The sequence below is a fragment of the Morganella morganii genome (assembly GCF_041099235.1).
Lineage (GTDB): Bacteria > Pseudomonadota > Gammaproteobacteria > Enterobacterales > Enterobacteriaceae > Morganella > Morganella morganii_E.
Window position 1 is genome coordinate 519,043 of sequence record NZ_JBFZSO010000002.1, and the last position, 57,671, is coordinate 576,713.

Sequence of the window (57,671 nt, forward strand, 5' to 3'; positions counted from 1 at the left end):
TTTAACCAGGCCGCTGTCGGCGTGGTACAGACACTGCGCGCCGATGTGATGGATGCCGCGCTGCGCCAGCCGCTGAGTGCCTTTGACACTCAGCCGGTCGGGCAGTTGATCTCCCGTGTCACCAATGACACGGAGATGATCAAGGACCTGTTTGTTAACGTGCTGCCGACACTGTTCCGCAGCGTGGCGCTGATTGTGGTGATGCTGATCGCCATGTATACCCTGGAGTGGCGGATGGCACTGGTGGCAACCGCTATGTTTCCGGCGGTAATGCTGGTGATGTGGATCTATCAGCGTCTGAGCACGCCGATCGTGCGCCGGGTGCGCAGCTATCTGGCGGATATTAATGATGGTTTCCATGAAATTATCAGCGGTATGACGGTGATTCAGCAGTTTCGTCAGCAGGCGCGTTTCGGAGAGCGGATGTTTGCCGCCAACCGCCGCCATTATGAGGTCAGAATGGCGGCACTGCGGCTGGACGGCATTTTGCTGCGTCCGTTACTGAGCCTGTTTTCGGCGGCGATCCTTTGCGGCCTGATGCTGCTGTTCGGGATCGGAGGCACCGGTGTTATCGGTGTCGGGGTGCTGTACGCCTTTATCACCTACCTCGGGCGGCTGAATGAGCCACTGATTACGCTGACATCCCAGCAGTCTGTTTTACAGCAGGCGGTGATTTCCGGTGAGCGTGTTTTTGAGCTGATGGACAGCCCGCAGCAGAAATACGGGGCGGATGATCAGCCGCTGACCAGCGGCAGTATCCGTGTATCACACCTGACATTTGCCTATCAGCCGGGAAAACCGGTGCTGCGTGATATCAGTATCGATGTGGCGGAGCACAGTTTTGTCGCCTTTGTCGGGCACACCGGCAGCGGGAAAAGCACACTGGCAAATCTGCTGATGGGCTACTATCCGTGGCAGGCCGGGGAAATCAGCCTCGGCGGGCGTCCGCTGGAACAATTCTCCCATAAAGCACTGCGGCAGGGCATCGCGATGGTGCAGCAGGATCCGGTCATTATGGCCGCCTCTTTCCGCGACAATATCACCCTCGGACGGGATATTGATGACGAGCGCATTCACCGGGTGCTGGAGATGGTTCAGCTGAGTGAGCATGTCTCACAGCTTGAATACGGGCTGGATACCGAACTGGGTGAGCAGGGTAACACCTTGTCTGACGGGCAGAAACAGCTGCTGGCTATGGCGCGGGTGCTGGTGCAGACCCCGAAAATCCTGATCCTGGATGAAGCAACCGCCAATATCGATTCCGGCACTGAGCAGGCTATTCAGAAAGCTTTACAGCTCATCCGCCGTGAAACCACACTGGTAGTGATTGCACACCGTCTGTCCACGATTGTCGATGCGGACACCATTTATGTGCTTAATCGCGGCGAAATGGCGGAATCCGGCTCCCACCGGGCGTTACTGGCAGAGAAGGGACGCTATTACCAGATGTATCAGCTGCAGCAGGTCGGGGAATCACTGAATGCCCCGGAAGAGAACTATACCCCTGCACTATAATTGTGAGATCGTTCACATAAACAGGTGCATGATGCTGTAAAAAAGTGCAATCCCCGCATCACCGGAAAAGGTGTCTGATAAAACAGGCACCTTTTTCATTCCTATCTCATTGTTATTAATGGATTTAATTCCAGATCTGCTTATTGGCATCACTTTTGCAACTTCCCCTCAGGACACCAGCAACCTGAAGCGGAGAATGCGATGAAAATGATAATGGCCATCATCAAGCCTTTTAAACTTAATGACGTCAGAGATGCGCTGAACGAGGAAGGTATTCAGGGATTAACCGTACTGGAAGTGCGGGGCGCGGGCAGACAGAAAGGGCACACTGAGCTGTACCGGGGGGAAGAGTACAGCACGGATTTTCTGCCGAAGACACAGATTACTATTGTTGTGCCTGATGATTCCCTTGATCGCATTATTGAGGCAATTTGCCGCTCGGCATACACCGGCAGTATCGGTGACGGGAAAATATTTGTTTCAGACATTACACAGGCGGTACGGATCCGTACCGGTGAACAAAATGATGAAGCTATTTAAACCGCGCGGAGATACTCAGATGATGAAACGAAAAATGGTATTGCCTGTTGTGATGTCCGCTGTGCTGCCGCTCCCGGCATTCAGTGCAACGGAAGGGATGGATCGCGCGGATAATGGTTTTATGCTGATTTGTGCGGCACTGGTCTATTTTATGACACTTCCCGGTATCGCGCTGTTTTACGGCGGACTGGTACGGCGTGAGAATGTGTTGTCAGTGATGACGCAGGTGATTGTCAGCTTCGCACTGGTGTTGCTGTTATGGGTTTTTTATGGCTACAGCATGGCGTTTTCTGACGGAAATGGTGTCATTGGCGGCTTGTCGAATGTATTTCTCAGCGGGATCACGCCTGTCAGTAACAGCGGCAGCATCAGCCAGCTGACACATGTTATTTTCCAGGGTTCTTTTGCTGCAATTACCGTAGCACTTATCACCGGTGCACTGGCAGAACGGATCAAATTCACGGCCTTTCTGCTGTTCACGGTTATCTGGTTCTCTATGGCTTATGTGCCGATGGCGCATATGGTCTGGGGCGGCGGCTGGCTGGCGGAAGATGGTGCACTGGATTTTGCCGGGGGAACCGTTGTGCATATCAATGCGGCGGTTGCCGGGTTAGTTGGTGCTTACATATTGGGACCGCGCCTGTTACCGGGGAAAATCGCCACTAAACCGCACAGTCTGCCGATGGTCTTTACCGGAACGGCGATCCTTTATATCGGCTGGTTCGGGTTTAATGCCGGATCGGCGGGAAAGCCGGATGGTATTGCGGCACTGGCTTTTCTGAATACGGTGATTGCGGTGGCGGCGGGTGTGCTGGCGTGGGTGATTGCAGAGTGGTGCATGCGGGGTAAGCCCTCACTTCTCGGTGCGTGTTCCGGCTGTATCGGCGGTCTGGTCGGAATCACCCCGGCGGCCGGGACAGTAGGTATCGCGGGGGCGATAGTCATCGGGTTGATCAGCGGTATTGCCGGTTACTGGGGTGTCACTGCGCTGAAACGCCGCCTGAAAGCGGATGATGTCTGCGATGTCTTCGGGATCCACGGCGTCTGCGGTATTGCGGGTTGTCTGCTGACAGGGGTTTTTACTGCGTCTGCGCTCGGCGGTACCGGTTACGCGGAAGGTGTCACTATGCTTCATCAGGTATGGATTCAGGCAGAAAGCATCCTGGTGACTGTGCTCTGGAGCGGAGTGATTACTTACATCGCATTCAAATGCGCGGCACTGACAACCGGTGTGCGCTGCACTGAAGAGGATGAGATCAGCGGGCTGGATATCAGCACGCACGGCGAACAGGCCTATAACCGTTCATAGCCGCAAAAAAGTAAGCCCCCGCTCACAGCTGTGCAGCGGGGGCTTTTTTTATTGTTGTCAGCGGGATATTTATTTATCCCGTAAGCGCAGAACACCTTCCTGCACCGTAGAAGCAACCAGAACACCGGCCTGATTATAGAAGTGACCACGGACAAACCCGCGTCCGCCGGAGGCTGTCGGGCTTTCCACCGCATACAGCAGCCATTCATCCAGCCGGAACGGGCGGTGATACCACATGGAATGATCAATCGTGGCAATCTGAATTTCCGGCTGCATAAAGCCGTAGCCGTGCGGCTGGAGGGCGGTCGGCAGGAAATTGTAGTCGGAGGCATAACTGAGCAGATACTGATGCAGTGCCTGATCATCCGGCATTGTGCCGTTGGTTTTCAGCCAGGTATAACGCACCGGCGGATTCTCCGGGTTCTGAAACGGGCTGTAGAATCGTACCGGCCGCCATTCAATAGCCTGCTCACGCAGGAACAGCGCCTGCATTTTCGGCGGCAGATTCGCGGCGATCTTGCGGGCGATATCGGTTTCAGAGGCGAGTCCGTCAGGGCCGGGAACGTCCGGCATTGTATTCTGATGCTCAAAACTGCTCTCTTCCCCCTGGAAAGAGGCGGTCATATAGAAAATAGGCTTCCCGTGCTGAATCGCACTGACACGGCGGGCACTGAAACTTTTGCCGTCACGCAGATTTTCCACATCATAAATAATCGGTTTATGGCTGTCGCCCGGGCGCAGAAAATAGCTGTGGAATGAATGAACGCGGCGCTCCGCCGGAACGGTCTGTCCCGCTGCATACAGTGCCTGTCCGGCAACTTGTCCGCCAAAGACCTGAGGCAGGCCGAGATCTTCACTTTGTCCGCGGAATAACCCGTCTTCGAGTTTTTCGAGTGCCATCTGGTTTATCAGGTTTTCTAATGCCAGGCTCATAGTTACCCTTATTAATATTATCAGCAGGAACCGCTCATTCTAAACGCTGTCAGTGCAATTGAAAAATGATAAACCGCCGTTATGTGCGGTTCCCGGCCGGCAGGGGAATGTCTTTGTGTCAGTGGTGTGTAAAAATACAGCGGTCAGTGCCGGTTGCCTTGCTATTTCAGTGCTGATCCCGGATAATGGCACCGCCTCATTATTGAGGGTTCCTATGGGGGCTTTGTTGGTTCTCCCGCAACATGAACTTGTTAACTCGGTCAGGTCCGGAAGGAAGCAGCCATAGCAGGGGAATTGTGTGCCGGGATGTCGCTGGCAAGGCCCCCACCCATTTCTGCTGTACCCGTCTGGTGATTACCCCGTTATTGATACTGTTTGTCTCTGTCTGTACAGAGAGTTTCTTCCGTTATTCATCCGGCGCATGTTATTCATATATTCATAATTTAACATTATCCCTGTTCGCACAAACTGCGGCATTCAGCGGGCAACATCAGATATAAAGATATAGCAATACAGGTAAAATTTGTTTTATGTCCTCAGTGTAAAAGAGAGAGTTTTACATAAAACCGCATGTTCAGATAAAAATCTTATTTTTGATTTAACCCGTTATAATGGTAAACAGTGAAAATGAAATTTTCGCGATACACTGAGTTTAATAAATGAGTATCGTCATTTAATAATCTGGTGAGTGAAACAAACATAAAATATATACTTTTGTTATAAATTATATCTGTATCGTAATATACATAAAGAATAGCGGGATAAATAGCGGGCATGATCGGAAGCCAAAGTCAGTCAGCTGTGCCTTTGGCCCGGGATCACTAAAAATAAGACTATTGCCTGAAAGAGAGGCTGTTACAGCGGGTTGAATTAACGGACAAATTTCCAGACAGATGCCGGGATTTTGTCATACAGTTTATTCATGGTTAATTCGGCCAGACGATGATCGGCTGCTGAATAAAAAACCTCCAGCTCATCATCAGTCAGTTCATATTTGTTCTTCTCAATGACACGTTCCAGTGTTTCAATAGAAGTGCACTTACGTAAGCGCATGAGATAGTCCAGTTTAGTCATCATATGTTATCTTCTTGCTGAGTTGTTAGTACGCAATATACTGATATATAAGTTTGTATTCCGTTAGTGGACAAGATGCCCCTCGCTGGTCAGCATGCTGCTTACCAGTGATGCCATCTTCTTCCATTCCTCAACGTCATTAAACGAAACTTCCATCTGACCAAACAGCGCGTAAGTTTCATCGATGTATTCATCGACAAATGAGATGAGATCCTTATTTTGTGTATGTTTTATCTTAAAACTCCAGGTCACGTCAGCAATGTAACCTAATAATTCGTTAAGTTTTAAGTTTGAATCTGAGGCTAAATCATTAACCCAATAATTATTGCTTCTGATGAGGGTTTGTGTGCCTTCACGGCAAAGTTCATCACACAGATACTTCAGTACCGCAATATCGTAATTTCGTGGAGAATACTCGTCCATAATCACCTCCTGAATGTAGCCGGGAATGATAAGGCGCTGAAAAACGTTAAATTATAATTAACACATGAGTAAGTTATTACGTTATCGACGTCGGTGTATTATATATATCATCAGCCTTTAATTATAAATAAAGGTAATGTAAAGTTCCGTTCAGCACAAGCGGATAACCAGACGCTGATTATGTGTTAATCTGTTTCAGTCAGTGAACGCGATGTTCCGGAAAAAGATGTGAATAAAAAGGTCTGAGTTAACCCTGTTAGTAATATAACACTATTTCAGCTCTTGTCACTAGCCAAAATACAAAAAAAGTAAATTTAAATGCAGAATAAATGCGCGGATACACAGGTTGTAATTACTCATCTGCTTAAATTTACTGAATTTTTATAGGAAAGGACCGGTGATGAATCATAACGTGTTATGACAAAACCTTACATTTGAAAAATGTTATAATTTACATTCATCTATTGTTTATTTAAGTTTTTCTTACTCAAATTTAAAAATATTCATCATGTCAAAAAAATAAAAAAGGTCACTAATGTGACCTTTTTATGTTTAAGCAGGATTAAAATCCGTCAGGACTATCGCTCTTTTGCGTTACCGCATGAGCATGCTCAATGTCCTCATTCTTCTTACTGAAGCGGCGGCGGATAACCACATAGAAGACCGGCACGAAGAAGATAGCCAGTGAGGTTGCGGCGATCATACCACCGAACACACCTGTACCTACGGCGTTCTGTGCACCGGAACCGGCACCGTTACTCAGGACTAACGGAATAACCCCGAGCATAAAGGCCAGCGATGTCATCAGGATAGGACGCAGACGCATCTTAACGGCTTCCAGTGTTGCCTCAATCAGCCCTTTACCTTCTTTCTCCATCAGGTCTTTGGCGAATTCCACAATCAGGATGGCGTTCTTCGCCGACAGACCAATTGTTGTCAGCAGGCCGACCTTGAAGTACACGTCGTTATCCAGCCCGCGTGCATGGGTCAGTAACAGTGCACCGATAACCCCGAGCGGAACGACCAGCATAACGGAGAACGGAACTGACCAGCTCTCATACAGGGCCGCCAGACAGAGGAAGACCACAATCAGAGAGATGGTATACAGTGCAGGTGCCTGGTTACCGGACAGTTTTTCCTGGTAAGACATACCTGTCCACTCAACACCAAAGCCCTGCGGCAGTTCTTTCGCCATGCTTTCCATCAGTGCCATTGCGTCACCGCTACTCTTACCTTCTGCGGCGCTGCCCTGAATCTGCATGGCAGGAATACCGTTATAACGTTCGAGGCGCGGTGAACCGAAGGTCCACGGATCCTTTTGCGTATCGATAAAGGCGGAGAACGGCACCATCTGGCCTTTATTATTGCGGACATACTGTTCGGCAATATTTTTCGGCTGCATACGGAACGGCGCATCAGCCTGCACGTACACTTTCTTCACACGACCGCGGTCGATAAAGTCATTGACGTAGCTGCCGCCGAACATGGTGCTCAGCGCGGCGTTAATGGTTTTGATATCAACCCCTAATGCCTCGGCCTTCTGCTGATCGATATGGATACGATACTGTGAGGTATCTTCCATTCCGTTCGGACGTACCTGGACCAGCATATCCGGATGTTCACCTGCCATTTTCAGCAACTGGTTACGGGCTGCTGTCAGCGCTTCGTGGCCCTGGTTGGCGTTATCCATCAGTTCGAGATCGAAGCCGCTGGATGACCCCAGTTCCACAATCGGCGGAATGTTTACCGCGAAAATCATGGCGGAGGTATTGGTAAAGAAGTGCTGGTTGGCGCGTGCAACAACCGCTTCCACTTTATCTTCTTTTGCCTTACGTTCGTCCCAGTTTTTCAGAACGATAAACGCCAGACCCATGTTCTGTCCCTGACCCGCGAAGCCGAAGCCGTTAACGGTAAAGACAGATTCAACGACTTTTTTCTCATCGTCCAGATAGTACTTACTGACACCGTCAAGAACAGTCTGAGTTTGTTCTTGTGTGGAGCCCGGAGATAACTGAACCATGGTCAGCAGTACCCCCTGGTCCTCTTCCGGCAGGAACGATGTCGGCAGACGGGTAAACATGAAGATCATGCCTGCAACCAGCAGAACATAGATCAGCAGATAACGCCCGGTGCCACGCAGCATACGGCCCACACTGTTGGTATAGTGGTTGGTCTGCTTCTCAAACACGCGGTTAAACCAGCCGAAGAACCCGGTTTGTGTACCGTGGCTGCCTTTGGGAATTGGTTTAAGCATAGTGGCACACAGTGCCGGTGTCAGGATCAGTGCCACGAAAACAGAGAGCACCATCGCTGCAACAATCGTTATCGAGAACTGACGGTAAATTGCCCCGGTTGACCCGCCGAAGAAGGCCATCGGAATAAATACCGCAGATAACACCATGGCGATACCGACCAGGGCGCTCTGGATCTGAACCATTGATACTTTTGTGGCTTCTTTCGGCGGCAGGCCGGTTTCCTGCATGACACGTTCGACGTTTTCCACTACCACGATGGCGTCATCCACCAGAAGACCGATTGCCAGCACCATCGCGAACATCGTCAGGGTATTTATCGAATACCCGAATGCGGCAAGGGTGGCAAAGGTCCCCAGCAGTACCACCGGTACGGCGATAGTCGGGATCAGTGTCGCACGGAAGTTTTGCAGGAACAGATACATCACCACAAACACCAGCATGATCGCTTCGACCAGTGTTTTCACCACTTCGAAAATGGAGATTTTAACGAATGGTGTTGTATCGTACGGATAAACGACTGTCAGTCCGTCCGGGAAAAACTCGGACATATTACCTAATGTATCGCGGACAGCTTTGGCTGTATCCAGGGCGTTAGCACCGGTTGCCAGTTTAATACCGATACCGGCGGCCGGTTTCCCGTTATAGCGGGCAATCGTACCGTAGTTTTCGGCACCCAGCTCAACATATGCCACGTCTTTCAGACGAACGACGGAACCGTCAGTGTTAACCCGCAGCATAATTTCCTGAAACTGCTCAGGACTGTTCAGACGGGTCTGTGCGATGATAGAGGCGTTCAGACGCTGATTTTCTACCGGCGGTGTTCCCCCTAACTGACCGGCGGCAACCTGGTTGTTTTGTATCTGAATAGCATTGATGACATCAATTGTACTCAGGTTGTATTTCACCAGTTTATCCGGGTCAAGCCAGATACGCATAGCATACTGACTGCCGAACAGTTGGGTTTCACCCACACCGCCGACACGGCTGATCGGATCTTTGATGTTGGAGCCGACATAGTCCGCAATGTCATTTTGTGACATTGAGCCATCTTCAGAGATAAAGCCCGCCACCAGCAGGAATGAACTGGCTGATTTCTCAACCGTGATCCCTTGCTGCTGAACCTCCTGCGGCAGTAACGGCATCGCCAGCTGGAGTTTGTTCTGCACCTGAACCTGAGCAATATCCGGGTTGGCGTCAGCTTCAAAGGTCAGCGAGATATTCATGTTACCCGCTGAGTCACTGGTTGAAGACATGTACACCATCTTGTCGATACCGTTCATGTTCTGTTCGATAACCTGGGTTACCGTGTTCTGAACCGTCTCGGCATCTGCACCCGGATAGTTTGCGGAAATTGAAATAGTCGGCGGCGCAACAGTCGGATACTGTGCCACCGGCAGTTTCATGATCGCCAACAGACCTGCAAGCATGGTAATAATGGCGATTACCCATGCAAATATCGGTCTTTCAATAAAAAACTTTGGCATGAATCACTGACTCCTTATTGGGACTTCTGAGCAGATTCAGTATTTTTCGGCGCAGCCGCCGGCTGTGCATTTAAATCTGCTTCTGTTGCCTTAACGGCAGCACCCGCTTTGATTTTCTGGAAGCCTTCAACCACCACGCGCTCACCATCGTTCACACCGGATGTGACCAGCCATGCGCTGCCGTAAGACTGACCGACAGTGACCGGACGGACTTCAATTTCATTTTTGGCATTCACAACGTTAACCACGGCACCGCCTTTGGCTGTGCGGATAACGCCCTGCTGAGGAATCAGAATGGCATCCGGGCGTACGCCTTCATCCACACGGGCGCGGACAAACATGCCCGGCAGCAGGGTTTCCTGTGGGTTCGGGAATACCGCACGCATGGTGATAGAACCGGTGGTTTCGTCGACAGTCACGTCGGAGAATTCCAGATAACCTTTATGGGTATAATCCTTGTTCTCAGCAGTGACCAGACTGACCGCGACTTTACCCTGTTCTTTATCCACAACACCGCTGGCGATTTCGTGTTTCAGACGCAGATAATCATCGCTGGACTGAGTCACATCCACATAGATAGGGTCAATCTGCTGAACCAGTGTCAGCGGCTGGGTCTGACCCGTTGCCACCAATGCACCTTCAGTCACGTTTGATTTACCGGACAGACCGGAAATCGGGGAGGTGACTTTGGTGTAGTTCAGGTTGATCTGTGCTGTCTGAACAGCCGCCTGTGCAGCCTGGACCGCAGCCTGAGCCTGTGCATGTGTGGAGACAGCCTCATCGTAATCCTGGCGGCTGATATAGTTTGTTCCCAGCAACGGTTTATAGCGGTTCACTGTCAGGCGGGCCAGTTCGGCATTCGCTCTGGCTTTTGCCAGTTCAGCCTGCGCGCTGTTCAGCGTGGCCTGAAAAGGAGCCGGATCGATTTGATAGAGCGATTCGCCTTCTTTGACGTCACTTCCTTCTTTGTAGTTGCGTTTTAAAATAATGCCGCCGACCTGAGGGCGCACTTCCGCGATGCGGTAAGCAGAAGTTCGTCCCGGCAGTTCCGTGCTCACTGTCAGTGGTGCAGCTTTCAGTGTGACAACTTTAACATCCGGCGGTGGCATTTCGCCCCCTTGCTTCTGCTCTTCACCACATCCGGACAGCAGAAAGCTCCCGGACAGAACGAGCATCGCCAGAGGTAGAACGCCTCTGTTTTTTCGCATAGTAAACCTCTATAAAATGTCGATTTTTAACCGGTAAATATGGTTGATTAACTAATAAATCAGCGTGCTATAATACAAACATACACGAATGTATGTAAATTAACTTCAGATGACACAGGCCTTACATGGCACGAAAAACTAAACAACAGGCCGGAGAAACCCGCCGGCAGATTATTGATGCCGCGTTAACCGCCTTCAGTGAGCGGGGCGTGTCTGCGACGTCATTAGTGGATATTGCAAAGCAAGCAGGTGTGACCCGTGGTGCGATCTATTGGCACTTCAAAAATAAAGTTGATCTGTTTACTGAAGTCTGTTCGATAACCGATACGAAAATTGGCTTTATTGAACAAGAGTATCGGGCAAAATACCCGGATAATCCACTTTTAGTGTTTAAGAAAATATTAATTTACATTCTGACGTCTGTGGCTTCCGATCCCAAAATGCGGGCTATTCTGAGCATTTCATTTCATAAATGTGAATTTACCGGTGAAATGAGCGAATTAATTACCATCAGACAAAATTTATATGCTGCGGAATACTCAAGAATAGAGTCGTTCCTGATTGAAAGTGTCACACTGGGGCTGCTGCCTTCTACTCTCGACCTGCGTCGTGCGGCTATCATGCTGCGCGGAATGATAACCGGGCTGTTAGAAAACTGGCTCTTTTCCAGCGAGAGTTTTAATATCAGCGGGCAGGCTGAATATTTGGTTGACGGTTATCTGGATATGTTAATGCTCAGTAAAAATATGCAGCTACCGCCGGCAGACGCCTGATTTACATTTTATAACATTAACCTTAAGGATATCATGTATGAAGCCTGTATTAATTATTGCCAATGGCGCTGCGTATGGCAGTGAATCTTTATTTAACGCACTGCGTCTGGCAATTGCGATTAAAGAGCAGGACAGTCAGGTGCCGATGAATGTTTTTCTGATGTCAGATGCGGTGGTCGCCGGGTTACGCGGTCAGCAGCCGAAAGAAGGTTATAACCTGAAACAGATGCTGGAGATCCTGGTGGCACAGAAAACAGATATTAAGCTGTGCAAAACCTGCACCGATGCCCGCGGTATCACTGAGCTTCCGCTGGTGGACGGCGTGCAGGTCGGGACACTGGCCGAACTGGCGCAGTGGTCACTTGATGCAGAAAAAATCATTACCTTTTAATCAGATAACCTGAAACAGACGGCCGGGGAAGGGAAGATACAGGTGGATATTATTATGAAGCGAATCAGCCGTGTCCCGGCTTCCGGTCTGCTGAGGCAGATTTTCCTCCGTCTTTTTACCTGTTTTATATTTCTGCTGCCGGTGCTGGTGCAGAACAGCGCAGTGGCAGCCGTACAGGATATTCCTGACCGCAACACCATTCAGACCGAACTCAATGCCCTGAATAACCGCAAAGAACAGACTGCCGCTGATAAGCTGTCAGTGCAGGATCTGGAGCGGGCGCTGGTGTTTTATGACAATCTCGATGCCCTGAAAGAGAAATCACAGGCATTGAAAAAACGGGTGGATGAAGCCCCGAAACTGTCAGATCAGGTCACACAAAAATTAACGCAGATTAAATCATTAACTGATGAAGGACTGGCGGAATACCGGGCCTCCATTGAGAATCTGCCGCTCTCACAACTGGAGCTGAAACTTAACAGCACCCTTGAGGCGTTGCAGACCGCACAGAATAACCTCTCTTCTTATAACAGTGATCTGATTGCTCTCCAGACTCAGCCTGAACGCGCGCAGAATATTATGTATGCTAATGTGCAGCGCCTGCAGCAGATCCGCGTCCTGCTGAATGATTCGATGGCGGCCCAGAAAGTGCTGCGGCCGACGGAAATTGAAGCCCTTCAGGTAGAGCAGTATTACTTACAGCAGCAGATTGATTATCAGAAACGGGCATTACAGTCGAACACCCAGTTACAGAATCTGCTTCAGGTGCAGCGTGACTACGTGGTAGAACGCATCAAACAGCTGGAAAGCAATATTGATGTGATTCAGGAAACGGTGAGCGGCAAGCGGCTGGATTATTCGGAAGAGGCGGCCAAAGAGGCGCAGAGTTCGGATGATACCCAGCGCAATATGCAGGATGATCCGCTGGTGCAGCGTGAAATCGCGCTCAACCATGATTTAAGTGAAAAACTGGTCGCCGCCACCCGGGATAATAACCAGTTGGTGCAGCGCACCATTAAGGTACGCAGTATTCTGGATCGCGCACTGCAATCCGAGCGCAACCTCAAAGAGCAGATTACCGTGCTGCGCGGCAGTTTACTGCTCTCCCGTATCCTGTTTAAAGAGCAGATCGATCTGCCGCCGGATCTGCTGATTAAAGATTTGCCGGACAGAATTGCGGACATGCGTCTGGCGCAGTTTGAAATCAACCAGCAGCGCGACAAGCTTTATCAGCCGGACAACTTTGTCAGCACCATGATTGACGAGTACGCCAAAACTCATGATATGCCGGCGACCGAAGCAGAGTTGCGGGCTCAGAAACATGCGCTGATGCAGGTGGTGTCCGTCCGTCAGGATTTACTGGATCAGCTGAATACCCAGATGGGTAACCAGATTTCCCAGGCGATTAACCTGCAGCTGGATCAGACTCAGCTGGTCACCGTGGTGGCCTCACTGGAGAAAACCCTCGCGCAGCAGATTTTCTGGGTCAACAGTAACAAACCGGTCAACCTGGCCTGGCTCCAGTCCTTCCCGGGCGCGGCCAAACAGGAACTGACATCACTGGATCTGAACTGGTCGCTGCAAAGCCTGATCAATGGTTTTGTTGATTCCCTCTTTATTACCATTCCGCTGCTGATTATTGCGCTGTTGCTGCGTTTCGGTACCAAGAATATTGATACCAAACTGGCTGAAATTAATGCCAATGTCGGGCGGCTGAAAAAAGATCGCCAGATCTACACACCGATGGCACTGGGGCTGATGCTGATCAAAACCCTGCCGTCCTCACTGTTTGTGATTGCCTTCGGCTATTTTTGTCTGAAAACCGGCAGTGCAGATTCTGCGCTGATGTGGACTATCTCCCGCCAGCTGGCTCTCTTCTGGGTGCTGTTCGAGTGGAGCTACCGGATTATGAAACCGGAGGGAATTGCAGTCACACACTTCGGGATCGATCCTGAAGTCTGCCGTACCGGCCGCCGCAGACTGGTGCGCCTGGCGCTGCCGCTGCTGCCGATTATGCTGTGGGCTGCTTACGGGATGGAATACCCGCTGCGCCTGGTGGATGACGTGATTGGTCAGCTGGTGGTACCGGTGGCACTGGTATTTGTCTTTGCATTCACACTGCCGTTCTGCATTGAGATCTGGCGCGAGAAGGGCTCTCATCTGGTGCGGGCGTTCCTGCTGACCTTACTGACATTTTCCCCGCTGGTACTGGTGGTGCTGGTCGGGCTGGGGTATTACTACACGGCACTGCGCCTGAGCAGCCGCTGGATAGACAGTCTCTATCTGCTGCTGCTGTGGTATATCGTTTATCACACCAGTCTGCGCGGCCTGGCACTGGCGGCACGGCGTCTGACCTACCAGCGCGCGCTGGCACGCCGTCAGAAACAGCAGGTTCAGCATAAAGAGCAGCATGAGGGGGATGATGTCCCGGATGTGATTGTGGAAGAGCCGCCGATGTCGATGGAGCTGATTAACCAACAGTCACTGCGTCTGACCTCGATGGTCCTGTTTATTGTCTTTGCTGCGGCGTTCTACGGCATATGGTCTGATTTTATTACTATTTTCTCCTTCTTTGACAGTATCACGCTGTGGCATTACAACGTCGATACCGCACTGGGGAATGTGGTGGAGGCGATCACGCTCGGGGATCTGATCCTGTCTGTCCTGATTGTGGTGGTGTCCTGGATAATGATGCGCAACCTGCCCGGCCTGCTTGAAGTCCTTGTACTCTCGCGGCTCTCGCTGCGCCAGGGCACTTCGTATGCCATCACCACCATTCTGACGTATCTGATTATCGGGATCGGGACGATTGCCGCGTTCGGCACCCTCGGGGTGTCGTGGGGTAAATTACAATGGCTGGCGGCAGCCTTAACCTTCGGCCTCAGCTTCGGGTTACAGGAAATCTTCGCTAACTTTGTGTCGGGTATTATTATTCTGTTCGAACGCCCGATCCGTATCGGTGATACCGTCACTATCGGGACCTTTTCCGGTACGGTTAATAAGATCCGCATCCGTGCGACCACGGTGATTGATTTTGACCGCAAAGAAGTCATTATTCCGAACAAAGCCTTTATGACCGAGCGCCTGACCAACTGGTCACTCTCTGATACGGTAACGCGGATTGTAATTAATGTCGGTGTGGCTTACGGTTCGGATCTGGCGAAGGTGAAAGAGGTCTTACTGAAAGCCGCCACCGATAACCCGAAAGTGATGACCGACCCGGCTCCGGGCGTGTATTTCACTGAGTTTGGTGCCAGCAGCCTCGATCATCAGCTGCGTTTCTATGTGCGCACCATCGGCGACCGCAGTGCCACCACAGATGAAGTGAACCGTGCGATTGACCGGATGGCGCGTGAAAACGATATCAATATCGCCTTCAACCAGCTGGAAGTGTATCTCCACGATCAGAACAGCGGTAAAGAAGTACAGGTGCAGGGAAAGGATGACGGCGCTCAGCCGGCCTGATCGTTTTCTGTATCGCGCAGTTTGTTTTCATAATCGCGGCGGACAATCTGTAACGCCGCGAGCACGGTTGCAGCCGGGATGCGGTTCTCTTCCAGCAGACAGATAAGATCGACCGCCAGTTTTACCTCATCGGGGGCATTTTCAAGACTCATGGAGTATCCGGTATCTGATTAAAATTCGGTGCCGTCGTGGCGTTCAATCTGCCGCTCTATCCGCTGCAGTGCCTGACGGCAGCGGACAAGGCGCCCGGCCAGTGCCGCCAGCTCTTTCTGCAGTTTTTGCTGTTCGGCAAAGGTTTGTGCGCGGCCGAGGGCCAGCTCGCGGTCATCAGTCATCTGTGCCAGGCGGCGCTCATAATCCTGATGCTGGGCCAGGCGCTGATACAGATCCACCTGGCTGTCCCGTTTCACATAGCTCTGTTCTTTCTGCCGCAGTGCCTGAGTGGCGGCCTCGCGGTTCAGTGCCGCAATCTGGGCGACAATTTTTTCCGCCAGGAAGCGTACCTGTTCAGCCCGGTTTTCATCTGCGCACTGCTCAAGCTGGTCAGTATGGTGCAGTAATTCATCCATGCACAGGCGCAGGGTTTTATTACGGGCGGCGAACAGGGTATCATCGAAGCGGCGCTGGCTCAGTTCCCGGTCTGCTATCGGGGCAATCTGCTCTTCCAGCGCGCTGATTTTCTGCCGCAGCGCCTGTAACAATTGTCTGGTGTTCATTATCCGCCTCAGTGAATGTGCCCGGGAGCGTCGTTGCTGAAGATCATAGTTACAGAAGCATTTTTTAGTCTGTTTGATATAAAACAACAAATAATCGGCAAAGTCACGGGATACGGTTGCAATTTTCCCCTGATTTGCATAGATTCTGAGGTTTCGTGTTATCTCTATGGCACCTATTATGAGCGCAACTGCTGAACAACTGCAATTTATTAAAGAAAGTATCCGGACTATCCCTGACTATCCTAAGGAAGGGGTACTGTTTCGCGACATCACCACATTACTGGCCAACCCGGAAGCCTATCGCCTGACGATTGATATGCTGGTGGAGCATTTCGCAGACAAAGGGATCACCAAAGTCGTGGGCACTGAAGCCCGTGGATTCTTATTCGGCGCACCGGTTGCGTTACGTCTGGGTGTCGGCTTTGTGCCGGTCCGCAAAAAAGGGAAATTACCGTGTGATACCCTCAGCGAGACCTATGATCTGGAATACGGCACTGATACCCTGGAGATGCATAAAGACAGCATCAGCAGCGGTGACAACGTGCTGGTTGTCGATGATCTGCTGGCCACCGGCGGCACCGTCAATGCGACCATCCGTCTGATCCGCCGTCTGGGCGGTGAAGTGCATGAAGCGGCCTTTATTATCGGCCTGCCGGATCTCGGCGGCGCGGAACGCCTTGAAGCGGAAGGTGTGCACAGCTTCTGCCTGCTGGAATATGCCGGCGGCTGAGTCTCTCCCCGTATTAAACGCAAACTCAGCCTCGCCCATTGTGGTGAGGCTGTGGTAGCATGATGGAAAATCATGTTCACTCTCTGCGGAATCCATGAGCTATCAAGTCCTTGCCCGTAAGTGGCGACCACAAACATTTTCACAGGTTATCGGTCAGCAGCATGTTCTGACAGCGCTCGCAAACGGGCTGGAACATCAGCGGCTGCATCACGCCTATCTCTTTTCCGGTACCCGCGGGGTCGGAAAAACCACCCTGGCACGTCTGTTTGCCAAAGGTCTTAACTGTGAGCAGGGCATCACCGCCACGCCGTGCGGCAAATGCCAGAATTGCCTGGAAATTGAGCAGGGGCGGTTTGTTGATCTGATTGAGATCGATGCTGCGTCGCGCACCAAGGTGGAAGATACCCGTGAACTGCTGGATAACGTCCAGTACGCCCCGTCGCGCGGGCGTTTCAAAGTTTATCTTATCGACGAAGTGCACATGCTCTCCCGTCACAGCTTTAATGCGCTGCTGAAAACCCTGGAAGAGCCGCCGGAGCACGTCAAATTCCTGCTGGCGACCACCGATCCGCAAAAGCTGCCGGTGACAATTTTATCCCGCTGCTTACAGTTCCATCTCAAAGCGCTGGATGTGGATCAGATCAGTCAGCAGCTTGATACTATACTGACCGCAGAACAGATTGAAAACGATGCCCGTGCACGGCTGCTGCTGGCCCGTGCCGCAGACGGTAGTATGCGTGACGCGCTGAGTCTGGCGGACCAGGCGATTGCCCTGGGCGCCGGGAAAGTGACCACAGAGGTGGTGACACAGATGCTCGGCACCCTGGACGACGAACAGCCGCTGACTATCCTGGAAGCCCTGGTGAAAGGGGATGGCGTTCAGGTGATGAACGGCGTGAATGATGCCGCATCACGGGGCGCGGACTGGGATAGTCTGCTGACAGAAATGCTGGCCGCGCTGCATAAAATCGCTATGCTGCAACTGCTGCCGGTACAGGATAACAGTGCCGGGGTGACAGAAGAACGTCTGCGCATCCTGGCCCGGGCCATTGCCCCGGCGGATCTGCAACTCTATTACCAGACACTGCTGGTCGGTCGCAAAGAGCTGCCGTATGCCCCTGACAGACGCATGGGTGCTGAAATGGCACTGCTGCGCGCACTGGCATTCCATCCGCGGAATGTGATTGATGAAGTGATCACCGCGCCATCCGTGGCACCGGTTTCCCTGACGTCACAACCGCAGACAGCAGCACCGGCTGCACCGGCGCGCAGTACGCCGCCGCCGGTGATGCCGCAGGAAACGGAAAACAACCCGACAGCCCAGCTGCTGAAAGCCCGCGACGCACTGAACCGGCAGGAGATCCCGTCGTCAAAAAAGTCTGAGCCGGTTACCTTAACTGAAAGGGGTAAACCGGCGAACTCAGCACTGGAGCGACTCGCTGCTGTGACTGAAAACCGCCGGGGCCGTGCTGTGTCCGCACCGCAGCCGAAAGCATCCGGTAAACCGCAGCCGTATCAGTGGCGTCCGCAGAAGCAGGATGAACCGGAAGAGAAAACCCCGGTTGCGCGGCCGAAAGATATCAAAAAAGCCCTTGAGCACGAAAAAACGCCGGAAGTGGCTGAAAAACTGGCGGTTGCCGCCCGTGAACGGGATCCGTGGGCGGCGGATATTGATAAAATGCAGCTGCCGAAACTGGTGCAGCAACTGGCGCTGAATGCCGTAAAAGAGCAGACAGGGGAAGACAGTATCTGTCTGCATCTGCGCACCTCGCAGCGCCACCTGAATTCAAAATCAGCACACAGTGTGCTGAGTGATGCACTGAGTGAACTTTATGGTAAAGTTATCAGTCTCACGATTTGTGAAGACGATGATGTCAGCATGAAAACGCCGCTGGAATGGCGGCAGGCTATCTATGAAGAGATGCTGGCGCAGGCGCGTCAGTCCATTGTGACGGATAAAACCATTCAGACTCTGCTGACCTTTTTTGATGCGGAACTGGATGAAGAGAGTATCCGGCCTGTTTAACCACCTTGCGTTAGAATACGCAATTTAGTCAAAGAGAGAAAACTATGTTCGGTAAAGGCGGTTTGGGCAATCTCATGAAACAAGCCCAGCAAATGCAGGATAAAATGCAGCAGATGCAGGAAGAGATTGCAAATACGGAAGTCACCGGTGAATCCGGTGCAGGCCTGGTTAAAGTCACTATCAACGGCGCACATAACTGCCGCCGCGTGGAAATCGATCCAAGCCTGATGGAAGACGACAAAGAGATGCTCGAAGATCTGATTGCTGCCGCATTCAATGATGCCGCGCGTCGTATCGACGAAACCCAGAAAGAAAAAATGGCGTCAGTCTCCAGCGGAATGCAGCTGCCGCCGGGCTTTAAGATGCCGTTCTGATGCAAACCAGTCCGCTTCTTGAAGCACTGATGGACGCTCTGCGCTGCCTGCCGGGCGTCGGGCCGAAATCGGCGCAGCGTATGGCGTTTCAGTTGTTACAGCGTGACCGCAGCGGCGGAATGCGTCTGGCACAGGCGCTGACCCGTGCAATGTCAGAAATCGGCCACTGCCGTGACTGCCGGACCTTTACCGAGCAGGAACAGTGCACTATCTGCGCCAACACGCGCCGTCAGCAGACCGGCCTTATCTGCGTGGTGGAAAGCCCGGCGGATATCCACGCGATTGAGCAGACAGGGCAGTTCTCCGGCCGCTACTTTGTGCTGATGGGACACCTGTCGCCGCTGGACGGCATCGGTCCGATGGATATCGGGCTGGATAAACTGGAGGAGCGGCTGTCTCAGGAAACCATTACTGAGGTGATCCTGGCCACCAACCCGACAGTGGAAGGGGAAGCCACCGCCAACTATATTGCGGAAATGTGTGCGCAGTATGATGTCTCCGCCAGCCGTATCGCCCACGGCGTACCGGTCGGCGGTGAGCTGGAAATGGTGGATGGTACGACCTTGTCCCACTCCATCGCAGGACGTCAGAAAATCCGTTACAACAGCGATTACTGACGGCGGTTTTTGCCTGTTACCCGGACAGACGGCTTGCGCCGTCTGTCACTTTTCCTCAGAATTGTCACAAAAAATTCCCCGTTTGCCTTGAAAACCCGGAGACCGGCCCCACCTGATTTTTATCCTGTTTTTTTTCGTTGATAAGTCAGTCTGAGGTTATTCATGAGTCTGCAAGAACAAGAAACCCGTGGTTTTCAGTCAGAAGTAAAACAACTTCTGCAGTTAATGATCCACTCACTTTATTCCAACAAAGAAATTTTCCTGCGCGAGCTTATCTCCAACGCCTCTGATGCGGCCGATAAGCTGCGTTTCCGTGCCTTATCCGACAGTTCGCTGTATGAAAATGACGGTGATCTGCATGTCCGTCTGTCCGCTGATAAAGAAAAGCGTACCCTGACCATCAGTGATAACGGTATCGGGATGACCCGCGATGAGGTCATCGACAACCTGGGGACGATTGCCAAATCCGGCACCAAAGCCTTCCTCGAATCGCTCGGCTCTGACGCGGCAAAAGACAGCCAGCTGATCGGCCAGTTCGGGGTGGGTTTCTATTCCGCCTTTATCGTGGCGGACAAAGTCACTGTGATCACCCGTGCGGCGGGTGTACCGTCTGATCAGGCGGTATTCTGGGAATCTGAAGGGGAAGGGGATTACTCTATCGCCAAAACCCATAAGGATTCACGCGGTACCGAAATCACCCTGCATTTCCGTGAAGGGGAAGATGAGTTCCTCGATGACTGGCGTCTGCGTTCGGTTATCGGTAAATATTCCGACCATATTGCGCTGCCGGTGGAAATCGAAAGCAAAAATGAAGAAGACGGCACTGTTATCCGGGAAAAAATCAATAAAGCTCAGGCACTGTGGACGCGCAATAAGAACGACATCAGTGATGAAGAATATAATGAGTTTTACAAGCATCTCTCCCATGACTTTGCCGATCCGCTGACATGGGCGCATAACCGAGTGGAAGGGAAGCAGGAGTACACCAGCCTGCTCTATATCCCGTCCGTGGCACCGTTTGACCTGTGGCACCGCGACCAGCGCCGTGGGCTGAGCCTGTATGTCCAGCGCGTGTTTATCATGGATGACGCGGAACAGTTTATGCCGAACTATCTGCGCTTTGTGCGCGGTCTGATAGATTCCAATGATCTGCCGCTCAACGTCTCCCGTGAGATTTTACAGGACAGCGCCGTCACCCGCAGTCTGCGCAGTGCACTGACCAAACGTGTTCTGCAGATGCTGGAGAAACTGGCGAACAATGATGCTGAAAAATACCAGACTTTCTGGCAGCAGTTCGGCCTGGTGCTGAAAGAAGGCCCGGGTGAGGACAGCACCAATGCGGAACTGATCGCCAAACTGCTGCGTTTTGCCAGCACGAAGGAAGACACCTCCGCGCAGACCGTTTCACTGGCGGATTATGTATCCCGCATGGCGGAAGGTCAGGAGAAAATTTACTACATCACTGCAGACAGCTACGCGGCTGCGAAAAACAGCCCGCACCTGGAACTGTTCCGCAAAAAAGGCATTGAAGTTCTGCTGCTCTCCGATCGTATCGATGAGTGGATGATGAACTACCTCAATGAATTTGATGGTAAAACCTTCCAGTCTGTCAGCAAAGCGGATGAATCGCTGGAAAAACTGGCGGATGAAGATCCGGCAGCGAAAGAAGAAGCGGACAAAGAGCTGGCTCCGTTTGTTGAGCGTGTGAAAACCCTGCTCGGCGACCGTGTGAAAGAGGTGAAACTGACCCACCGTCTGACCTCCACCTCGGCGATTGTCACCACCGACGCCGATGATATGAGCACTCAGATGGCGAAACTGTTTGCCGCCGCCGGCCAGCAGGCTCCGGAAGTGAAATACAACTTTGAGCTGAACCCGGAGCATCCGCTGGTGAAACTGGCCGCAGAACAACAGGACGAAAGCCGCTTTGCCGACTGGATCAATCTGCTGCTCGACCAGGCACTGTTTGTTGAACGCGGAACCCTGGAAGATCCGAACGAATTTGTTTCCCGGATGAATAGTCTGTTATTAGGCTAAAAACAGGCGTTCCCGCGCCGGGTGAGCACAATCGCGCATAACCCGCTTAAAAACCACATGATTTCATGATGATCATGTGGTTTTTTTATTGAAATGAGGAAAAACGAACGTCAGAGTTTCCCCGCTTTTCTTGAGTCCATACCCTGACAAATGGTATGGTAGCTTGTTTTTATCCGAATTATAAAAAAGCAACCAGCAAGGGGTTTACGCAATGCGTATTATTCTGCTCGGCGCTCCGGGCGCCGGTAAAGGGACTCAGGCTCAGTTTATCATGGAAAAATACGGGATCCCTCAGATCTCGACGGGTGACATGCTGCGTGCAGCAGTGAAATCCGGCAGTGAATTGGGTCTCCAGGCAAAAGAACTGATGGACAACGGCAAATTAGTGACTGACGCATTAGTTATCGCACTGGTTAAAGAGCGCATCAAACAGGATGACTGCCGTAATGGTTTCCTGCTGGACGGGTTCCCGCGTACCATTCCGCAGGCAGATGCAATGAAAGAAGCCGGTATCACCGTTGATTTCGTTCTGGAATTTGATGTTCCGGATGAGATTATCGTTGACCGTATTATCGGCCGTCGTGTACACGCAGGCTCAGGCCGTGTGTATCATGTAAAATACAATCCGCCGAAGACAGAAAATAAAGACGACGTGACCGGGGAAGAACTGACCATCCGTAAAGATGATCAGGAAGAGACCGTCCGTAAGCGTCTGGTGGAATACCATCAGCTGACTGCACCACTGATCCAGTACTATCAGAAAGAAGCTCAGATGAGTGACGTGAAATACAACCGTATTGACGGCACCCGTCCGGTAAGCGAAGTCAGTCAGGAATTAGCCCGTATCCTGGGTTAATCCGGCACTTATTTCTGTCAGGCAGCCAAACGGCTGCCTTTTTTTATCCTGAACTGCGGCACACCGGGGGCGTACATCAGTATGTGACCGGGGTGACAGAGAGCAGCCAGCGAATCTGCGGACAAAAGGATGAAGAACATGAAGAACATGGCAGAAAAGAATAAGAATCATTACTAACAATACATTACCCTGACAATCATTCTCAGTTGCTGACAGGATTTTCTGATGACAAATCAACACAAACGCGGCGTTTTACTGGTTAACTTAGGCACTCCGGATGCGCCGGAAACCCCGGCGGTAAAACGCTATCTGAAGCAGTTCCTGAGTGACCCGCGTGTGGTGGATGTCTCTCCGCTGCTCTGGCAGTGTATTCTGCGCGGTATTGTGCTGCCGTTCCGTTCGCCGCGTGTGGCGAAGCTTTATCAGTCTGTCTGGATGGAAGAGGGTTCCCCGCTGCTGGTATACAGCCGCCGTCAGCAGGCGGCACTGGCGGCACAGATGCCGGGGACACCGGTGGAGCTGGGGATGAGCTATGGTTCACCATCACTGGAATCCGCCGTTGATGCTCTTCTGGCGCAGGGCGTGACACATCTGGATGTCCTGCCGCTGTATCCGCAGTATTCCTGCTCAACCACCGCTGCGGTGTTTGACGGGCTGGCGGATATTTTTAAACGCCGCCGGACATTTCCGTCACTGCATTTTATCCGCAGTTACGCGACACACCCGCTCTATATTGAGGCGCTGGCGCAGTCAGCGGAGGCGGCATTTGCAAAGCACGGGGTGCCTGACCGGCTGATTTTGTCCTATCACGGTATTCCTGTCCGTTATGCGAAAGAGGGCGATGTTTACCCGGCCGAATGTGAGGCCACAACAGCATTGCTGCGGGAAAGGCTCAATTTCCCGTCTGAACATATCATGCACACTTATCAGTCCCGCTTTGGCCGTGAGCCGTGGCTTACACCTTATACTGATGAAACAATGAAGCTATTACCCTCAGAAGGCGTAAAATCAGTTCAGGTGATGTGCCCGGGATTTTCTGCTGACTGCCTGGAAACGTTAGAGGAAATTAAGGAACAGAATAAAGAATTCTTTTTATCTTCAGGGGGAGATAAATATCATTACATTCAGTCCCTTAATGACGCTGATGTTCATATAAAACTATTGCAAGAGTTGGTTGGCTAGTTTTTTCGCATTCCAATCTGGAATAGTCCGAAATATACCACTGTTATGCGTAGAATTTTGAGAAATTAATGTTAACATTAATCATGTAACAATTGATTAGCCGAAAAATGACAGATATTACGGTTCATTTTAAGTGAAACTCAGTATTTCATCGCAGACAGGACAGGTGCTACGGACATGGTGAATGAGAAGGGTTCAGTGAACCTGAATAATGACGAGATCGATATTATTGATCTGCTGAAACTGTTATACCGCTATAAGGTTTTTATCGTCATTGTGACCGTATTATTCGCTGCCGCCGGGTTCGGTGTCTCCAAAATACTGCCGCAGAAATGGACAAGTACCGCCGAAGTGACAGCAACAGAGCTCCGTGATATGCCGGAGCTGGATAAAGTCCGTCAGCAGATGAATGCACTCAATGTGACTGCGGTATCTGATCTGCCGGCTGCATTTAATGTGTTCGGTACGGTCTGGCAGTCGCCGTCAGTACAGGAATCATTCAGCCTCTCACAGGGCGATACAGCCGTTTCCGGCTCTTTTGGTTTTCAGAAAACAGATGGCGACATACTGAAACCGGCTACTGCCAAAGTGACCTTTACCGCCGCAGATCCGCAGACAGCACAGCAAATGTTGTCGGATTATCTCGATTACACCGCACAATACAGCCAGAATGTGATGCAGACGCAGTTACAGGAAAACCTGGCCGCTGCGCTGAGTGCCGGTCAGAGCCAGTATAACGTGGCGCTGGTGAGAGCGGAACATCAGCGGGAGCAAACACTGGCTTACCTGGCTGCGGCTGAACGGGTTGCACCGGCGGCGGCATCTGTTCCGCCTCAGAATCCGGAAGCTGACCCGGTTGCGTCTTACAGTGCCATGGGACGTCCGGCAGTGATGCAGATGAGAGACTCCCTGAAAGCGCTGGATTTACCGGCGGTGGATGCGGAACTTCTGGACAGAGCCTATACCCTGAAAACCATCAAAAGTATCGCGCCTTTCTCACTGAACATTGTTCCGTTCACGGTGACCGAATCCCCGGATCTGCCGGTGGTAAAAGACGGCCCCGGTACTAAAATGTATCTCATCGCATCCGCCTTTTTAGGGTTTATTCTGTCAGTGATGGCGGTTTTTGCATGGAATATGTTTGTTAACAGAAAAAAATCAGCATAATTTCCGGTTGAGCGGGCATTGAGGGTTCTGTCCGCTCACATTCTTCCCCGCGTTATGATAAAATACGCCATCTTTTTTTCCGGCCATGAACCTTTATGAAATTCCCCGGCAGACGCAAATCCAAACACTATTTCCCGGTCAGCCTGCGTGACCCGTTATTACAGCCTGTCCAGCTGATGAAAGATGATGAAAATACCCGCGCGTATATCGTTGGTATTGATCAGACGCTGGTGGATATTGAAGCCAACGTGGATGATGATTTTATCCGCCGTTATCAGCTCAGCCGCGGCCATTCGCTGGTGATTGAGGATGATGTGGCTGAAGAGCTGTACCGTGAGCTGATTGAGCGTTCGCTGATCACCCATGAATTTGCCGGTGGTACTATCGGTAATACCCTTCACAATTATTCTGTTCTGGCGGACGACCGTTCTGTGCTGCTGGGCACCATGTGCAATAATATTCAGATTGGCAGCTATGCCTATTATTATCTGTGCAACACCTCCAGCCGTATGGATCTCAACTATTTACAGGGTGTCGACGGACCGATTGGCCGCTGCTTTACCCTGATCAGTGAAAACGGCGAGCGGACATTTGCCATCAGCCCCGGGCTGATGAACCAGCTGCGTCCGGAAAGCATTCCGGAAGAGATCATTGCGGAAGCCTCCGCACTGGTGCTGACCGCCTATCTGGTGCGCTGCAAACCGGGCGAACCGATGCCGGATGCCACCATGAAAGCCATTGAATACGCGAAAAAACATGATGTGCCGGTGATCCTGACTCTGGGAACCAAACATGTAATCGCGGAAGATCCGCAGTGGTGGCGTGATTTCCTTGCGGAAAACGTCTCTGTGCTGGCAATGAACGAAGAAGAAGCGCTGGCACTGACCGGCGTTGCCGACCCGCTTCTGGCGTCAGATAAAGCCCTCGACTGGGTGGATCTGGTGCTGTGTACCGCAGGTCCTGCCGGGTTATATATGGCCGGTTATTCAGAAAAAGAATTTATGCGTGAAACTACTCACCCGTTATTACCGGGTGCACTGGCAGAATTTAACCGCTATGAATTCAGCCGTGCAATGCGTCAGAAAGATTGTCAGGATGCAGCGCGGGTCTATTCTCATATCGAGCCTTATATGGGTGGTCCGGATAAGATAATGAACACCAACGGTGCCGGCGACGGGGCATTATCCGCATTGCTGCATGATATTACGGCCAACAGCTATCACCGGATGAATATCCCGAACTCCAGTAAGCATCAGCGCCGTTATCTGACATACTCTTCACTGGCGCAGGTCTGCAAATATGCTAACCGTGTCAGCTATCAGGTACTGATTCAGCACTCACCGCGTCTGACTAAAGGGTTACCGGACCGGGAAGACAGCCTGGAAGAGTCATACTGGGAACGCTGATAACAATAACTGACAGATAATCGCCGGAATTTTCCGGCGTTTTTTATGGGCAATAACAAATAATCCGTGTTACACATCGGCATCATCAACTTTACTGATGAAGTTGAGGCGAAAAATTCGCTTTAACCTCAGGTTATGTTGAGGTTTAAGCTTTGGTCATTCCCGGCAAGAGAGGCTTGCCAGATGAAATATACCCTTTATTGAATGTAACAAGGAAATGACCATGCATACTGTAAAAACACTGATTACTGCTTCTGCTATGACACTGTTTTCCTTTGCGGCTTTTGCTGAATCCGTCTCTGTCACCAGTGACACACTGACATCAGCTGAAGCAAAAATTGCGGAAAAAGCACAGGAAAGCGGAGCTTCCGGTTATACCATCACCAGCGCCCGTACGACTGATAATGTGATTATGACGGCAGAACTGCACAAATAATGGCATTCAGTGACTGAGTCCCTGTTTATTATCCTCTGATATAAATCCTGCTCCGGCAGGATTTTTTACGTGTATATAAAAAAGCCCGGTCAGACCGGGCTTGTAGCTGATGTTTAGTTCTGCGAATTAAAATAATTTCATATTATTTAATACTTTTTACAGAATCGGATACCCATAGTGAGATCAGATTAATAACACTCCCTGTAATAACCGAGATAGAATAATTAGTATCTGTGTAAAATGAAAAATTAAAATACATCTCTTTTAATACACTTGTCTTTAAAAGAGGAAACAATGTAACAAATAGCGTTGATACAATTACAGATATAATAATTCTATTTATTATTTTTTGTTTTAGTATTATTTTTCTGAAATATATGATATTCACAAGACTCAGTAGCACTGCAATAAAATACTGACCAGAATCAGGCATGGCGCCTCCTCAGGAGCAAGGTGGTAACGATTTTTCACGGTGTGTATTTCTTAAAACTCATGACAATGACAGATATTATTATATTTTCACCTGATGGGGTACTGACTATTCTCAGGTAATTTAATAAAATTAACAATTGCTGTGTTAATTATCAATTAAAATATAATAAATATCATAAAATAACATAATAAAATACATTTTATCTGGTGTTTATATTATATTTCCCGTAAGGCTGATAATTGGATTATGACGGCAGAACTGCACAAATAATGGTGTTCAGTGACTGAGTATCTTTTTATTATCCTTTGATATAAATCCTGCTCCGGCAGGATTTTTTATGCGTATATAAAAAAGCCCGGTCAGACCGGGCTTGTATTTCAGCAGGTTAAAACAGGTTATGCCGACGGATGCGGGTTCTGATTCTCCTGAGTGGCATCTGTTTCCGGTTTACGCAGCATATCATGCAGTGAGCGGCCTTCTGTTTCCGGTGCAGTTTCTGCCGCCGGATTGATACTGACCGGGCAGCCGAACTCATGGTCAGTCTGGTTTTCCACCAGCAGTGTGCTCATCGCACGGGCAATTTCAAACTCACCAATCACCACGCGGTTTGCGCCGCGCTCCATAATATAGGTGCGCTCGTCGTCATAATGCGCGCGGACAATAATCGTCATATGTGCGTTCATGGCACGGGCTTTGGCAACAATTTCACCGGCCTCATAGCCGTTCGGAATGGTCAGCAGCAGCGCACTGGCGCAATCGGCACGGGCAAGCTCCAGCACATCCTGTGCCACCGCATTCCCCATCACGGAAGGGAATCCGCGTTCTGCAAGCTCTTCAAAGCGGGCGCGGGTATCTTCCACCACCACCACCGGATACCCTTTATTATGCAGCTTATCCGCCAGCATCGCACCGACGCGGCCATAACCGACAATAATGGTATGTCCGCAGATATTGACCGGTACCTGGGTGATTTCTTCCAGTGTTTCCTCTTCCTGCTGCTCTTCCGGTGTTTCGGTTTTTTCCAGATAGCGGTCCAGCAGCGTGAACAGCACCGGGTTGAGCATGATAGAGACAATCGCACCGGCCAGGATCAGGTCATTGGCCTGGCGGTTGAGGACTTCCAGCGTGACCCCCATTCCCGCGAGGATAAAAGCGAATTCCCCGATTTGTGCGAGGCTGACAGCAACAGTCAGAGCTGTCCGCCGGTTATGGCCGAACATTCTCACCAGCAGCAGAGCAGCAGCGGACTTACCGATGATAATAATCGCCAGCACACCGAGCACACCGAGCGGATGGTTAATCAGCACCATCGGGTCAAACAGCATCCCGACAGAGACAAAGAACAGTACCGCGAAGGCATCACGCAGCGGCAGGGTATCCTGTGCGGCGCGGTGGCTCAGTTCTGACTCATTGAGCACCATACCGGCAAAGAACGCGCCGAGGGCAAACGAGGCATCAAACAGCGCGACAGCGGCATAAGCAATACCCAGTGCCAGTACCAGTACCGCCAGGGTAAACAGCTCGCGGGAGCCGGTAGCGGCTGTTCTGGCGAGTAACCACGGGATCACGCGGCGGCCGATAAAAATCATAATCAGGATGAATGCCACAACCTTACCGATAGTAACGCCCAGGCTCATCAGCAGTTCTGATGTGCTGGCACTGGATTCCGGATTATTAATGATAGAGGCGGCAGCCGGTAACAGTACCAGGGTTAATACCATGGCGAGGTCTTCGACAATCAGCCAGCCGATAGCTATCTGACCGCGCTGGCTCTCTATCAGTTGCCGCTCTTCCAGGGCGCGCAGCAGCACCACGGTACTCGCGGTGGATAAGCTCAGACCAAATACGATCCCGGTAAATAATCCCCAGCCGAACAGACTGGAAAGGCCGAGACCCAGAATAGTGGCGACAGCTATCTGACAGATAGCGCCGGGAATAGCGATATTTTTAACCGCCAGCAGATCTTTCAGTGAAAAATGGAGCCCGACCCCGAACATCAGCAGAATAACCCCGATTTCCGCCAGTTCCGGTGCCAGAGACGCATCGGCAACAAATCCCGGGGTAAAAGGGCCTGCTAACACACCTGCCGCCAGATAACCCACTAACGGGGAAATCTTTAACCGCTGCGCTAACATACCGAGTAAATAAGCGAGAACGAGACCGCCAACAATAGTTGTGATAAGAGGCGTTGAATGCACTTTTTTCATTCTCCTTTTGATTAGTGGTGTGAACGGATGTGGGTTAGCTATAAATATAATACATGTTTTCGTGACATAAATCGCGTTAAAAATATAACTAATTATGTAAAAAACAGGACTTAACAGCAGATACCTTTCAGCTTTGACTATTTTCAGCGTATTCTGCTCTTTGTGATCCCCGTTTTCACTGCCATTGATTGGCTTTGATATTTAATATTATTGTTAATTAACAGTCCATTAAGTGTCTTTAGTCTGTTTTTTATATAAAAACGGATATATTTATAAAAAATAAGCTGAAAAATACAGGTTTAATTACAGTTTTGATGCCGGTAACAGCGTAGTAATATCTCTGCGATATAAAACCGCATTGATGAACAGGTGGTTTTTCTTTGTTGTATATTGATATTTAACGATTTTTAAATAATGCGTTATCGTATTTGTGCGGATCCGCTAAATGATAAAACATTGAGTCAGATCGCACTTTTTTGCCGTGTTTATCATAACTGGTGTGAAAATTTGTGAATTTTCATCATACTTTCAGCAGAACGCCGGAGAGAGTTGTTTCTGTGCCGGTATCATCATTCAGATACACAGGGAATGACCATGACATTTACACTGAAAACCACAGCCTGTGCGCTGGCGGTATCCGCAATGCTTTTTCCTGCGCTGGCGAATGCCTGGGAAAAAGATAAAACCTACGACATCACCATTTTGCACACCAATGACCACCACGGCCATTTCTGGCAGAACGATCACGGCGAATATGGCTTATCCGCCCAGAAGACCCTGGTGGACGGTATCCGTAAGGAAGTGGAAGAGAAGGGCGGCTCACTGCTGCTGCTCTCCGGCGGCGATATTAACACCGGCGTGCCGGAATCTGATTTACAGAATGCCGAGCCGGATTTCAAAGGGATGAATCTGGTCGGTTACGACGCAATGGCGCTGGGAAATCACGAGTTTGATAACCCGCTGGAAACACTGCGTACCCAGGAAAAATGGGCCACATTCCCGTTTCTGTCCGCCAACATTTATAAGAAAAGCACCGGTGAACGTCTGTTTAAACCATATGCGGTGTTTGACAAACAAGGTGTGAAAATCGCAGTGATTGGTCTGACAACGGATGACACAGCGAAAATCGGTAATCCGGGCAATTTCCCGGACACTGAATTCCGTGTCCCGGCTGAAGAAGCCAAAAAAGTGGTTGAAGCTCTGCGTGAAACGGAAAAGCCGGACATCATCATCGCCGCCACGCATATGGGGCACTACGATGACAGCAATCACGGCTCCAACGCGCCGGGCGATGTGGAAATGGCACGCAGCCTGCCGGCCGGATATCTGGATATGATTGTCGGCGGTCACTCACAGGACCCGGTCTGTATGCAGCCGGAAAACAAGAATTACAAAGTCGCCGATTACGTTCCCGGCACCCCGTGTGCGTCGGATAACCAGAACGGTACCTGGATTGTGCAGGCCCATGAATGGGGTAAATATGTCGGACGTGCGGACTTTCAGTTCCGCAACGGCGAATTCACGCTGAAACACTATCAGCTTATCCCGGTGAATCTGAAGAAAAAAGTCACCAAAGAGGATGGCACATCAGAGCGGGTGTATTACACCAGTGAAATCAGCGAAAGCCCCGACATGCTTAAACTGCTGACACCGTACCAGGAAAAAGGCAATGAGCAGCTGAATATCAAAGTCGGCTCGGTTGACAGCAAACTGGAAGGTGATCGCAGCAAAGTCCGTTTTGTACAGACCAGCATGGGGCATCTGCTGCTGGCCGCACAAAAAGAGCGTGCGAATGCGGATTTCGCCATTATGAGCGGCGGCGGTGTACGTGATTCTATCGAGCCGGGAGATATCACCTATAAACATGTACTGAAAGTACAGCCGTTTGCCAATGAACTGGTGTATGTCGATTTCAAAGGCAGTGAAGTACTGCCGTATCTGACTGCAGTGGCAAATATGAAAACGGATTCAGGGGCTTACGCACAGTTTTACAATGTGGGGCTGACGCTGAATAAAGACGGCTCTGTGAGTGATGTGACGATTGACGGCAAGCCGCTGGACCCGGCAAAAACCTACCGCATGGCGACACTGAACTTCAACGCGATCGGCGGGGATGGTTATCCGAAAATTGATACGCATCCGGGCTATGTCAATACCGGTTTTGTCGATGCAGAAGTGCTGAAAGGCTATATTGAAGCCCATTCTCCGCTGAAAGCAGCAGATTATGAACCAAAAGGCGAGATTATCTATAAAAACAAATAATTGACTGTCTGAGTAATAAAAACCGGGACTTCAGCTTGCCCCGGTTTTTATTCGCACAGCTTATGAGTTGCACTATCCATCAGTATTTTGTCTATATTGGCAATGAAGGCAATTCATTGTTTATATTGATATTTTAAATTTTTACTCATAATTGATGGCATCCTGCCACGATTTGCCCTGTCTGTTTTGATTATCTTTTCTAAAATAAGCCTGTGTCCACGGTGGTAAATATCAGTACCGTGCGGATACCCATTCCTTTCAAACAGGATATTATGATGAACAAAACAGAAAATACTTTATATAAGAAAACACCGTCGGTAACGGTGCTAAATAACCGGGGGCTGGCGGTGCGTGATATCGTATATCACCGTCATCCGGATACACCGGAAAAAACAGATGAACGGATTACCCGCCATCAGTTTGATACGCGGGGTTTTTTACAGCAGAGCACCGACCCGCGTTTGCAGGCCTCCGGGCAGCGTAATTTCCGCTATATCACTTCACTCTCCGGACAGGTGCTGCGCACAGAAAGTGCAGATGCGGGAACATCACTGGCACTGAATGATGCGGCAGGGCGACCGGTGATCGGCATCAGTCAGATCCGCACGGATAACGGGCAGGATGACCGCAGCCGGGCCGTGACTCAGACTTTTCAGTATGAAGGTACGGATTCAGCCGGGCGCCCGCTGAGTATCTCGGAGCAGCTCGCCGGGCAGAACGCTCAGGTGACTGAACGCTTTGTATATGCGGGCAACAGCGAGGCGGAGAAAGCAAAAAATCTGGCAGGGGTCTGTACGCACCATTATGATCCGGCCGGTCTGATGCAGACGGACAGCATTGCGCTGACCGGTGTCCCGCTGTCGGTAACCCGCCGGTTGCTGCAAGACGCAGATAATCCGGATATCGCGGTTAACTGGCCGGAAAGTAACCCGGGCAGTTTGTTATCCGCTGAAAAATACATCACCCAAACCACAGCAGATGCTACCGGTGCCGTGCTGAATACCACCGATGCAGCGGGTCATCAGCAAAAAGTGACTTATGATATCGCCGGATTGCTGAATACCAGCCGGGTGACGGTAAAAGGTGGTGCGGAAAAAATCATCATCAAATCTGTGGCGTATTCCGCTGCCGGACAAAAACTGCGTGAGGAGCACGGCAACGGCGTAGTGACCACTTACACTTATGAACCGCAGACCCAGCGCCTGATCGCGGTGAAAACCGAACATCCGGCACGGAAAAATGTATTTCAGGATCTGCGCTATGAGTACGATCCGGTCGGCAATGTGCTGTGTGTGACCAATAGCGCCGAGGAGACGCGCTTCTGGCATAATCAGAAAGTGGTGCCGGAAAACCGATACACTTACGATACCCTGTATCAGCTGGTCAGCGCCACCGGGCGTGAAATGGCCAATGCCGGACAGCAAAGCGGTTCCCTCCCTGATATTTCCCCGTTTGATAAAGCCAGTTACACCAATTACACCCGCAACTATATCTATGACCGTGCCGGAAATATGACGCAGATCCGCCACTCAGCACCTGCGACCAATAATAACTACACCACGGATATCACGGTCAGTCAGCGCAGCAACCGCGCGGTACTGAAAACCCTGGCGGACACGCCGGAAAAAGCGGAAGCCCTGTTTACCCCGGGCGGACAGCAGACACAGCTCCAGCCGGGACAAACTCTGTCCTGGACAACGCGCGGCGAGCTGCAACAGGTGATGCCGGTGGTGCGTGACGGTGCGGCCGGTGACCGCGAAAGCTACCGTTATGATGCGGACAGTCAGCGCATCCTGAAAACTGCCGTGCAGAAAACCGGGAACAGCACACAGATACAGCAGGTGATCTATCTGCCGGGGCTGGAACTGCACAGCGGCAAAGAAAGCTATCAGGTGATCTGCGCCGGTGTTGCCGGGCGGGCGAAGGTGCGGTTGCTGCACTGGCCGGACGGCAAAAAAGATCACCAGCGGTTCAGTTATGACAATCTTATCGGCAGCAGCGGCCTGGAAACGGATGGTGACGGTAAGCTGCTGAGTCAGGAAGAATATTATCCGTTCGGCGGCACGTCCGTGCTGGTGGCTGATGCGGACAGCGGCATTGACTACAAAACCCACCGTTATTCCGGCAAAGAGCGGGATGCGACCGGGATGTATTATTACGGCTACCGCTACTATCAGCCATGGGCAGGCCGCTGGCTGAGTTCAGACCCGGCGGGAACTGTTGACGGACTGAATCTGTTCCGGATGGTGAGGAATAATCCGGTGACGTTAAGAGATGATGACGGGCGGAAACCCATCAGTGAAAACTTCAGTGAAGAAAAAGGTGATATGGTTTATGGCCTTGCCGGTTTCAGAGGGAAATATATTTCTTCTGCGCTGGGGCGTCCGTTTTTACCTGACAGTAAAGACGCACCTGCATCGATAATTGATTTATATAATAATACGGTATCCGGTCAGGTATTGATGAGCGTTGATATGAAAATATTACAGAGTTTCATGAAATCACCGGGTAAATATGAGAAAAAGTTATCGCCACCGGCTGATATAAAGGACCGTGTACAGAAAAGCAGAGCATATCCTTTGTGGGACAGTTATTTTTCTGCTGGTGAAAAAAATGAGAAATTTAATATACACTCTGTTTATAAAGAGGTCAGAAAAAATCCCGGAAGTACGCAATATCATGAGTGGCATATGTCGGGGGCACAATCTGCACCGAAACTTCTCTGGAAAAGAGGAAGTAAGCTGGGGATAGAAATTGCGGCATCCGGCGGCGGTAATAAAATCCACTTTGCTCTTGATAGTTTAAATACAGAGGAAATTATCAGTAAGTCAGGAATGGGCGGACAGTCTATTACTGCCAGTGAATTGCGCTATGCTTACAGGAACAGAGAACGGCTTGGTGCAAATATACATTTTTACAAAGATGATAATGAGGTTGACGCTCCGTGGGTATCAAACCCTGAACAGTGGAACACGTATAAACCTAAATCATTATCGGCAGCAGGCGGACAATTAGTCCGGCAGCATACCGGATTTACGGCTCGTATACGTGCATCACTCAGCCGCACTTTCAGGAGAAATTAATTTTTATCAGCGGTAAAAGCACTTCCCCCGGGAAGTGCTTTTTTCTGTATATCAGTCCCGTTTCGCTACCGGGGCAAATTTCCCGTCCAGCACTTTTGCCAGATCCTGCGGTGCCAGTTCGATATCCAGGCCGCGCTTGCCGCCGGAAACGAAAATAGTGGCAAATTCCTGAGCACCCTCATCGATCAGGGTCGGCAGGCGTTTTTTCTGCCCCAGCGGGCTGATCCCGCCCACCAGATAACCGGTGACTTTCTGTGCATTCACCGGGTCGGCCATTTCCGCTTTTTTCACACCAAGGGCTTTAGCCACGGCTTTTAAATCAAGCTGTTCTGATACCGGGGTGACGGCCACAGCGAGGTGTTTATTATCGCCGTTAAGCGCCACCAGCAGGGTTTTATATACCTGACGGGCATCGAGATTGAGTTTGCGGACCGCTTCATCACCGAAATTATGATCATTCGGATCATGTTCGTACGGATGGAGGGTGAATGAAATCCGGTTTTTTTCCAGAAGTTTTACAGCCGGTGTCATAGGTCTTTCCTTGCAAATAATTCAGACGGCAGTGTCACAAGGCCTGCCAGTTTAACACAAAATGGACGGCAGATTATGGTCGCCGTAAAGATGCAGTGCGCCGACTGCCACCACATAATTGCCGGGCGGCAGTTGTGTCAGCCGGGCTTTCCAGGCGTCGTTGCGGTTGATCATCAGGTGCTGATATGTCTGTTCACTGAAGGTGGCAGGCAGCGGCTGCGCGAGTTTTTCCGGCCGGTAATCCAGCCACCAGCCGAGCATAATCTGGAGCGCCCGTGCGTTGTCATGCCAGTATGCCAGCGTATCTTCCAGCAGGCTCAGCCCTTCGTCCGGGAAATCCAGCAGCATCTGCAGTTGTGCCTGTGTGCCTTCCAGCTCAAAAACGGGGATATTCTGTCCGTGGGCAGCATTGAGCATCTGATAATCAATGCCGTAATGCGGGCGCAGCCCGAGGCTTTGTGCCTGGGCGGACTGCAGGATCAGCGCCACCTGCCAGGCGGGCAGGGTATCCAGGGTCTGCACCGGCTGGCGCTGCTCCTCACAATACCGGCGGTAGTCATTTCTCAGGTGCTCCGGTAAGCGCTCACTTACCGGCAGACGTGGGGATTCCGGGTCCTGTCCCGGGAATGGCGGTGCCGGACGGGTGATATCCGCTTCCACAATCAGGCCGTCAGCACGATTGATTCTTTCCAGCAGCGGGCCGGGCAGCGGATACATCGCTTCCGAACCCATATGAATACTGCCGACCAGGTGCAGTGAGATATCCCCGGGCAATGTGAGGTCAACCGAGGGCCAGGTGCAGCCACCCTGCGGATCAGGCGGGATAAGGTAATCTTTCAGCCGGCGGAACAGTGTTTTCATGACGACTCCTGTCGTGAAACGATACCTTAGTTGACTGCAAGCGGGCTTTTTTTTCAACCCTGATAAGTAATATCCGGTTAATCAGCAGGAAAAAAATAAGGGGGCGAATTATTCGCTCCCTTAAGATAGTGACTGATGATTTAATCTTTCGGTTTAAAACGTAACAGCCGGTTGGCGTTACTGACCACGGTAATGGATGACAGCGCCATGGCCGCCCCTGCCACCACCGGATTCAGCAGTGTGCCGGTGAACGGGAACAGCACACCGGCGGCGATTGGGATCCCGAGGGTGTTATAAATAAAGGCACCCAGCAGGTTCTGTTTCATGTTGCGCAGCGTCCCTTTCGAGATAGCCACGGCATCGGCCACACCGTGCAGGCTGTGACGCATCAGGGTGATTGCTGCCGTTTCGATGGCGATATCACTGCCGCCGCCCATGGCGATCCCCACATCTGCCCGTGCCAGTGCCGGTGCGTCATTGATACCGTCACCGACCATCGCGACACGGCGTCCGGCCTGCTGTAATTTTTCAATGGCAGCGGCTTTGCCGTCCGGCAGTACACCGGCGATCACTTCATCAATACCGGCTTCTTTGGCGATAGCCCGGGCGGTCACTTCGTTGTCCCCGGTCAGCATCACCAGACGGTAACCCTGTTTGTGCAGACGCGCCAGCGCACTGACACTGTCCTCACGCAGCGGATCACGGACAGAAAGTATTGCTGCAATATTACCGTCAACCGCCAGCATGACCGGGGTCACGCCTTTACCGGCCTGGGATTGCACCAGCGCATCCGCTTCCCCGGCTGTGCTGATATTTTGTGCCTGCATCAGCGCATGGTTACCCAGCAGCAGTGTCCGGCCTTCAGACTCCCCGCTGATCCCCATCCCCGCCAGGGTACGGAACTGCGTGACAGACGGCAGTGTCAGATCTTTCGCGCGTTCAGTAATGGCACGGGCCAGCGGGTGATTAGAACCGCTTTCCAGTGCCGCCGCGAGACGCAGCACATCATCGTCACTGAAACCGTTGAAGGTGTGGATCTCCGTTACCTGCGGCATCCCTTCAGTCAGGGTTCCGGTTTTGTCGAAAACAATGGTGTCGAGAGTGCTTGCCTGCTGTAAAGCATCCGCATCCCGTACCAGCACACCAAACTCAGCGGCGCGTCCGACCCCGGAAATAATTGACATCGGCGTTGCCAGTCCCAGAGCACACGGACAGGCGATAATCAGTACCGTGGTAACAATCACCAGTGCATAGGTTATCTGCGGCGCAGGGCCGAAGAAGTACCAGACAGCACCGGCGATCAGAGCAATCACCACCACAACCGGCACAAAGACGGCTGAGATTTTGTCCGCCAGCTGGCCGATTTCCGGTTTACTGCTCTGAGCCTGACGCACCAGTTTAATGATGCGTGCCAGCGTGGTTTTGCTGCCGACAGCGGCGGCACGGAACAGCACGGTGCCGTCCTGCACGGTGGTCCCGGCAGAAACGGTATCGCCGGTGGTTTTCTGCTGCGGGATGGGTTCCCCGGTCAGCATCGCCTCATCCATCCACACTTCGCCTTCTGTGATTTCACCATCGACCGGCACGCGGTCTCCGGTAGTCAGGCGCAGGATCATCCCCGGCTGCACATCTGCCAGCGGTACATCTTTCTCACCTTCCGGAGTCACCACACGGGCGGTCGGCGGAGTCAGATCCAGCAGACGCTCCAGTGCTTTTGATGAGCGCTGACGGGCGCGCTGCTCCAGCATATGACCCAGGTTGATCAGACCGATGATCATGGCACTGGCCTCATAATAGAGGTGACGCGCCTGCGGCGGGAACACGTCCGGCCAGAGGTTTACCGTGATGGAATAGAGCCACGCTGCACCGGTGCCGAGAGCCACCAGGGTATCCATCGTTGCACTGCCGTTTTTCAGGGATTGCCAGGCGCTGCGGTAGAAATGCCCGCCCGCCAGAATCATCACCGCCAGGGTGACGATCCCGATGGTCAGCCAGATCCCGTTGTTCTCCGGGGTCAGCATCATATTGTCGCCGATCATCCCCCAGATCATCACCGGGATACCGACCGCCAGTGCCAGAGCAGCCTGCCAGCGGAACCGCTTCATATTGGCGACCGCCACTTGCTGCTGGCGTTCACGGCGTTTGGCATCATCCTGAATCAGTTCCGCGCCGTAACCGGCTTTCTCCACCGCAGCGATCAGCGCTTCCGCAGAAGCGTGACCGGTGACCAGCGCACTGCGTTCCGCGAGGTTCACACGGGCATTTTCCACGCCGTCCACACTGAGCAGCGCTTTGTGTACTTTGCTGACACAGCTTGCACAGGTCATGCCGTCGAGCAGGAAGGAGAGGCTGTCGTCGTCCTCCTTAATCACCGGCATGGCAGGGGTATTGTCCGGGGTGGCCGGAATGTCGCAGTGCTCCGCTGCCGCAGCCTCAGTCTGAGGCAACGTCAGCGGTTCAGATTTTGGGGAGGTGTTTTCTCCCGCCACCGCTGCCTGAAAACCGGCTGCTTCCACCGCGCTGATTAAGGTCTGCACATCGGCGCTGCCGTACACTTTTGCCTCTTTGGTATCAACCACCGCAGCCGCAACACCGTCAACCGCTTCTAATGCACTTTGCGTTTTCGCGGCACATTTCATACAATTCAGCCCGGAAAGCTGTAAAATTGTACCGGGTTTGTCTGCAATCTGTGCTTCATAACCCGCCTCTTCAATGGTCTTGATGAGGGATTGCGCATCTGCCCCGCCGGTGACTCTGGCAAAATCAAGGGTGACCACCGCAGAGTCAACATCCGGACGGGCGTCGAGTGCTTTTTTCACACTGCCGGTGCAATGTCCGCAGGACAGCCCCTGTAACGCAAGAATAGTGGTATTTGGCATACTTTTTTTCCTTACATGTTTCGCATCATCACGCCGCAGAACAGCGCGCGGCGCAAAAGAAAAAATTCTGTTCGGGGGAACGGGAATTTTGATTTACGATGATGGTAAACCTTCCCTCAAGGGTAAGGTCAAGGAGAAGTTATGAATATCAGCGATATTGCACAAAAAACGGGTTTAACACCAAAAGCGATCCGTTTTTACGAAGATAAATCTTTGATCACGCCACCGGAACGGGGTGAGAACGGATACCGGTATTTCAGTGAACGGCATGTGGATGAACTGACCCTGCTGCGCCAGGCAAAAGAGGTCGGGTTCACGCTGGATGAGTGCCGCGAGCTGTTATCGCTGTTCCGTAACCCGAACCGCCACGCGGCAGATGTGAAATCGGCGACACTGGGCAAAGTGAAGCAGATTGAGAAAACCATTACGGAGCTTACGGCTATCCGTGACCGCCTGCTGGCGCTGGCTGATTCCTGTCCCGGGGATGACAGCGCGGAGTGCCCGATCATCGACCATCTCTCCGGCTGCCACCACAGCAAACCCGCCTGCCATAAATAATCCGCCTGTTTTGTGCGTCTGCCCGCCGGGCGGACGCCGTCTTACATCCTGTCAGTTAAGTTTTTCTTATTTCTGCCGATAACAGATAAAAGCACGGCTCTTTTTCATCCGGCGTTATACCGGAGAAAACCGGCATTTCTGTCCGCTGCGGCGGTAACCGGCATAAAGGATAAGTAAGACGAATTGACCAAACTGCTGACATTATTCCGCTGCATATTATTATCAGGGCTGTTTTTTTGCCCGCCATTATATGCCGCACCTTTCCCCGCAGCGGCGGAAAACCCCGGCGCTGATGCTTCGCGCCGGGCGATGCAGGATGCCGGACAGCAGGTCAGTGATCTGCTGGAACAGCAGACTTACCGGCAACTGAGCAAGCCGCAGACGACTATCACCCCCGCAGAGCCGTTACTGCGTGCGGCAGAGAATGAACACTGTCTGCCGGTCAGTGGCGTGTATCTCTCCGGTATCACACTGTTATCTCAGGACGATCTCCGCTCACTTTCGTCACTGCCCGCAGACTGTATCCGCAGCCGTGACATTAATGTGCTGGTGGCGGAACTGATGACACAGTATCTGGAGAAAGGCTATATCACCGCACGGATCCGCTTTCTGCCGGTCAACGATTATCACGAGCTGGGGATCGGCGTGACGGAAGGAACCGTGGAACGGATCGACAGCCCGGATCGCGGCGTTAATACCGCTCTGCTGTTTCCTTCTCTGACCGGTAAGCCACTGAAAATTACCGAGCTGGAGCAGGGGCTGGATCAGGCAAACCGCCTGAAATCCAATCATGTCACGATGGATATTCTGCCCGGCAGCGAACCGGGAGGATCGGTGATCCGGCTGGTTAATCAGCGCGGCAATCCGGCCGGTTTTTCTCTCAGCGCAGATAATTACGGACAGAAAAGTACCGGACGCAATGTTATCCGCGCCGCGGTTACCGTAGACAGCCCGGCCGGATTATCTGATTTTGTCAGCCTGAGCGGCTCCGCCACAACCGATAATCCGGCGGCGCGTTACAGCCGCTCCGGCATGCTGTTCTACTCAGTGCCTTACGGCGCACTGACGGTCAGCACTTACGGCAGTCTTTCCCGTTACCGCATCAGTCAGGCGCTGCGCTATAACCACGTCATTCTGCGCGGGGACAGCGCTCAGGCCGCACTGCGCGCAGATTATGTCATCTTCCGTAACCGCTCGCGGATTGATTCCCTGATGGCGCAGATGACACACAAACGCAGCCGCAACTACCTCAATGACACACTGATTGGCGTCAGCAGCCCGTCCCTGAGTATCGCCGAAGCCGGTTACACCGGACTGATTCTGGTACCGGGCGGCGTTATCAGCACCTCTTTATCGGCGGAAAAGGGCACCACACTGTTCGGGGCGGATACCCGGAACACCTTGCCCGGCTCTGATCCGCAATACACCAAAGGCAAATTTTCACTCAGTTATGTTCAGCAGTTTTTGCTGTCGGAAAACGCATATCTGTTCAGCAGTCATCTGGCCGGTCAGTACACACAGGATCACCTCCCCGGGGTGGAGTGGCTGACGCTGTCGGATAACAGTGCGATCAGAGGGTTTCACGACGGCTCGTTATCGGCGGATAAGGGATGGTACTGGCAAAACACCCTTTCCCGCCGTTTTGTCCGGCAGGGGATCACGGTAACGCCCCGCGCCGGTGCGGACTACGGACGGGTTATGGCTCAGACCGGGCAGGCGGGATGGCAGTCTGCCGCGGGTATCGCCGCAGGGGTTAATGTCAGTTACGGCGGCGCACAGCTGGATGCGCAAATCAGCCGCGCCCGTACCTCTGTGACAGCACTGCCCGCACAGGACACTCTGTTTTCCCTGCGCCTGGGATATCAGTTCTGACCGGCTCCGTCAGTCGTTGGATGGTAAGGAAATACAATGAAAAAAGAACGCTTTAAACTCTCTTCGTCAGGTAAGGTGGCCGCGTGGATGGCGCTGGCCTTTGTCACACTGAACAGCGCAGCCGCAGGGATTGTGGCGGACGGCGGCCCGAACGGCCCCGGCGTTTCTCAGGTAAACGGAACGGATATTGTCAATATTACAGCACCGAACAGTAACGGGCTGTCTCATAACCAGTATCTTGATTTTAATGTGGATAACCAGGGCGCGGTCTTTAATAACAGCATGACCGCCGGACAGTCGCAGCTGGCCGGTATGCTGGAGGCCAACAAAAACCTGAACGGACAGGCCGCCGGGGTGATCCTTAACGAGGTGGTCAGCCGTAACCCGTCGCTGCTGCTGGGACAACAGGAAGTGTTCGGTATGGCGGCGGACCTGATCCTTGCCAACCCGAACGGGATCAGTTGTCAGGGCTGTGGTTTTATCAACACCAATAATGCCGGACTGATCGTGGGGAATCCGCTGATTGAGAACGGGATGATCAGTGCGTACAGTACGCTGGACAACACGAACTCACTGACGATCGGCAATAACGGGATCACGACCGGTAAGGTGCTGGATCTGGTCGCGCCTGCGATTAATGCCGACGGGGAGATCCGCGCGGCGGCACTGAATGTGATCACCGGGAACAATACCGTTTCCGCTGATTTGCAGACCATTTCAGCCGGTGAAAATGCAGTTCCGCTGGACAGCTATTATCTGGGCGGCATGCGAGCCGGGAAAATCCGTCTGGTGAATACCGCACAGGGCAGCGGCGTGAAACTGGCCGGTAATATTGATGCTGTGAATGGTTTCGATGCCCGGTCACAGGGCGCTTTAACACTCACCGGTGCACAGGTTACCGGCGGGGATATTCACCTGAGCGGCGATACTGTACGTACCGAAGGACAACTGCGTAATGAACATCACCGGACAGAGGACAAACGCAGCGGGCAGTCCGTCACCGGTGAAACCCGGCAGGGGCGCTACACCCGCACCTCGCTGGACGGCAAAAACATCACCCTGGTGGCACAGCAGGAAGCCCGGCTGACCGGCACTGATCTGAACGGGATTGAGATTGCCGTTCAGGCAGGAACCATCACGCTCGACAGCGACCAGGTTGCACAGTCAGACACCCGCACCACAAATCAGTGGAAGATGTCGTGGGAAAATAACGAAACCCGCAAAGATGAAAGTATCCGGCAGGAAACCAGCAACCTCCGGTCTGACGGTGATATCCGCCTGGCGGCCAAAACCGGTGATATCACCCTGAAAGGGGCAACACTGGCGGCAGGAACGCATCTCAGTGCGGATGCTAAAGGCGATATCCGGCTTGAGGGCGTGACCAACTCCCGCACTCAGACGGTGTCCGGCAATAAACGCAATGAGACGGCAAAACTGCTCAGCGGCACACATGGAGATGTCACATCAAAAGAGCAACTGGTGAAAACCGAACTGACCGCGGGCGGTAATCTGGGACTGAATGCCGGTCATGACATCCGGGCTCAGGCGGCGCAGATACACGCCGGACAGGATATGATCATCAACACCGGCAATAATCTCACCATCGGCACGCAAACCGCGACACAGCATCAGGGGCATACGGAAAATGTCACTTCGTGGGGCGGTATCGGCGGCGGCTCCCGTGAAAACCGGGCCACCACGGAAGAGACGGCGCACGGCTCCGATGTTACTGCAGGCGGTAAGCTCTGGCTTTCCGGCGGCAACGGCGTGACCGTCACCGGCAGCAAGGTAAAAGGCACCCAGGACAGCCTGGTGCAGACCGGGCAGGGCGCACTGGTGATTGAAAACGGTGTCAGCCGGACAGCAAAACACATTGATAACCGTGATGGCGGTGCGTTTAACATCACCCGCAGTACGCTTCGAGAAAACAGTGAAGATACCCGTGTGGAGCGCAGTGAGCTGAAATCAGAGGCGGATCTGCGGCTGGCAGGAAAAAATGATATCACCATCGCCGGAAGCCTGATTGAAAGTGCAGGCACACTGAAAATTGATACCCTCGGCGATATCAATGTCCGCGCGGCACAGGCGAAAAAACAGTCTGATAAAACAGAAACCACACTGAAAATCAGCGGCTATGCCAAAGAGGATGAGGACAAACAGTACCGCGCCGGTCTGGACATCAACCATACCCGCGACACACAAAAGCAGGATTCTGTCACGCAGCAGGGCAGTGAACTCAAAGGCGGCAGTGTCTCTGTTACCGCCGGAAACGATCTCACGCTTACCGGCTCCTCTCTGACCACCACACAGGGGGATGCGGCACTTTCCGCTGAAAATATCACCCTGAACGCAGCGGATAACCGTGAGACCCGGACACAGCAGAAAGGGGAATCACACGGCGGTATTTATCTGACCGGCGGCATGGATAAACTCGGCGGCGGGCTGAGCGGTGGTCATACTGAAACCGGCAGGACACAGGAGCAGCATCAGGCGGTCACTTCCGGCACACAGGTGCAGGGTAATCTCACCCTGACCGCCGGAAAAACCCTCTCCCAGGAGGGCGCGTCACACACGGTGGGCGGCACTTATACCGAAACCGCGCAAAACTCGGAACACCGGGCGGCTCACAACAGTGATCGCACCACGGAAACCCGTAAAGGCGGCGAAGGCAGCCTTGGTGTTTCACTGGATTACAGTAAAGTCTCCCGTCCGCTGGCCAAAGCCGGTGAAAATATCGCGGAAGGCAATATTGCCGGGGTGGCTGACAGCACTGCTGCCACCGGATTGCCGGATATCGGCGTTGACCTGAGCGGTAAAGGGGAAAACCGGCAGACCACCACCGAAAACACACAGGCGAAAACCACCTCTGTTAATGCAGGTTCTGTTACCGTGAACGCCACCGATCGTGTTCTTGATGAAGGAACACAGTACCGGGCGGATAACGGCGGTATTGTGATCAGCACCGGGGATTATCAGTCTGCGGCTGCGGCAGATACACATCATCACTCTGAATCCGTGACTGAGGGCAAAGGAAGTCTGCGTGTGGCCACATCCACCGGACAGGATGTTTCAGTCAACGCGGAAGGCAGCGGCGGTCATCGTCTGGCAACAGAAAGCAGCAGTAAAGCGGTAACCGGTTCACTGTCAGCGAAAGGGGATATTGCGGTGCAGGCGGGGCGTGATGTCTCATTGCAGGGCGATACACTGCGCAGCGAAGAGGGCGGTGTTTCTGTTCGTGCCGGTGATAATCTGACGCTGGATCAGGCTGCGGATACTCACAGCAAAACCGTCAGCGGTTATGACGCCGGGGCGAAAGTGAATGTGGAATCGATTAACCTGAAGAATGCGGGCGGTGGCCTCAGCGGCGGACGTGAAGTGTATAACGAAAGCGGCACAACGGCGAAAACCAGTGTGATTGAGGGCAAAACCGGCGTGATATTACAGGCCGGAAACGACCTGACCGCCAGCGGTACCGCTGTCAGCAGTGACGGGGATATCACCGTGAAAAGCGGACACAACACCCTGCTTAACAGCGCGGAGAGCACGAATACCATCTCCGGCCACCAGTGGCACGGTGGTGTGCAGGCTAATGGCGGTAAAACAGAGACCGGCAGCAAACTCGGCGGCGGTGCGGAGTTCAGTATCAGCAAACAATCTGAAAACGTCACTGACCAGCGCGGCGGCAGTCTGCGCAGCGGCGGTACAGCGTCTGTTTCTGCGGACGGTATGCGCGATGATGCGCTGCACCTGAAAGGCACGCAGATTGATGCACAAAATACCGCACTGACTGCCCGTGACGGCGGTATTGTGATTGAATCCGCACAGAAAACCACGGACAAAGCCAACTGGAATGCGGGCGGAAACCTGAATATCGGTACGTCCCGCAGCACAGAAAATCCGGAAACCGGCTCACGGCATGACATCAGTGCCGGTCTGAAGGGCGGGATCGACAATCAGCAGACGGTCACACAGAAAAATGCCCTGACTGACAGCGGTAACCTCACACTGAACAGCCGCAATGACACGCGGATTCAGGGCGGAAAACTGACGGCGGATACGGTCAGCGGACGTGTCGGCGGTGATCTGATCGTCGAAAGCCGGACTAACACGGAATCCGTTCTGAAAGTGGATGCGGATCTGTCGGCGGCACACACCAATGATGAGGGCAGCAGCACCACCTCAAAGCTGGCTAATGCCGGTACGCCGAAGTTTGCCGATGACATCAAAGCCGGTCTGGAAAACGGTCTGGACAAAGCCGCGGATTCTGTACGGGAAAATGCCGGAACCGGTGCCGGCACGGTGGCAGACAAGGTGAAATCCGGCCTGACATCTCCGGCCGGGATGAACGGTAAGGTGAAAGCGTCCTTTGAAACCCGCGCTTCTGAGAAGGTGGGACAGCAATCCGGTCTGACCGCCCGTGAACAGGGCAAACTGCGTACCGGCGGCAGTACTATCCTGACCGGCGCGGTGCTGGACGGTCTGCCGGATAACGGGAACACCGAAATGCATTCTGTGGCGGTCAAAGAAACCGGCACCCGCATTCACGGCGAACTCCCGCTCAACGCCGGACAGGCTATCAGTGCGGTTAAGGACGGGATCGTCAACGGAAAATCCCCGGTGGGAATTTCTGTCACGAATGATCACAGCAGTGTGAACAGTAAAGTGAAGTAATTATTATGGACGATAACGTATAACGTAGCGTAAACGGCTCTGAATAAGGGCCGTTTTTATTCCTGCTCTATTTTGGGGATTAATTACTTATTTAACTAATTGATTTCAATATTTTAATCATCGTTAAAAAGGGAATGGGAAAGTGCATTATTTGATGTAAAGTTAAATTACTGCAATAAGAAATAACGTGTGATATCTGTGTATACTGTGTTTATAAATCACCGGCAATGGGGCGCTAATATGAACGATAAAAAGTTACAACGACGACAGGTTCACGCCGACATGCCGAAATTGATCCCCGCAGCGGGTTTTAACCGGAAATTAAATCTGCCCTCTGAAAACAGCGAACTGACAGTACTGTTTCTGGCCGCCGGTACGCATCCGTTTTTATTGCCGGGCTACGAGGTAAAAGAGGGCTATCAATTTATTAAATCAGGTAAAAAGCAACAGTACAGGCTGGTGACTATCGGGGATTTACCCGAAACCGTTTATCTGGTTGAGCTTTGCTTCCGCAATGACATCGTTGCCGGTCAGACAAGTTGCACACAAATTAAGGTATGGCGGACAACCAATAACAAACATCAGTCTGCTGTAGCCGATCTGCCGCGGCACTTTTTCCGCTGGCTGCTGGATACCTATCATATTGTGGTTACCGATGAAGAACAAACCGGTGACGGACGGCGTTTTTGGGAAGTGATGATTTCATGGGCATTGGCTGCCGGTTTTTATGTTTATGCTTCAGATGGCGGAGAGCCGGAAAGGCCACTGTTTGTTATTGAGGATATGGAATCCTTTTTTGAATATTGGAGTGATTTTTGTTGGGGGAATGATCCCGATACCCATACACACCGCTTAATTGTCATCAGTAAAAAAGAAATAAAATAACAATTTCCCGTATTTCCTGTCCCGATCAATTCCCCGGCTGAAAAAATAATCCGTCATTTTAATCAAAACACTTATCCGTAAAAAAATAACAATTTAGTGAAATAAACCATGTTTTGAGAATAATCCAGTGATTGACTTTGCATTATGCGATCTGCGTAAAAGAAAAATCAGCGGGTAATGGATAGCGTAAGTGCAATTCATAACTCAATGGAAGGTGTTCTCTATGAAACGTAGTGTTTTATCTCTTGCTGTGGGTGCTGCACTGGTGATTTCTGACGCAACGGCGTGTACCACTATTTTTGTCGGTGAAAATGCGTCTTCAGATGGTGCGCAATATATTGCCCGCAATGAAGATATGAATCCGGCAAACCCGAAAGTTTTGCAGGTGAATCAGGAAAAAGTAAATAAAGACACTGAGTTTAAAACCAATTTAAATAAATTCACTTATACCTTGCCGGAAAAGGCAATGCGTTATACCACTATCCCGGAATGGAATGATAAAGGTCAGTTCCGTTTCAGTTCCAACGGTTTTAATGACGCGGGTGTCGGGATCAGTGCCACAGAAACTATTTTTGCCAATGATGCCTCATTAAAAATTGACCCGTATGTCGAAGATACCGGGATTATTGAAGATGCGATTCCGGATGTGGTATTACCGTATGTCTCTTCCGCAAAAGAAGGGGTTATGCGGTTAGGGAAAATTATCGAGGAAAAAGGTGCCGGTGAAGGTTTCGGTGTGGCCTTTATTGATAAGGACGGGATCTGGTATCTGGAAACCGGCAGCGGCCACCAGTGGATGGCAGCGAAAATCCCGGCCAATACCTATTACGTCACTGCAAACCAGGGCCGCCTGGAAAAATTTGATATTAACGACAAAGATAATTACCTGTCATCCCCGACACTGATTTCCTTTGCCGAGAAAAATGGCTTATATGATCCGAAAAAAGACGGTGAGTTTAATTTCAAAAAAGCCTATACCAAAGATGATGCGAAAAGTGATGGTTATTACAACTACCCGCGTGTGTTAGTACTGCAAAAAATGTATAACCCGGAAATTAAGACAGACTTTAAAGATGTGAAATCCAATGATTTCCCTGTCTTCTTAAAACCGGCGAAAAAACTGGGGCTGGAAGATATTAAAGCCGGGCTGCGCAACCATTATGAAAATGTCGGCACATCCCCGTATGCAACCACCTATCCGGATACCACCAAACGACCAATCTCGGTATTCAGAACCCAGCACTCCCATATTTTACAGGTACGCAAAGATTTACCGAAAGAAATCGGCAATGTCCGTTATATTGCCTTCGGTATGCCGACATTATCCGTTTATGTTCCTGTCTATTACGGCCCGGACAGCTATGTGGAAGCGTATACCATCGGTTCACCACAGGCAGATAATGCCTCAGCACACTGGAAATTCCGTAAATTACAGACACTGGCGATGATCGACTTTAATAAATATTCGAAAATTGTGCAGGCGGAATACAGCAAACAGGAAGCTGAGTTTGCCAAAGAACAGCAGGCAATGGAAAAAGAGTATCTGAGTATTTATAAAACAGACCCGGCGAAAGCCAAACAGCTGTTACAGGACTTCCAGAATAAAGTCATGCAGGATGCATTAAATACCACCGATAAACTGACCAATATTATTATGCAGGATCTGACCAATTCCGTGAACGAACGCTACCGTTTTAAAGGCGCGTGATGCGGTAAGGTTATTGAGTACATAAAAAACGGCCTCTGCTTGCAGGAGGCCGTTTCGTTATTGCGTTTCAGGCAGTTACCGGCTGACAGCCCGGACGGTCAGTGTAATACCGTCAACGGCAATCACTTCCACTTCCGTACCGGCAGGCAGCGCGGACTGGCTGTAAACCCGCCAGCTGCCGTCTGCCAGGCGGATACGGCTGTAACCTTCTTCTGTATCTGTCAGCAGGGCGGCACGCAGGCCGATCAGTTTGTGATTGGCCTGATTTGGTGAACTGCTGTCATCACGCTGGCGGCGGCGCTGAAAATTACGCCACAGCACCGCACAGATCACCGTCATCACCGCGAAGATAATGCCCTGCCATTCAAGATTCAGCCCCGGTATAATCCACGTCAGCAGCGCGACAACCAGTGCCGCCACGCCGCTCCAGAGCAGATAACCGCCGGTGCCGAGCATCTCCAGAATCAGCAGGATGCCGCCGAAACAGAGCCAGAACCAGACCGCCTGTGATGCGATCATCTCAATCATGCAGATTTACCCTGACCTTTCGTGTCTTTTGACACATTGAACATTTCAGCCACACCACCGATAGCGCCCATCAGGTTGCTGGCTTCCAGCGGCATCATAATGACTTTGCTGTTTTGCGCCGCACCAATCTGAGTCAGTGCATCAGTATATTTCTGCGCCACAAAGTAGTTGATTGCCTGCATATTACCGTCAGCGATAGCATCCGATACCATTTGTGTGGCGCGGGCTTCCGCCTCTGCCGCACGTTCACGGGCTTCTGCTTCCAGGAAGGCGGACTGACGCAGACCTTCTGCTTTCAGGATCTGAGACTGTTTTTCACCTTCTGCTTTCAGAATAGCAGCCTGGCGCACACCTTCCGCCTCAAGGATATCCGCACGCTTGGTACGTTCTGCTTTCATCTGTGCGTTCATCGCAGACACCAGTTCCTTCGGCGGACGCACGTCACGGATTTCAACACGGGTGATTTTAATCCCCCACGGGTTGGTGGCTTCATCCACAATATGCAGCAGGCGGGAGTTGATGGAGTCGCGCTGAGACAACATTTCATCCAGTTCCATTGAACCGAGAACGGTACGGAAGTTGGTCATGGTCAGGTTGATAATCGCTAAATTCAGGTTGCTGACTTCATACGCGGCGCGTACCGGATCAATGACCTGAATAAAGCAGACGGCATCGATGGTGACGTTGGCGTTATCGCGGGAGATAACTTCCTGTGACGGAATATCGAGAACCTGTTCCATCATATTAATTTTACGGCCGATGCGATCCATAAACGGCACGATGATATGCAGGCCCGGCTGCAGTGTCCGGGTATAGCGGCCAAAACGCTCAACAGTCCACTGAAAGCCCTGCGGTACAGTTTTGACACCGGTCGCGACAATAATGACGGCGATGAGAATAATAATCGGGACAAAACCCAGTGAGAACAAATCCATGAGCCAAAATCCTTATCAGTAATGAGTGAGTTATATAATTCAGTAAAGTAATTAATTAGTACAGTAACGAGTATAGCTTACGACGGTAAGATGCGGCAGTACTGTCTGCGGTGCCCATTGCCGCCATAATATCCATCATGGTTTTGCGCACCTGACCTTCCGCAGCCGCCAGATCCTTCTTCAGGAAGCTGAATAACAGAGCAAGTGCTTCGTCATTGCGGTGTACTTCATGCAGCTTCAGCGCCAGTTGTACCGCGAGTTCCGCATTCTCCGGGTCCGCTGCAAAGGTATTTTGCAGTTCCTGGATTTCCGGGGTGTCTGCGGCCTGCTTTTGTAACTCAATTTGAGATAAGAGACCATGATAGCGCGTATCCTGATCCTGAATCGGGACAGACTTCAATACTTTTTCAGCTTCTTCTGACAGCTTCACTTCCATCAGTGTCTGTGCCAGCAGCAGAGTGATTTCGCTGTTATTACTCTCAGCCTGGTGTGCTTCACGCAGCAGCGGCAGAGCAGCCTGAAAATCGCCGGCTTCAATCAGTTCAATGGCCTGACCGGTTTTGATTTCAGATTCAGACGGCAGGAATTTGGCCAGGAAGTTACGGACGGTCTCTTCATTCTGCGGCCCCTCAAAACCGTCGACCGGCTGCCCCTGATGGAACAGATAGGTGGTCGGCACGGCGCGCAGGCCGAACTGTGAGGCGATCATCTGCTCGGTATCGCAGTTCACTCTGGCGAGGATCATCATCCCGGCATAGTCAGCCGCCACTTTTTCCAGAATGGCGCCCAGTTCCTGACACTGCGGGGACTGCGCGGAATGGAAGAAAAAGACCACCGGCACCTGCATTGAAGATTCAATAACCTGGCGTAAATTGGTTTCGTTAACGTCTGTGATATGTGCGTTTGATAACATATTCATTCTCTTAATAAATTGGCGGACTTTTTAATAACATCTGGGCGCAGCGCGGCATTTCAAGCGGCAGAGGATTTTTTGTTCAGTATTTTATCCATCAGCCACAGCGGCAGCAGGCGTCTGAGCCACATCACTATTACGGTAAGACCCGTAACAGGATAGCGTATTTTCGGGTGCGGGTGCTCCAGGGCACGGATGACTTTTTTCACCACATCCTCCGGTTTACCGGTAAACAAACGGGCAATTCCCGGATTTTTTACCGGTTTATCCTGCATCGTTTGTGTGACATTTTCCGTAAAGCGGGTGGTGATCGGCCCGGGTTCAATCAGACTGACGCGGATCCCGCTGCCGGACAGTTCCATCCTCAGTGCATCGGACCAGGCTTCCAGCGCGTATTTGCTGGCGGCATAGGCACCACGCCCGGGCGTGGAAATCAGCCCCATTACCGAACTGGTCTGAATAATCCGGCCTTCACCGGCCTGTTTCATGGCGGGCAGCAGCAGGGTGGTCAGTTGATGCGTGCCGAACAGATTAGCCGAAAACTGTTTTTCCAGATCTTCGCGGCTGACGGTGTCCAGCGGGCCGTACAGACCAAAACCGGCATTATTGAACAGGCCGTACAGGCGGTTATCTGTCAGTGCCAGCACCTGCTCTGCGGCGCGGGCAACACTGTGCGGGCAGTCCAGATCCAGTTCCACCGGCTCAAACCCGAGGCGCGCCATTTCCGCAAGATCTGCCGGTTTGCGGCAGGCGGCCAGCACCCGGTAGCCCCGCTGTTTCAGTGTTTTAGCTGCGCATAGCCCGATACCGCTGGAGCTTCCGGTGATCAAAACTGCTTTTTGCATTTCTTTACCTGCTTAACTGCTTATAAATTATGGATAAATCATTTAGGATAGTCTGACACCCGTTACTGTAAGTAAGGCAGCAGTGTTTTATCCATCCAGTCAGTCACATAAGGCTGTGCCGCTGCGTTCGGGTGTATGCCGTCATCCTGAATCCACTGCGGATTGGTGACGACCGCTTCCATATAAAACGGGATCAGCGGAACGGCATTTTCCTGTGCCAGCGCCGGATAGAGCGCCGAGAACCGCTCGGTATAGCGTTTGCCGTAATTCGGCGGAATGCGGATCTGCATCAGCAGTGGTTTCGCCCCGGCGGCCTTCACTGCATCAATCGCGGCCTGAAGGTCGGTGCGGGTTTGTGTCAGCGGCAGGCCGCGCAGGCCGTCGTTGGCACCCAGTTCAATCAGTACCCATTGCGGCCGGTGCTGCTCCAGCAGTGCGGGCAGACGGGCAAGTCCCTGAGCCGCCGTATTTCCGCTGATACTGCCGTTTATCAGTGTGATACCGTTACCGGCCTGTTGCCAGCGTTGTCCCAGCTGTGCCGCCCACGCCTCTCCGGCCGGCAGGCGGTAACCGGCACTCAGGCTGTCCCCCAGTATCAGTAATGTTCCGGCGGCATACAAATTCCCGCTGAACAGCAGCAGAAAAAGGAAACAGAGATGGCAGCGGAGCCTATTCTTGAAATTGATCATCTTATTAAGCGCGTCGGTCAGGGTGAAAATGAGATCACTATATTGCAGGGTGCCGGGTTGGTTGTCGAGTCTGAAGAGACAATCGCGCTGGTGGGGGAATCCGGATCCGGAAAATCAACCCTGCTCGGCATTATCGCCGGTCTGGATGACGCGACCTCCGGAGAGGTGAAACTGCTCGGGCAGTCACTGCCGCAGCTGGATGAGGAAGCGCGGGCAAAACTGCGGGCTCGGGATGTCGGCTTTGTGTTTCAGTCCTTTATGCTGATCCCGACCCTCAATGCGCTGGAGAACGTACAACTGCCCGCGTTGCTGCGCGGTGAATCCGAATCCGCCAGCCGGGAGAATGCGGAGCAGTTGCTGATTCAGCTCGGACTGGAAAAACGCCTGAAACATATGCCTGCCCAGCTTTCCGGCGGGGAACAGCAGCGGGTGGCGATCGCCCGGGCGTTCTCCACACGGCCGAAAATTCTGTTCGCTGATGAGCCGACCGGTAACCTTGACCGCCGCACCGGCGACAAAATTGCCGATCTGCTGTTTTCGCTCAACCGTGATTACGGCACCACTCTGATTCTGGTCACGCATGATCTGACCCTGGCCGCCCGCTGTCAGCGGCGGCTGACGTTGTCAGACGGCAAACTGGAGGAACCGGCATGATCTGGCGCTGGTTCTGGCGGGAGTGGCGTACGCCGTCTCTGCTGGTGGTCTGGCTGTCACTGACCCTGGCGGTGGCCTGTGTGCTGGCACTGGGACGAGCCGGTGATCGTATTAATCAAAGCGTGAACTATCAGAGCCGTGACTATCTGGCCGGTGATCTGGTACTGCGCGGCTCGCATCCGGCGGATGAAACCTGGCTGAAAAAGGCGCAGGAGAGCGGCCTGGCGCTCAGTCAGCAGATGAGTTTCAACACCATGGTATTTGCCAATGACGTGCCGCAGCTGGTGTATGTCAAAGCGGCGGATGAAGCTTATCCGCTGTACGGCGAGCTGGAAACTGACCCGCCCGGCCTGAAACCTGCCCGGGGGGAGATTCTGATCGCGCCGCGTCTGGCAGAGCTGCTCTCGGTAAAACCGGGACAGATGCTGGAAGTGGGGGATACCGACCTGAAAATCGCCGGTTTTCTGATTCAGGAACCGGACAGTGGCTTTAACCCGTTTCAGATGGCACCCCGCGTGCTGATCAACTTACAGGATGTGGACGCCACCGGTGCCGTACAGCCGGGAAGCCGCCTCACTTACCGCGATATGTTTGCCGGTGCACCGGATGCGGTGGCGGTGTTTAAACAGCAGTATGAAGATGCGCTGCGGATTGACCAGCGCTGGGTCACCCTGAAACAGGAAGGCGGGGCGCTGGCGAAGTCTATCGATCGCGCGCAGCAGTTCCTGGTGCTCTCTGCGCTGCTGACATTATTGCTGGCGATCGCCGCTGTGGCGGTTGCGATGTCACATTACTGCCGCAGCCGTCACACCCTGATTGCCGTACTGAAAACACTCGGAGCCGGGCGGCGCGAGCTGCGTTACTGGGTGGTCGGCCAATGGGCGGTGCTGATGGCGGCAGCAATGGTTGCCGGATCCCTGCTGGGACTGATTTTTGATGCGGTACTGATGAGCCTGCTGGCACCGCTGCTGCCGAAGGCACTGCCGGATCCGGGATTATGGCCGTGGGCGTGGGCACTGCTGACACTCCTTGCCATCACGCTGCTGGTGGGCGCACGGCCTTACCGCCAGCTGATGCTGACACAGCCGACCCGCGTACTGCGTGATGACGTGGTAGCGCCGGTCTGGCCGCTGCGCTGGTATCTGCCGCTGGCGGTACTGATTGTGGCAGGCGGGCTGGCGGTGCTGACCAATGCCTCGTTCCTGCTCTGGGCGGTGCTGGCCGGGGTGGTATTGATCGCCGCACTGCTGGCAGTGGCCGGTTACGGCGGATTATGGCTGCTGGCAAAAATTCCGTTCCGCGCCCTGAGTCTGCGGCTGGCTGTCCGCCGTCTGTTGCGCCAGCCCGGTCAGACCCTGGTGCAGACCGGCGCATTTGCCCTCTCCTTTATGCTGCTGGGGTTGCTGGTGATGGTCCGCGGTGATCTGATCGGGCGCTGGCAGCAGCAACTGCCGCCGGACACACCGAACTATTTTCTCGTGAATATGACGGAAGAACAGATAACGCCGGTCAATCAGCTGCTGGCATCACACAACGTGACACCGTCGGAATATTACCCGGTAGTGCTGGCGCGGCTGTCCGGTATTAACGGCGAAACTGCGCTGGCGTGGGCGGATGCGCGTGATCCGGGCAACAATACGGTCCGCCGCGAACTGAGCCTCACCTGGCAGGAATCGCTGCCGCCGCTTAATGAGCTGGTGGACGGCACCTGGCCGCCGAAACCCGGGGAGGTCTCCATTGAGATGGAAGTGGTCAAAGAGCTCGGACTGAAAGTCGGGGATACCCTGACCTTTACCGGTGATACCCGTCCGTTTACCGTGACTGTCAGTAGTGTGCGGCAGGTGGACTGGGAAAGTATGAGGCCTAATTTCTTTTTCATCTTTAATCACGCCTCTCTGGAAAATCAGAGCGCCATGTGGCTGACCAGCTTTCACTATGACGGTAATGACGGGTTAATCACTCAGATGAACCGCAAGTATCCGTCCATCAGTATTTTTGATACCGGATCGATGCTGAAACAGATCCAGACCATTCTCGCGCAGGTCAGCCGTGCGCTGGAAGCGATGGTGGTACTGGTGCTGATTTGCGGCGTGCTGTTACTGCTGGCACAGATCCAGGTGGGGATGAACCAGCGCCGGACAGAGCTGGTGGTATATCGTACGCTGGGGGCCGGTAAACGCCTGCTGCGGCGCACGCTGTGGAGTGAGTTTGCCTTGCTGGGCGCGATGGCCGGTGTGGTCGCGGCGCTCGGGGCGGAAACTGCCCTGTGGCTGCTGCAGACCCGCGTGTTTGATTTTCCGTGGCAGCCGCAGTGGCCGCTGTGGATCGGGCTGCCGCTGGCCGGGGGGGGACTGCTGTCACTCTGCGGCAGTGTGCTGGGGATCCGCCTGCTCGGGGATCCTCAGCAATACCGCCGCTTACAGAGTTAGTCCGGAGAGGATGTGTATGCTCTGACCGGTTTGTGTTGCGGTGGCCGCATAAAGAATGTGGCCGCCAGAATCACAATTACCGGCAGGGCGATCAGCAGGAAAGCCGGGGTAAAGCTGCCGCTGTAATCCTTGACGGCACCGGCAAAGAACGGTGCCAGACAGGCAAAGGTGGAAATCAGATTTACCACGGAGAACAGCTCCAGATACGGACCACGGCCAAAATAGTTTGCCAGCAGCACGCTGGAGGCCAGGAATGTCATACCGTAACCAATCCCCGCCAGCACGGTAAACAGGATCAGCAGCGGCCAGCTGGTCGCGATACTCAGTGTCAGCACACCGAATGTGATAGTGGCGAGACTGATAATCAGCAGTTTTTTCGGCTCCAGCCACTCCCCGATAGCGCCCCCGGCCAGCCGGGAAAAAGCATTGATAAAGGCCATGGTACTGAGCAGTGTGGCGGCAACGGTTTCACTGAAACCCTTATCCATAATATGCGGTACGGCAAAGCTGTTCACGGTAAATCCGCACCATAAAAATGCGGTATAAGAGGCGGCGATGACATAAAACTGCCAGGTTCTCAGCGCCTGACGGGCACTCCAGCGCGCCTGACTGCGGTAGATGCGGGAACTCAGCTTTTTCTGCTGCCACATCACGGCACGGGCGTGAGTGATCTCACGGCGGCCTTCCCGCATCACCAGCAGGGTGATCAGGGTGACAACGGCCAGTGTCAGGGCGGAGATCAGCCAGTGGATCCGCCAGGAGCCGAACACATGCGCGGCGAGAAAATAGATCCACGGCCCGACCACACCGCCCAGCCCGCCGAGGGTAAAGTAAAAACCAAATGCCAGCGACTGACGGCTGAACAGCCGTGAAATCACATAAGTGCCGGGAACGGTAGCCATAAAGGTAAAACCGATCCCGAGAAAGGCGGTACCGATAAAATAGCGCTGAATCGACTGTGTGGTGTACAGACTGTAAAATCCGGCCAGAAACAGCAGCAGCCCGGCCAGCAGAGTCAGGCGGACATTGGTTTTACGGATGAGAAGACCAGGCAGAAAGCTCGATAACCCGCAGGTCAGCCCGAGCAGCGTGAATCCGAAACCGGCATCTGTCCAGCTCCAGTTCAGCTCTTTGAGCATGCCGGGTAAGACCACGCCTAATGAGGTGAAGGTAGTAGCGGTGGTCAGGAAATAAACCAGCCCCAGCAGGGTGAGTATAGTCCATTGATAAACAGGACCTAAGCGGCGATCTGACGAAAACATCCCGGCTCCGGAAACGGCGTAAAAAGCAAAATGCCCGGCTGAACACCGGGCATCAGAATGGAACTATTGTCGCCGGAAACCGTGCCGACTACCAGCTTAATATTGTTTTCGCCCAGTCCGCAGAGGACTGATATTCCGCCGGTAAATCCTGTGCCAGCCCGCTGAGTGCGGCGATAAGCTGTGCCGGATCGGGATGTGTCAGGTTAATGTGACCGACCTTACGCGCCGGACGAACCTCTTTGTCATACCAGTGCAGATGCGCCAGCGGTTGTGCCAGCCACTGTGTATTCAGCTCCGTGCCGATAATATTCACCATCACCGCCGGGGCGGTCACAACCGGCTGCGGCAGCGGCAGATCCAGAATCGCCCGCAGATGCAGCTCAAACTGGCTGACCGATGCACCGTTTTGTGTCCAGTGGCCGCTGTTATGCACACGCGGTGCCAGTTCGTTAATCAGCAGGCCGTCTTCTGTGACAAAACACTCCATTGCCATCACACCGGTATAATCCAGCTCACTGAGGATCGCGCCCAGCATCTGCTCTGCCTGTT

General features: G+C 52.4%; 43 protein-coding genes and 1 other RNA gene (2 of these 44 only partly in view). 26 read left to right on the forward strand and 18 right to left on the reverse strand.

The window, feature by feature from the left end; translation table 11 throughout:
- The 3 genes from AB7038_RS05715 to amtB all read left to right on the forward strand — a co-directional run.
- Nucleotides 1-1,515 carry the 3' portion of a SmdB family multidrug efflux ABC transporter permease/ATP-binding protein gene (locus tag AB7038_RS05715; protein WP_369452910.1) on the forward strand. The gene continues 282 nt to the left of window position 1, outside the view, so the window shows 1,515 of its 1,797 coding nt (coding positions 283-1,797); the start codon falls outside the window, past its left edge; its stop codon occupies nucleotides 1,513-1,515.
- Nucleotides 1,516-1,716: 201 nt separating this feature from the next.
- On the forward strand, nucleotides 1,717-2,055 hold the full coding sequence (locus AB7038_RS05720; protein ID WP_072869510.1) for a P-II family nitrogen regulator: 339 nt from the start codon (nucleotides 1,717-1,719) through the stop codon (nucleotides 2,053-2,055).
- A gap of 19 nt (nucleotides 2,056-2,074) precedes the next feature.
- Nucleotides 2,075-3,364 (forward strand): ammonium transporter AmtB, encoded by a 1,290-nt coding sequence (gene amtB / locus AB7038_RS05725; RefSeq protein ID WP_369452911.1) that lies wholly within the window; start codon nucleotides 2,075-2,077, stop codon nucleotides 3,362-3,364.
- A gap of 69 nt (nucleotides 3,365-3,433) precedes the next feature.
- On the opposite strand, the gene tesB is transcribed toward amtB, so the two are convergent.
- A complete protein-coding gene (gene tesB, locus AB7038_RS05730) occupies nucleotides 3,434-4,297 on the reverse strand; it encodes an acyl-CoA thioesterase II (RefSeq protein ID WP_368889351.1) in 864 nt (287 codons plus the stop codon).
- A gap of 224 nt (nucleotides 4,298-4,521) precedes the next feature.
- Between tesB and ffs the strand changes: the two genes are divergently transcribed.
- Nucleotides 4,522-4,618: signal recognition particle sRNA small type (gene ffs, locus AB7038_RS05735), an RNA gene on the forward strand.
- Between the two features lie 549 nt (nucleotides 4,619-5,167).
- Here ffs and AB7038_RS05740 read toward each other — a convergent pair.
- From AB7038_RS05740 to AB7038_RS05755, 4 genes are all read right to left on the reverse strand, one after another.
- Complete coding sequence (locus tag AB7038_RS05740; RefSeq protein WP_024474604.1) at nucleotides 5,168-5,371, reverse strand: HHA domain-containing protein; 204 nt, start codon at nucleotides 5,369-5,371, stop codon at nucleotides 5,168-5,170.
- Between the two features lie 63 nt (nucleotides 5,372-5,434).
- The gene (gene tomB, locus AB7038_RS05745; protein WP_025151710.1) at nucleotides 5,435-5,794 is read right to left on the reverse strand and encodes an Hha toxicity modulator TomB; all 360 of its coding nucleotides are present in this window, start codon (nucleotides 5,792-5,794) and stop codon (nucleotides 5,435-5,437) included.
- A gap of 562 nt (nucleotides 5,795-6,356) precedes the next feature.
- The gene (locus AB7038_RS05750) at nucleotides 6,357-9,533 is read right to left on the reverse strand and encodes an efflux RND transporter permease subunit (RefSeq protein ID WP_368889350.1); all 3,177 of its coding nucleotides are present in this window, start codon (nucleotides 9,531-9,533) and stop codon (nucleotides 6,357-6,359) included.
- A 14-nt stretch (nucleotides 9,534-9,547) separates the two neighbouring features.
- The gene (locus AB7038_RS05755; RefSeq protein ID WP_368889349.1) at nucleotides 9,548-10,741 is read right to left on the reverse strand and encodes an efflux RND transporter periplasmic adaptor subunit; all 1,194 of its coding nucleotides are present in this window, start codon (nucleotides 10,739-10,741) and stop codon (nucleotides 9,548-9,550) included.
- Nucleotides 10,742-10,866: 125 nt separating this feature from the next.
- Here AB7038_RS05755 and acrR point away from each other — a divergent pair, with 125 nt between their 5' ends.
- Genes acrR through mscK form a run of 3 tightly spaced genes read left to right on the forward strand, consistent with a single transcriptional unit; the run spans nucleotide 10,867 to nucleotide 15,370 of the window.
- Entirely contained in the window at nucleotides 10,867-11,514 is a 648-nt protein-coding gene (gene acrR / locus AB7038_RS05760; protein WP_045138041.1) for a multidrug efflux transporter transcriptional repressor AcrR, read from the forward strand.
- 37 nt (nucleotides 11,515-11,551) lie between these two features.
- Nucleotides 11,552-11,905: a DsrE/DsrF/TusD sulfur relay family protein gene (locus tag AB7038_RS05765; protein ID WP_004236477.1), complete on the forward strand. Its 354-nt coding sequence runs from the start codon at nucleotides 11,552-11,554 to the stop codon at nucleotides 11,903-11,905.
- 54 nt (nucleotides 11,906-11,959) lie between these two features.
- Nucleotides 11,960-15,370 (forward strand): mechanosensitive channel MscK, encoded by a 3,411-nt coding sequence (gene mscK, locus AB7038_RS05770; RefSeq protein ID WP_369452912.1) that lies wholly within the window; start codon nucleotides 11,960-11,962, stop codon nucleotides 15,368-15,370.
- Here the strand turns inward: mscK and rsmS are convergent.
- The gene (gene rsmS, locus AB7038_RS05775) at nucleotides 15,358-15,522 is read right to left on the reverse strand and encodes a pleiotropic regulatory protein RsmS (protein WP_004236479.1); all 165 of its coding nucleotides are present in this window, start codon (nucleotides 15,520-15,522) and stop codon (nucleotides 15,358-15,360) included. The two genes, mscK and rsmS, sit on opposite strands and share 13 nt — an antisense overlap.
- Nucleotides 15,523-15,540: 18 nt before the next feature.
- Complete coding sequence (gene priC, locus AB7038_RS05780; protein WP_115983260.1) at nucleotides 15,541-16,086, reverse strand: primosomal replication protein PriC; 546 nt, start codon at nucleotides 16,084-16,086, stop codon at nucleotides 15,541-15,543.
- A gap of 166 nt (nucleotides 16,087-16,252) precedes the next feature.
- Here priC and apt point away from each other — a divergent pair, with 166 nt between their 5' ends.
- The 10 genes from apt (at nucleotide 16,253) to AB7038_RS05830 (ending at nucleotide 26,917) form a co-directional block, all read left to right on the forward strand.
- The gene (gene apt / locus AB7038_RS05785) at nucleotides 16,253-16,816 is read left to right on the forward strand and encodes an adenine phosphoribosyltransferase (RefSeq protein ID WP_024474610.1); all 564 of its coding nucleotides are present in this window, start codon (nucleotides 16,253-16,255) and stop codon (nucleotides 16,814-16,816) included.
- 94 nt (nucleotides 16,817-16,910) lie between these two features.
- Nucleotides 16,911-18,842: a DNA polymerase III subunit gamma/tau gene (gene dnaX / locus AB7038_RS05790; RefSeq protein ID WP_369452913.1), complete on the forward strand. Its 1,932-nt coding sequence runs from the start codon at nucleotides 16,911-16,913 to the stop codon at nucleotides 18,840-18,842.
- A gap of 44 nt (nucleotides 18,843-18,886) precedes the next feature.
- On the forward strand, nucleotides 18,887-19,216 hold the full coding sequence (locus AB7038_RS05795; protein ID WP_015422952.1) for a YbaB/EbfC family nucleoid-associated protein: 330 nt from the start codon (nucleotides 18,887-18,889) through the stop codon (nucleotides 19,214-19,216).
- Complete coding sequence (gene recR / locus AB7038_RS05800; protein ID WP_368889345.1) at nucleotides 19,216-19,833, forward strand: recombination mediator RecR; 618 nt, start codon at nucleotides 19,216-19,218, stop codon at nucleotides 19,831-19,833. The genes AB7038_RS05795 and recR overlap by 1 nt, the downstream gene beginning before the upstream one ends.
- A 162-nt stretch (nucleotides 19,834-19,995) precedes the next feature.
- The gene (gene htpG, locus AB7038_RS05805) at nucleotides 19,996-21,870 is read left to right on the forward strand and encodes a molecular chaperone HtpG (RefSeq protein WP_369452914.1); all 1,875 of its coding nucleotides are present in this window, start codon (nucleotides 19,996-19,998) and stop codon (nucleotides 21,868-21,870) included.
- Nucleotides 21,871-22,081: 211 nt separating this feature from the next.
- On the forward strand, nucleotides 22,082-22,726 hold the full coding sequence (adk, locus tag AB7038_RS05810; RefSeq protein ID WP_004236486.1) for an adenylate kinase: 645 nt from the start codon (nucleotides 22,082-22,084) through the stop codon (nucleotides 22,724-22,726).
- A gap of 225 nt (nucleotides 22,727-22,951) precedes the next feature.
- Nucleotides 22,952-23,908, forward strand: coding sequence for a ferrochelatase (hemH, locus tag AB7038_RS05815; protein ID WP_369452915.1), 957 nt, complete (start codon nucleotides 22,952-22,954; stop codon nucleotides 23,906-23,908).
- Between the two features lie 177 nt (nucleotides 23,909-24,085).
- On the forward strand, nucleotides 24,086-25,075 hold the full coding sequence (locus tag AB7038_RS05820; protein WP_369452916.1) for a Wzz/FepE/Etk N-terminal domain-containing protein: 990 nt from the start codon (nucleotides 24,086-24,088) through the stop codon (nucleotides 25,073-25,075).
- 95 nt (nucleotides 25,076-25,170) lie between these two features.
- The gene (locus tag AB7038_RS05825; protein WP_369452917.1) at nucleotides 25,171-26,481 is read left to right on the forward strand and encodes an inosine/guanosine kinase; all 1,311 of its coding nucleotides are present in this window, start codon (nucleotides 25,171-25,173) and stop codon (nucleotides 26,479-26,481) included.
- Nucleotides 26,482-26,704: 223 nt separating this feature from the next.
- Nucleotides 26,705-26,917 carry a DUF1471 domain-containing protein gene (locus tag AB7038_RS05830; RefSeq protein WP_369452918.1) on the forward strand — a complete coding sequence of 71 codons (213 nt, stop codon included), beginning with the start codon at nucleotides 26,705-26,707 and terminating at the stop codon, nucleotides 26,915-26,917.
- Between the two features lie 828 nt (nucleotides 26,918-27,745).
- Here AB7038_RS05830 and ybaL read toward each other — a convergent pair.
- The gene (gene ybaL / locus AB7038_RS05835; protein WP_369452919.1) at nucleotides 27,746-29,557 is read right to left on the reverse strand and encodes a YbaL family putative K(+) efflux transporter; all 1,812 of its coding nucleotides are present in this window, start codon (nucleotides 29,555-29,557) and stop codon (nucleotides 27,746-27,748) included.
- A 594-nt stretch (nucleotides 29,558-30,151) separates the two neighbouring features.
- On the opposite strand from ybaL, the gene ushA reads away from it, so the two are divergent.
- Together ushA and AB7038_RS05845 are read left to right on the forward strand one after the other, a co-directional pair.
- Nucleotides 30,152-31,819 carry a bifunctional UDP-sugar hydrolase/5'-nucleotidase UshA gene (gene ushA / locus AB7038_RS05840; RefSeq protein WP_369452920.1) on the forward strand — a complete coding sequence of 556 codons (1,668 nt, stop codon included), beginning with the start codon at nucleotides 30,152-30,154 and terminating at the stop codon, nucleotides 31,817-31,819.
- A gap of 275 nt (nucleotides 31,820-32,094) precedes the next feature.
- Nucleotides 32,095-34,902 (forward strand): RHS repeat-associated core domain-containing protein, encoded by a 2,808-nt coding sequence (locus AB7038_RS05845; protein WP_369452945.1) that lies wholly within the window; start codon nucleotides 32,095-32,097, stop codon nucleotides 34,900-34,902.
- Nucleotides 34,903-34,953: 51 nt separating this feature from the next.
- On the opposite strand, the gene ybaK is transcribed toward AB7038_RS05845, so the two are convergent.
- The 3 genes from ybaK to copA all read right to left on the reverse strand — a co-directional run bounded on the left by ybaK (nucleotide 34,954) and on the right by copA (nucleotide 39,173).
- Entirely contained in the window at nucleotides 34,954-35,433 is a 480-nt protein-coding gene (gene ybaK, locus AB7038_RS05850) for a Cys-tRNA(Pro)/Cys-tRNA(Cys) deacylase YbaK (protein ID WP_004237643.1), read from the reverse strand.
- Nucleotides 35,434-35,484: 51 nt separating this feature from the next.
- Nucleotides 35,485-36,294, reverse strand: a complete 810-nt coding sequence (locus AB7038_RS05855; RefSeq protein ID WP_369452921.1) for a TraB/GumN family protein — start codon at nucleotides 36,292-36,294, stop codon at nucleotides 35,485-35,487.
- 140 nt (nucleotides 36,295-36,434) lie between these two features.
- The gene (copA, locus tag AB7038_RS05860) at nucleotides 36,435-39,173 is read right to left on the reverse strand and encodes a copper-exporting P-type ATPase CopA (RefSeq protein ID WP_369452922.1); all 2,739 of its coding nucleotides are present in this window, start codon (nucleotides 39,171-39,173) and stop codon (nucleotides 36,435-36,437) included.
- 141 nt (nucleotides 39,174-39,314) lie between these two features.
- Here copA and cueR point away from each other — a divergent pair, with 141 nt between their 5' ends.
- The 5 genes from cueR to AB7038_RS05885 all read left to right on the forward strand — a co-directional run bounded on the left by cueR (nucleotide 39,315) and on the right by AB7038_RS05885 (nucleotide 48,867).
- Nucleotides 39,315-39,731 (forward strand): Cu(I)-responsive transcriptional regulator, encoded by a 417-nt coding sequence (gene cueR, locus AB7038_RS05865; RefSeq protein WP_072869547.1) that lies wholly within the window; start codon nucleotides 39,315-39,317, stop codon nucleotides 39,729-39,731.
- A 183-nt stretch (nucleotides 39,732-39,914) separates the two neighbouring features.
- Entirely contained in the window at nucleotides 39,915-41,603 is a 1,689-nt protein-coding gene (locus AB7038_RS05870) for a ShlB/FhaC/HecB family hemolysin secretion/activation protein (protein ID WP_369452923.1), read from the forward strand.
- 36 nt (nucleotides 41,604-41,639) lie between these two features.
- Nucleotides 41,640-46,274, forward strand: coding sequence for a hemagglutinin repeat-containing protein (locus AB7038_RS05875; protein ID WP_369452924.1), 4,635 nt, complete (start codon nucleotides 41,640-41,642; stop codon nucleotides 46,272-46,274).
- Between the two features lie 240 nt (nucleotides 46,275-46,514).
- Nucleotides 46,515-47,159 (forward strand): hypothetical protein, encoded by a 645-nt coding sequence (locus tag AB7038_RS05880; protein WP_369452925.1) that lies wholly within the window; start codon nucleotides 46,515-46,517, stop codon nucleotides 47,157-47,159.
- A gap of 223 nt (nucleotides 47,160-47,382) precedes the next feature.
- Nucleotides 47,383-48,867 (forward strand): C69 family dipeptidase, encoded by a 1,485-nt coding sequence (locus AB7038_RS05885; protein ID WP_108656311.1) that lies wholly within the window; start codon nucleotides 47,383-47,385, stop codon nucleotides 48,865-48,867.
- A 75-nt stretch (nucleotides 48,868-48,942) separates the two neighbouring features.
- Here the strand turns inward: AB7038_RS05885 and AB7038_RS05890 are convergent, their stop codons facing one another.
- The 5 genes from AB7038_RS05890 to tesA form a co-directional block, all read right to left on the reverse strand.
- Nucleotides 48,943-49,395, reverse strand: a complete 453-nt coding sequence (locus tag AB7038_RS05890) for an NfeD family protein (RefSeq protein ID WP_024475082.1) — start codon at nucleotides 49,393-49,395, stop codon at nucleotides 48,943-48,945.
- Nucleotides 49,392-50,330: an SPFH domain-containing protein gene (locus AB7038_RS05895; protein WP_046893202.1), complete on the reverse strand. Its 939-nt coding sequence runs from the start codon at nucleotides 50,328-50,330 to the stop codon at nucleotides 49,392-49,394. Before AB7038_RS05895 ends, AB7038_RS05890 begins: the two co-directional genes overlap by 4 nt.
- Nucleotides 50,331-50,385: 55 nt before the next feature.
- Nucleotides 50,386-51,243 carry a co-chaperone YbbN gene (locus AB7038_RS05900; protein ID WP_015422944.1) on the reverse strand — a complete coding sequence of 286 codons (858 nt, stop codon included), beginning with the start codon at nucleotides 51,241-51,243 and terminating at the stop codon, nucleotides 50,386-50,388.
- 59 nt (nucleotides 51,244-51,302) lie between these two features.
- Complete coding sequence (locus AB7038_RS05905) at nucleotides 51,303-52,088, reverse strand: SDR family oxidoreductase (protein ID WP_369452926.1); 786 nt, start codon at nucleotides 52,086-52,088, stop codon at nucleotides 51,303-51,305.
- 62 nt (nucleotides 52,089-52,150) lie between these two features.
- Nucleotides 52,151-52,777, reverse strand: a complete 627-nt coding sequence (tesA, locus tag AB7038_RS05910) for a multifunctional acyl-CoA thioesterase I/protease I/lysophospholipase L1 (RefSeq protein WP_032099246.1) — start codon at nucleotides 52,775-52,777, stop codon at nucleotides 52,151-52,153.
- Between tesA and ybbA the strand changes: the two genes are divergently transcribed.
- Both ybbA and ybbP read left to right on the forward strand, forming a co-directional pair.
- A complete protein-coding gene (ybbA, locus tag AB7038_RS05915) occupies nucleotides 52,745-53,431 on the forward strand; it encodes a putative ABC transporter ATP-binding protein YbbA (protein ID WP_369452927.1) in 687 nt (228 codons plus the stop codon). The two genes, tesA and ybbA, sit on opposite strands and share 33 nt — an antisense overlap.
- The gene (ybbP, locus tag AB7038_RS05920; protein WP_369452928.1) at nucleotides 53,428-55,860 is read left to right on the forward strand and encodes a putative ABC transporter permease subunit YbbP; all 2,433 of its coding nucleotides are present in this window, start codon (nucleotides 53,428-53,430) and stop codon (nucleotides 55,858-55,860) included. Before ybbA ends, ybbP begins: the two co-directional genes overlap by 4 nt.
- Here the strand turns inward: ybbP and AB7038_RS05925 are convergent.
- On the reverse strand, nucleotides 55,857-57,122 hold the full coding sequence (locus AB7038_RS05925) for a CynX/NimT family MFS transporter (protein WP_368889329.1): 1,266 nt from the start codon (nucleotides 57,120-57,122) through the stop codon (nucleotides 55,857-55,859). The genes ybbP and AB7038_RS05925 overlap by 4 nt on opposite strands.
- An 88-nt stretch (nucleotides 57,123-57,210) precedes the next feature.
- On the reverse strand, nucleotides 57,211-57,671 hold the final stretch of the coding sequence (gene purK, locus AB7038_RS05930; RefSeq protein ID WP_369452929.1) for a 5-(carboxyamino)imidazole ribonucleotide synthase. Its footprint extends 610 nt past the window's final position; only the last 461 of its 1,071 coding nucleotides appear in the window; its start codon lies beyond the right edge, outside the window — the gene reads right to left on this strand; its stop codon occupies nucleotides 57,211-57,213.

Coding starts and splice junctions, on each gene's coding strand:
- copA (WP_369452922.1), bottom strand. CDS start 39,173: ATGCCAAATACCACTATTCTTGCGTTACAGGGGCTGTCCTGCGGACAT.
- AB7038_RS05900 (WP_015422944.1), bottom strand. CDS start 51,243: ATGTTATCAAACGCACATATCACAGACGTTAACGAAACCAATTTACGC.
- AB7038_RS05925 (WP_368889329.1), bottom strand. CDS start 57,122: ATGTTTTCGTCAGATCGCCGCTTAGGTCCTGTTTATCAATGGACTATA.
- AB7038_RS05820 (WP_369452916.1), top strand. CDS start 24,086: ATGGTGAATGAGAAGGGTTCAGTGAACCTGAATAATGACGAGATCGAT.
- tomB (WP_025151710.1), bottom strand. CDS start 5,794: ATGGACGAGTATTCTCCACGAAATTACGATATTGCGGTACTGAAGTAT.
- AB7038_RS05765 (WP_004236477.1), top strand. CDS start 11,552: ATGAAGCCTGTATTAATTATTGCCAATGGCGCTGCGTATGGCAGTGAA.
- AB7038_RS05875 (WP_369452924.1), top strand. CDS start 41,640: ATGAAAAAAGAACGCTTTAAACTCTCTTCGTCAGGTAAGGTGGCCGCG.
- priC (WP_115983260.1), bottom strand. CDS start 16,086: ATGAACACCAGACAATTGTTACAGGCGCTGCGGCAGAAAATCAGCGCG.
- AB7038_RS05825 (WP_369452917.1), top strand. CDS start 25,171: ATGAAATTCCCCGGCAGACGCAAATCCAAACACTATTTCCCGGTCAGC.
- ybbA (WP_369452927.1), top strand. CDS start 52,745: ATGGCAGCGGAGCCTATTCTTGAAATTGATCATCTTATTAAGCGCGTC.
- recR (WP_368889345.1), top strand. CDS start 19,216: ATGCAAACCAGTCCGCTTCTTGAAGCACTGATGGACGCTCTGCGCTGC.
- mscK (WP_369452912.1), top strand. CDS start 11,960: ATGAAGCGAATCAGCCGTGTCCCGGCTTCCGGTCTGCTGAGGCAGATT.
- AB7038_RS05905 (WP_369452926.1), bottom strand. CDS start 52,088: ATGCAAAAAGCAGTTTTGATCACCGGAAGCTCCAGCGGTATCGGGCTA.
- AB7038_RS05795 (WP_015422952.1), top strand. CDS start 18,887: ATGTTCGGTAAAGGCGGTTTGGGCAATCTCATGAAACAAGCCCAGCAA.
- ybaK (WP_004237643.1), bottom strand. CDS start 35,433: ATGACACCGGCTGTAAAACTTCTGGAAAAAAACCGGATTTCATTCACC.
- AB7038_RS05845 (WP_369452945.1), top strand. CDS start 32,095: ATGAACAAAACAGAAAATACTTTATATAAGAAAACACCGTCGGTAACG.
- ybaL (WP_369452919.1), bottom strand. CDS start 29,557: ATGAAAAAAGTGCATTCAACGCCTCTTATCACAACTATTGTTGGCGGT.
- AB7038_RS05720 (WP_072869510.1), top strand. CDS start 1,717: ATGAAAATGATAATGGCCATCATCAAGCCTTTTAAACTTAATGACGTC.
- ybbP (WP_369452928.1), top strand. CDS start 53,428: ATGATCTGGCGCTGGTTCTGGCGGGAGTGGCGTACGCCGTCTCTGCTG.
- cueR (WP_072869547.1), top strand. CDS start 39,315: ATGAATATCAGCGATATTGCACAAAAAACGGGTTTAACACCAAAAGCG.
- htpG (WP_369452914.1), top strand. CDS start 19,996: ATGAGTCTGCAAGAACAAGAAACCCGTGGTTTTCAGTCAGAAGTAAAA.
- acrR (WP_045138041.1), top strand. CDS start 10,867: ATGGCACGAAAAACTAAACAACAGGCCGGAGAAACCCGCCGGCAGATT.
- tesA (WP_032099246.1), bottom strand. CDS start 52,777: ATGATCAATTTCAAGAATAGGCTCCGCTGCCATCTCTGTTTCCTTTTT.
- AB7038_RS05885 (WP_108656311.1), top strand. CDS start 47,383: ATGAAACGTAGTGTTTTATCTCTTGCTGTGGGTGCTGCACTGGTGATT.
- AB7038_RS05895 (WP_046893202.1), bottom strand. CDS start 50,330: ATGGATTTGTTCTCACTGGGTTTTGTCCCGATTATTATTCTCATCGCC.
- rsmS (WP_004236479.1), bottom strand. CDS start 15,522: ATGAGTCTTGAAAATGCCCCCGATGAGGTAAAACTGGCGGTCGATCTT.
- AB7038_RS05880 (WP_369452925.1), top strand. CDS start 46,515: ATGAACGATAAAAAGTTACAACGACGACAGGTTCACGCCGACATGCCG.
- dnaX (WP_369452913.1), top strand. CDS start 16,911: ATGAGCTATCAAGTCCTTGCCCGTAAGTGGCGACCACAAACATTTTCA.
- AB7038_RS05740 (WP_024474604.1), bottom strand. CDS start 5,371: ATGACTAAACTGGACTATCTCATGCGCTTACGTAAGTGCACTTCTATT.
- AB7038_RS05890 (WP_024475082.1), bottom strand. CDS start 49,395: ATGATTGAGATGATCGCATCACAGGCGGTCTGGTTCTGGCTCTGTTTC.
- AB7038_RS05855 (WP_369452921.1), bottom strand. CDS start 36,294: ATGAAAACACTGTTCCGCCGGCTGAAAGATTACCTTATCCCGCCTGAT.
- AB7038_RS05830 (WP_369452918.1), top strand. CDS start 26,705: ATGCATACTGTAAAAACACTGATTACTGCTTCTGCTATGACACTGTTT.
- hemH (WP_369452915.1), top strand. CDS start 22,952: ATGACAAATCAACACAAACGCGGCGTTTTACTGGTTAACTTAGGCACT.
- AB7038_RS05750 (WP_368889350.1), bottom strand. CDS start 9,533: ATGCCAAAGTTTTTTATTGAAAGACCGATATTTGCATGGGTAATCGCC.
- amtB (WP_369452911.1), top strand. CDS start 2,075: ATGATGAAACGAAAAATGGTATTGCCTGTTGTGATGTCCGCTGTGCTG.
- tesB (WP_368889351.1), bottom strand. CDS start 4,297: ATGAGCCTGGCATTAGAAAACCTGATAAACCAGATGGCACTCGAAAAA.
- AB7038_RS05755 (WP_368889349.1), bottom strand. CDS start 10,741: ATGCGAAAAAACAGAGGCGTTCTACCTCTGGCGATGCTCGTTCTGTCC.
- ushA (WP_369452920.1), top strand. CDS start 30,152: ATGACATTTACACTGAAAACCACAGCCTGTGCGCTGGCGGTATCCGCA.
- adk (WP_004236486.1), top strand. CDS start 22,082: ATGCGTATTATTCTGCTCGGCGCTCCGGGCGCCGGTAAAGGGACTCAG.
- apt (WP_024474610.1), top strand. CDS start 16,253: ATGGCACCTATTATGAGCGCAACTGCTGAACAACTGCAATTTATTAAA.